We start from the raw sequence: 57671 nt of genomic DNA on the forward strand, positions 1-57671 counted from the left end.
CTGCCTGTCTGTTTTATGGAAATCTTTTCAAAGAACTCTTTCTTTTTTCTCCGCCCCCGGTTTTTATCCGAAAGCGGTTGCAAAGGTAGTGCTTTTATACGTAACCGCCAAATCTTTTTAGAAAAAAATTAAAATAAATAATACGTATTTCTCCTTTATTGACAAAATAAAACCGGGAAAAAGAAGCTTTGAAAACTCTATCTATTCATATAATAGTATGTTAGGGCAAAAAAGGAAATTATTCCATTCCTCAGTCCTCAAAAGGCAAGTTTTTATACCTTTCACGGTATCCTAGCAGACAATCTGCTCAAGCAACACCAAACAGAAAGAGAAAAAACAAATACGCGATGCACAAAAAGTAAGAACAAGAGACGGTTTTCTCTTCAAGATTATTTAAATTTGCAATCATTAATCTATTAAAATAAGAAAAGAAAGAGATGAAAAAGACCTTAACATTACTTTTATGCCTGCTTCTGGCTTTACCCGGAATGGCAAAAAAAACAGTAGAACGTGACGCCACCTTTGTACACCCCTGGAGTGGCAAACGAGTTGCCTATTTCGGAGACTCCATCACAGATCCAAACAACAAAGGGTCAAAGAAGAAATACTGGAATTACCTCCAGGAGCTTTTAGGAATCACCCCCTATGTTTATGGAGTCAGCGGACGGCAATGGAATGACATCCCGCGGCAAGCCCGTCAACTGAAATCAGAACACGGAGACCAGTTTGACGCCATACTCATCTTCATCGGGACGAATGATTTCAATGCAGCAGTCCCCATAGGACACTGGTACAACGAGACCGAAGATTCTGTAGTAGCCGCCGTCCATCAGCCAAAAGCCACCGTACTCCGCAGGAGACGCACCCCCTGCATGGACGAAGGCACCTACCGCGGGCGCATCAACATTGCACTGAGCACCATCAAGAAAATGTTCCCGACCAAACAGGTAGTCCTGCTCACCCCTATCCACCGAGCCTATTTCTATGCCGGCAATTCGAACATCCAGCCCACTGAGCAATATCAAAATGCCTGCGGTGAATATTTTGACGCCTATGTACAATCCGTAAAAGAAGCCGGTAATATCTGGGCCATGCCCGTCATTGACCTGAACTCCGTTTCCGGTCTTTATCCTCTTTTCGATGAGAGCGCCATTTACTATCACACCCTCGATACGGATCGTCTGCATCCAAACGACGCAGGACACTGGAGAATAGCGAAGACTCTCTATTATCAGTTAGCCTCCCTGCCTTGTGATTTTTCCTTTCAAGGTAAGAAATGACTAAATACCATTAAGGGGACATTCTCCAAAGAACCGTCCCTCCTTCTTATAAAAAAAGCAATGCTAAACCTCGCATTGCTTTTTTTATAAGAATATTTCTCAGGGATCATCCAATCACCCCTTTGTAACCAGCACGACATTCCGTCCGGGTCATCCATCACCGTAAACACGCCATTACATAATGCGATATGCACCATCAAGGCAAGAGGGATACACCATCGGGACAAACTGTATGCACCATCGGGATGGGCTCAATGCACCATAGAGGCAAGCTGTATGGTACATTGAGGTAACGGTTGACAGAAAACGTGGCAAATCAAGAGCAGGCCATCTTGAAAATTAAGAATATAATAAGGTGATCATTTAATAAGCCGTATCATTCTTGATATCCGATGCTTTTATCTTCTTCTTGTCAATAGCTCTCCAAGCGAAATAAATATAGACAAAAACTACCGGCAGGAAAAGAGAGACATAGAACATTGCCGTAAGTGTCGTCTTACTACTGCAACTGTTAGCGATCGTCAGCGAGCTCTGCAAGTCAACATTGGAAGGATAAAAAGCCGTATGATTCCATCCTGCAATGAGAAGCAGGACAAGAACGACCATCACCACGCCAAAGCCTGCCGGCCAGATACCTTTTATATAAGTCTTGCTGAAGACCGTACGGATCACTCCGAAAAGCAACAAGACAACGCCAGCCACGAAAACCAGAAGCAATGGCCACATCTCTATCAGATTCTTCAGATACTTCATCGGTTCCATAAAGATGACACCGGTTCCAGGTTGATAGGCAAAGCCGTCTTTCAAGAGCGTACGGATAAGAAAGGTCAGGAAAAATGCCAGGAAAGCGATGGCATTATAAAGCAACTGTCTGCGACCTCTCATCCGGATTTTTTCATCAGCTATATTATTGACAATATAAAGGAGCCCCAGAACACGAGCCAGCAAGAATACAGCAATACCGAAAATCACATTCCAGGGATCCAGCAAAGCGTCCAGACCATTGCTGGCATTCGCCCAATGGCTGATCACAGGCTGCAGACCACTGATCATGTTCATCTTATTAATGACAAAATTAGAACCATCAAAGAAAGTGGCTACAGCCCCCCCGATCAGTAATGGACCTACGACACCATTGATAATCAGGCAAATCTGGAAGGTCCGAGGACCTAAAAAATTTCCTATCTTGTTCTGAAATTCATAACTCACTGCCTGGACAACAAAAGTAAACAAAATGATCATCCACAACCAGTAAGCGCCTCCAAAACTAGTACTGTAGAAAAGAGGAAAAGAGGCAAAGAAAGAGGCCCCGAAGGTGACCAGAGTCGTAAAAGTAAACTCCCACTTCCGTCCTGTAGAATTTACGACCAGGCGGCGCTCCTCAGGAGTCTTGCCCAAATTGAATATCAGACTGTTGGCCCCTTGCACAAAAAGCAGGAACACCAGGAATGCGGCCAGCAAACTGATCACAAACCACCAATATTGTTGAAGAAAAGAATATGTCATAATCAGAAAATTTTAAGCGTCCACCTTTACTATCTCTTTCTCAGTATGCTCAGGCCCCTTCTTGATCTGTTTGAAAAGAATGCATATCTCCACTGTCAGCATCGTTGTGAAAAGTGCCAGGAAGATAAAAAAGGTCAGGGCTACGGATCCGGAATGGAGATCAGAAACGGCTACCCAGGTAGGCAGCATATCCTGAATGGTCCACGGCTGCCGGCCAAACTCAGCCACCAGCCATCCCGACTCACTAGCCAGATAGGTCAATGGAAGGAAGATGATTGAGACCACCTGAAGCCAGCGATAACGGCTGATGTCCTTCTTATAGACCATAAACAGATCCACTATAAAGAACAGCACCAGGAGGAATCCTATGCCGACCATGACCCGGAAAGCCCAGAAGTTGACGGGGATGAACGGTACGACCTGGCGGGGATTCTTCACATACCCATAGCCGAAATATTTGATATTATCCATCACCGTCTTTTTGGTTACCGCATCCTTTTTCCCCTTACGGTATTGCACCAAAGCCGCAATAGCCTTTTTGCCCATAGCCATTTTTTGCTCCACAGAAGGTTCCCTGGTACCATCCGGCAGCGTATATCCGTTCAGAAGCTCATTAATGCCGGGCACATAACCATGAATCTTCCGGGTAGCCAACAGAGAAAGTCCATCAGGAACACCTACCTTCATAGGAGCTTCCCTGACCTTCTCATAGTCCGGTTGTTTAAAAGGATTGACAGCCGCCACGACCGTCAAGGCCTGATCATTTCCACCATGATACAACGCTTCCATCGAAGCCAGTTTCATCGGTTGCACCTTCGAAACCATCACTGCCGAGTTGTCTCCAATCAGGACGGTCAGGACCGAAGAGACCAGTCCTACGATAGCAGCTATCTTAATACTCTCTTTAGCCAATTTTTCCTCCCTGTGTTTCAGTAAATACCAACCACTTACTGCCACGCAGAAGACCGCCCCGATGATCCAGGAAGAGATCACGGTATGGAAGAACTTATCCACGGCGAAAGGAGACAAGGCTATTTTAGCGAAAGAGCTCATCTCGAAACGCATGGTATCCGGGTTAAACACAGATCCTATCGGATCCTGCATCCAGGCATTAGCGACCAGGATCCACCAGGCGGAAAGAGTCGCGCCCAATCCCGTGAGCCAGGTAGAAGCAAGGTGAAATCCGGGAGAGACCTTCTTCCATCCGAAAAACATCACCGCCACGAAAGTAGCCTCCATGAAGAAAGCAAAGATCCCCTCAATGGCCAGAGGAGTACCAAATATGTCCCCTACGAACCAGGAATAGTTACTCCAATTCGTACCAAACTCAAATTCCAGGATGATCCCTGTAGCCACCCCCATAGCGAAATTGATTCCAAAAAGCCGTTGCCAGAAACGGGCAGCATCTTTCCAGAAGATCTTCCGCGTCCGGTAATAGCAGGTCTCCATAATCCCCATGATAATGGCCAGTCCCAGCGTCAGCGGGACGAACAGCCAATGATAGATGGCCGTTAGCGCAAACTGTGCCCTCGACCAGTCAATTGTAGCGGTTGTAATGTCCAAAAGGTTCATTATATATGATTTTAAATTATTTGTTGATTCGTTCTTTCCGATTTTCCGTAGCCGTAAAAGCCCTTATCTGGAACCGGGCAGCCGCGGCTTCACCGGCCGTGGCGTCATCTGCGCCGACGGAGTGGTCCGGTTAAGAACTTGTTCAGACACAAATTGGCTCTCCTGTCCCTTCCTGGCATGATGACTGATGAAATCCGGGAAGAAAAACACTTTTAATATTGCAAAAATGATAAACAGTTTAATCAGAATCACCGCCCATAGCGTCTTTCCCACGGTCATATCACGAAAGCCATCATAGTACAAGCGAAAAGTCCTATATAGGAAATTGTTTCGTTTCATACATATTACAGTTTACGGTTACGATGCAAAGATAAGAAAATAATTTGAACGTTGGTCCTTTTTTCGCTAAAAATATTACATTTAATTCCTTTAACGGTAAACTGTGCTTTTTTTCTTGGCCAATCAACATAAAAGCCTTACATTTGCAAGAAGTTTAGAACAAAAAGATATAGGTACTATTCTATAAGCAGGACCGGAAACTTTTAAGATGAACCCATCCGAGAAGAGAAGGAATCCATTGCCGACCCTATATAAGCGAGTTCTCTAACAAGTTTTAGATCTCCTGTATACAATAATAGGTATTACTTATATTATAGTCGTCGAATCCATTTCATGCAAGAACAAAATTCATGTACATGAAGAAATTAGCAACAATTGTCGCCTTTTTAGGAGCTATGTTACCGGCAACAGCCCAACAGACCCTGAGTCTGCAAGATTGCAGGGAGATGGCTCTGAGCAACAACAAGCAACTCAACATTTCCAAATTAAACGAGAAAGTAGCCTATAATACACAAAAGGCTATGCGTACTAAGTATCTACCCAAAGTAGATGCTATAGGCGGTTATCAGTTTTTCAGTCGCGAAATATCCCTGCTCAACAGCAGACAAAAGGACGCTCTGACCCATTTAGGGAGTAATTCTATCGGGAGTCTCAGCACAGGAGCTTCCGACCTGATCACTTCATTGGTCCAGCAAGGACTTCTCACCCCACAAATGGCCCAGCAGCTTGCAGGCCTGTTACAGCAATACAGCCCTACACTCGGAAGTTTAGGAGACCAGATAGGCACAAAGATCAAGAACGCGTTCCGCACGGACACCCACAACATCTGGTCAGGATCAGTTATGGTCAGAGAACCCGTCTATATGGGTGGAGCCATTAATGCAGCCAATAAAATAGCAGACATTAATGAGCAATTAGCGGCAAACGGTGTTGACTTTACGACACAGACCACCCTCTATCATACGGATCAAGCGTACTGGATGGTTGTCTCACTGAAGCAGAAAGAAGACCTGGTCTACAGTTATCACAAACTAATCAAGAAGCTCAGTGATGATGTCCATAAAATGATTGCCCAAGGTGTAGCCACCAAGTCAGACGGCCTGCAAGTGGACGTAAAGGTCAATGAAGCTGACATGCAAGTCACTCAGGTGGAAGACGGTCTGTCACTGGCAAAGATGTATCTCTGCCAACTCTGCGGGCTGCCTTTGGACGAAGACATACATCTTGCAGACGAGAACAAGAAGAATCTGGATTCCTCCAGTTTCCCCATAGTCCAGCCGACCGATTCAGACCTCATGACCCGTCCCGAGATCAGGATTCTTCAGAACACCATAGATATCAGCAAGCAGAACACTAAGATGATCCGGGCAGAATACCTGCCTCATGTCCTGGCGACAGGAGGCTATCTGGTATCCAGTCCCAACACGTTCAATGGATTCCAGAAACAAATTGCCGGCGTCTGGACCCTGGGGCTTACCGTAGAAGTACCCTTATGGAGCTGGAATGAAGGGTCATACAAAGTAAGAGCCTCTGAGGCAGCATCCAATATTGCCGAGATGCAAATAGCAGATACCCGTGAAAAGATTCAACTGCAAATATCTCAAAGCCGGTTTAAGATCAAAGAAGCCCATAAGAGGCTTGTGATGACAAACCAGAATCTGAAGAGCGCTGATGAAAATCTCCGTTCCGCCGATCTCGGATTCAAGGAAGGGATCATGAAAGTAACAGATGTCATGAGAGCCCAGACCGCCTGGCAACAAGCCCAGAGTGAGAAGATAGATGCAGAAGTGGACTTAAAACTCGCTCAGACAGAGTTGGAAAAGGCTCTTGGTATTTTAAGATAATCATAGAAACAAAAATCACGCTATATAATTATGTCAGCGAAATCACAACATAACAACATCATGCTCGCAGTCCTGGGATTTGCCCTGGTCGTCATCGTGGTGGGCATCATCGGTTTTTTCACTTTTGGAAAGCAGAAAGACATCATTCAAGGTGAAGTAGAAGTTTCAGAATACCGGGTATCCAGCAAACTCCCCGGGCGTATCGAAGAACTCAGGGTCAAGGAGGGAGACTATGTCCATGTAGGAGACACCCTTGCCATCCTTCAAGTACCGGAAATTTCCGCACAGAAACAGGTGCTGGAAGCCACCGGAGAGGCCACCCAAGCCATGCAGAATCTGACCGATGCGGGAGCCAGGAAGCAGCAGATTGAGGCAGCATACCAAATGGTGATGACTGCCGTATCCGCCCGAACGATAGCCAAGAAGACCTATACCCGGATGCAAAACCTCTATAATGAAGGAGTCATCGCCGGCCAGAAACGAGATGAAGCGCTGGCAGCCTATCAAGCCGCATCGTCTCAGGTAAAGGCGGCAGAAGCCCAATATGACCTTGCCAAGAGTGGAGCCCGCTCCCAGGAGAAGCAGATAGCTGCACATAACACCCAGGCCGCCAGAGATGCCGTAAAGGTGATGAGTTCCCTCTTAAAGGAGACCGTTCAGATCTCTCCCGTAGAAGGAGAAGTCTCCGACGTCTATCCTGAAGTCGGGGAACTTGTCAATATGGGATCCCCCATCATGAGCATAGACATCATGAATGACCTCTGGGGAGATTTCAACGTGAGGGAAGACCATCTGAAGCATTTGAATCTCGGACAGACCTTCACCGCATACGTTCCGGCATTTGACAAAAACATCAAGATGCGCGTCTACTACATCAAGGATGAAGGATCATACGCCACGTGGAAAGCCACCAAGACAACAGGCCAGTATGACCTGAAGACATTTGAAGTCAAAGCCCGTCCGATCACCAGTTTAGAAGGTCTGCGTCCGGGAATGAGTCTGATTATCAAGAAAATAAAGAAATAACAAAAAGGGGTAGACATTGAAAGTCCTCAAAGACATTTATCTGATTGCCCTGAGAGAGTGTGGCAATATCCGAAGAAATCCTATTTATGCTTTCTGCATGATTTTCTTCCCCATCATTGTAGTCATTTTTTTCACTTCACTGATGGGGGAAGGAGTTCCTGCCAAAATGCCAGTGGGAATTGTCGACCAGGATAACACACCAACTTCCCGTGCCATTATACGCCGTCTCGATGGCCTGCAAACGACAAGTATCGTAGAAAGTTATGAGAACGTAAACGAGGCCAGAAGAGACATCCAGAAGGATAACATCTTCGGCTTTCTCTATATTCCCAAAGGCATGACCAGAGACATCATGAGAGGAGTACAAGCCAAGATGTCCTATTATTATAATACGGAATACCTGCTGGCAGGTAACCTGCTCTATCGTGACCTGAAGACAGCCAGTGCGCTGGGGACAGCCGGCGTAGGAACGGAAAAACTTGCGGCAATGGGAAAGACAGACCAGGAAATAGCGACTAATATCCAGCCGGTTGCAATAGACCTGCACCTGATCGGTAATCCATGGACCAACTATAATGTCTACTTAAGTACCTTTATCGTACCGGGAGTCCTGTTACTTTTCGTATTTCTGATCACTCCCTATTCCATCGGGACAGAGTTGAAGTTCAAACGTTCCCGGCAGTGGATGGCCATGGCGCACAACAACGTTTACGTAGCCATTGCCGGCAAGATGCTGCCGCAGACACTCATTTTCCTGTCTATCTTCTACTGCTTCGAATTTTACATCTACTACGTCCTGGGGTTCCCCCATCCAGGAGGAGTAGGCAGAATGCTCCTACTCGGTTTCCTCTCCGTCATATCCTGCCAGAGTTTCGGTATTTTCGCCTTCGGGCTGATGCCATCCCTGCGCATGGCCATGAGCATCTGCTCACTATGGTCCGTAGTGAGTTTCTCAGTTGTCGGATCCACCTATCCCCTCGAAAGCATGGCCCCCGAGATCCAGGCCATTGCCCAGATGTTCCCCCTGCGGCACTACTATGTCATTTACCATACGTGCATATTCAATGACTTCCCCCTCACATACGTTTTAAGCGATGTCATCGCACTGTGCTGCTTTACCATATTGCCATTGCTCACAAGCGGAAATCTCAAGAGGGCAATGCTACATGATATTTATATTCCTTAAACAATGGAACAAGAAGGTTTTATAAAAGCTATCGGACATGGTATCCAGGATATGTGTTATATCTGGGCCAAGGAGATGCGCAATGCCTTTTCTGACGAAGGGGTACTTATTTTCTGTATTCTCGTTCCACTTTTCTATCCTCTGGTATATTCCTGGATCTACAACAACGAAGTGATAAGAGATGTACCTGTAGCCATCGTAGACATGTCTCACAGTCATCTGAGCAGAGAGTTTATCCGTGACTATGATGCCAGTCCCGACACGAAAGTAGCCTATTATTGTGATAATCTGGAAGAAGCTAAGCAACTCGCCGGCCGGAACGCCGTGCATGGCGTACTCTATTTTCCGGAAGATTTCGAGAAGAGAGTTTACCGGAATGAGACGAGTCATGTAAGCACATACGCAGACATGAGCCTGATGCTTTACTATCGTGCTGTTTACAGTACTGCGGTAAATGTAGCCAACAAGATCAATTCCAAGATTCAGATCAGCCGGTCAGCCGATTTCACGAATCAGGAAGATAATGTCACTGCCAACCCCATCAAATCGAGTAATGTTGCCATCTTCAATGAGCCAGGGGGCTATGGCAATGCCATCATTCCCGGCGTACTCATGCTGATCCTTCAGCAAACCCTGCTTCTGGGCATCGGCTTATCCGCCGGAACCGCGAGAGAGAACAACCGCTATAAGGAACTTGTACCGATCAGCAGACACTATATGGGGACTTTCCGGATCATATTGGGCAAAGCCATGGCATGCTTTATGATTTACTGTGTACAGGCAGCTTATGTCACCCTCTGCGTCCCCCACTTTTTCCATTTCACAGAATTATCAGACCCTCTGGCACTCTGGGGACTACTTATTCCCTTCATCCTCGCGGTCACCTTCTTCGGCATGACTCTGTCCTGCTTTGTACGCTACAGGGAGAATGTCCTGTTACTAGTCATCTTCACTTCAGTTCCTTTTCTATTCATGACAGGGGTATCCTGGCCTCTCAGTAACATCCCGGGATTCTGGGAGGGTGTTGCAGCCCTGATCCCATCAACCTGGGGAATCCGAGCATTCATCTCCATCAATGACATGGGCGCAACGCTGGACGAAGTCCAGAAGTTTATCATACCCTTATGGATACAAGTCATCGTCTACGGGTGTACCACCTTCCTGGTATACCGCTATCAGTTGAAGCTCACCAGGAAGCGGGCCTACTCAGCCATTGAGAACATCAAGAACAAGGCTTTGGCCGCCAAAACGGAAAAGGGAACTTCCACAGAGACCTCAGATACGGATATTCCGGAGGAAGAAGCCGAAAACCAAATATAGGATCTGAACGCAGAGATAAGGAACGAATAAAGGGGCGTTTTCTCAACGAGAAAACGCCCCCATAAATGACAGAATTTCACATTTTCTTTATTTGACAGGGGCCGGATCTGCATCCCCCACTATCTTTTCTCCCGTATCCGGTTTCTCATTATCAAGCCCCTTCTCCGATTCACCAGACCCACTTTCTGTTTCGTCCGTTAAACCCGTCCGCGTGTTGACGGACTTCACAACCTCTTCCACCAGCGGTTGATTAGCAAAACGGTGAGAATAAGCCGAATAGTCAGGTTTGATCCGCTTATAAGTTGCATCCTGGAACAATGGGCTGGAAATGATATGGTCAGCCGTTGACCGGTTGCAGCAAACCACAATATTCTCCACATTACACAAGCGTGTCAAGGCACGGACATCAGAATCATGAGGCTGCATGGTCATCGGATCCGTAAAAAAGAACAGGTAATCGATTTTCCCCGCCACGATAAGAGACCCCATCTGCTGGTCACCACCCAAAGGACCAGAATTAAGAATAGTAAAATCCCACTTTACCTCCGGATGCTTTTTAGACAAAGCAGCCAGAATCAAGTGCCCTGTGGTACCGGTAGAATAGAATTTATGTCCAATCAATTTATTCGAGTTCCATAAACACCATTCCATGAGATCCTTTTTGTTGGCATCATGAGCCACCAGACCGATATTCCTCTTCACGAAATTTTCCATAGTTTTTTCTTTTAGTTTAATTCTAAATATAACTGGTTAACCAAGGATCCAACAGATAAAGAAGAAAATTGCTTCCCCTTGTTCTTCCGGATCATACATACAAAGATAAAATTGTTTTGCCAAGAGCACAAGCATATCACCATATTTCTTGCCCCCATAAAGTTAATGTGAGTTAAATATACTTGGAAAACATCCACACACGCTGCTATTTCCTTGATTCACAAATCCATATCGGTCAGCAGATATTGCATGACAGATCATTTATTCTTATCTTTGCAACCAAGGTAAAGAAAAGGATCATTTACTTTACCTGTAAATGAGCATGAACATCAAAGACCATCATAAGTCATGATGGCAGCTATGAGCACTCGATCATTTTTCAAAATTTAAAAGAAGAAACATGAAACTTATTTATTATTTATTTCCCGGCAAGAGAAAAGATGCCCAAACATCTTCTCTACTACTGGCAACAAGAGTCATTTTCGGACTCCTTCTTGCGAGTCATGGTCTTCAGAAACTCATCAATTTCAACACAATGGCATCCCAATTCCCCGATCCTCTTGATATAGGAGGAAAGGCTTCACTGTCATTAGCCATCTTTGGGGAACTGGCCTGTTCTATCGCTTTTATTGCAGGCTTTCTCACCCGCCTGGCCGTCATCCCCATGATTTTCACCATGAGTGTAGCCTTTTTTACCGTACATAACGGCTCTATCTCTGCAGGAGAGCTGGCGTTTGCCTATCTGATGGTTTTCCTATTGATGTTCTTTGCCGGTCCCGGCAACTACTCCATCGACAGCCTGATCGGCAGAAAGTTATCCTGTAAAGGAGTGTGACCCTGAAGATTCAATTGGAGCCACCAACGTTGCAAAAAAAGGTCTTATTATGGGGAAAAATTCCACAATGATTCCCCATATTCCCCATACTGTGCCCCCTTCAAGGATATTCACAACATATCTTAAAATGCTTACTATCAATAATTTATATTTATATCTCATATTCTGGCACATCCTTGGCACTATACTTTACAAGGAAAACATTATTAATTCTCTAAAAGTATAAAGATATGAAAAAATTAGTCGTAGTAGCAGTAATGTTAAGTATGAGTTTTGCATCGTACGCACAAGTACAAGGAAATGACACAGTCAAGACAGACACCATCGCCACGTCTGCACCTACCGGACAGCCATCAACAGCAACCGCCGAAAACGAATTGCCACAGGTCGTCAAAGACTCCATCGCCAAATCCTACCCGGACGCAGCCATCAGTGAGTTTACCAAAGAAGATCACGATGGACAAACTATCTATTCAGTAAAAATACGCACAAAAAATAATGCCGTATTTACTGAGAAATACACCGATGAAGGCAAAGTAGTAGAATAAAATTTGAGAGTCAATATCCAGTTTATGGGGAGGGTCGGCATTTTTTGCCACTCTCCCTTTTGTCATTTATCAGTCAAAAAAGCATAAAAGAAGATCCCTCTCCATATTTTTTCAGACCGAAAAGCGTATATTCGCAATATGTTAAAGAAAACCATTTCATGAAATGTTCCATATTTCCACCCAATTAAAAGTTACCATCGGCTTCTTCGCCTTGCTGCTGCTCATCGGATTGTCCGTTGGACTTGTCTACCATGAGATGTCTACATCCATGGAAAACAAACAGCATGAAATGGCACATATTGACTCCATGAGAGCAAAAATCATGAAGAAAGACCTGCAGATAGAAGAAGCCCTGCAGACCGTCAAGACGGTCTATAATCCGTCAGATTACGAGCCCTATTTGGACCATCTCATCAACACGAAGGATACGCTTATCAACAAACCACGAACAGAACATAAAACGGTTACAACTACACAACAGTATACGATGCGGCAAAGGAAGAACTTACTCAAGCGCATCCACGACGTATTCGCACCCGGAAAGGGAGATACCCTGCGAGTGAAAAGTATCAGCACTGCAAAAGAGACTGACAGTGTGGCCAAAGCCTATAATCCGGACGATTCCGTCAAGAAACTGCTGGAAGGTACAAGGCGGCAAGCCGAGGCCCAGCACCGCCAGAAAATACGCCAACTGAACCGACAAGTAAGGAGATTAAGATCAAGTGAAGCAGAAATGGCCCGACAGACTGACCAACTCATGCAGATAATGAAGGGAGAAAATTACCTGCTGCAACAACAACAGATTGAAAACATGAAGTCGGCCCGGCGGCATTCGGTGAAGACTTTAGGATGGGTGGCCATAACCGCCCTGTTGCTGGCAGGGATATTCCTGTTTATCATCTTCAGGGACATCGAAAAGGGCAACTGCTATAAGCATCAGTTAGAACAAGCCAATGAAGAGACCTCCCGGCTGCTGGCTGAGCGTGAACAACTGATGCTCACAGTTACCCACGACATCAAGGCACCGGCAGGTTCTATCCTCGGATATGCCGACTTGCTGAAACGTATCATACAAGACGAACGCCAACGTACCTATCTCAACAACATGAAGGCATCAGCCCAGCATCTGCTGAGAATGGTCACGTCCCTGCTGGATTACCATCAACTGGATGCACACAAGATGAAAATTCAATACCTTAATTTTCAACCGGCAGAATTATTTGATACTATCTATCAAAGTTTTCTGCCTTTAGCCTCACAGAAGAATATCCAGATCAGATACTCCTGCAGCAACATACTTCGCAAGACCTACCGTGGAGATGCGTTCCGCATCCGTCAGATCGTAGAGAATCTGATGTCTAATGCCTTAAAATTCACCGATAAAGGCATCATCAGTCTGACCGTCGGATTAAGCAACAGCGACCTGTCCTTTTCTGTAGCAGACACCGGACCGGGGATGAAGCCAGAAGAACAGCAAAAGATATTCAACGAATTCACAAGACTCCCGAATGCACAAGGGCACGAAGGTTTCGGACTCGGCCTATCCATCACTAAAAAACTAGTCCAGCTCATGCAAGGAGAGATCTGGGTGACCAGCGAACCAGGAAAGGGCTCTACCTTCCATGTTACCCTTCCGATACAACCGGAAGGGCCCCAGATGACCGTCAACAGTCATCCCACCCACCTGACAAGATTACTGCTGATAGATGATGACCCTTTACAACTACAACTCACAAAGGCGATGCTTGCACATCAGGACATTCGGCTCACCACAAGCCTGCATCCACTGGAAGTAATTGACCAATTAAAGGAGAATGATTATGATGCCATTATCACAGATGTCCAGATGCCAGAGATGGATGGATTCCAACTGGTAAAAGAGATTCGTGAGGCCGGTTCCATCCTTCCGGTATATGCACTGACGGCACGAAGTGACATCCAGGAAGAAGAACTACGGAAATTTGGATTTTCCGGCTGCCTGCATAAACCGTTCACTACAGAAGAGCTGATGTCCACCATCACACACCAGCCGGCTAAAAACGAAATAAGAAACAAGAATGAATTTAATTTCGCATCTCTGACAGCATTTGCAGGTGATGATGAACAAGCAGCCCAGGTCATCATCCAGACCTTCCTGTCTGAGACGAGAAAAAACTGCCATTTAATTACCGAGGCATTACAGCACAAAGATGTACCGTCCCTTACCGCAACTGCACACAGGATGCTCCCCGTATTCATGCAGATAGGAGAAGAGCGGTCAATCACTGCACTGTCATGGATAGAAAAGCAACGCGGTCAGACATTCATGACAGCTGAACTTAAGGAAAATGCAGAAGAAGTACTTGCGGCCTCAGAGCGGATCATGGCTGAAGCTCAGAAATAGAAACAATGATACCTTGCCGGAGATTACATGCCATACATTTTCATTTTGTTATAGAGGGTCTTACGGTCAATTCCCAACATCGCAGCAGCCTTCCCTTTATGATTACCGGTAAGCCTCAACGCCTCCTCTATACGGTTCCGCTCACTGTCAGCGCTATACAAGCTCAGGTCTTTTACCTCAGGTGACTGTTCCATATCCAGCACATCATTCTTAATGATCTTCCCTCGTGTCAACAATACCGCCCTCTTAACGACATTTTTCAGTTGGCGCAGATTTCCCGGCCATGAATAGGCGAGCAAGGCCTGTGCAGCTTCCGGCGAAAACCCCATGATGGAACGTCCAAGTTCCTTGTTTGCCTGATCGAGAAAGAAGTTTGCAAAGAGCAGAACATCCTCTCCACGTTCACGAAGAGGAGGCATACGCAACGTAAATTCATTAATTCGATGATAGAGATCTTCCCGGAAACGGCCTTCCATGATAGCTTCCTGAAGATCTTCATTTGTCGCACACACGATACGAACATCGACCTGAATCTCCTTATTCGTACCGATCTTACGAATACAATGCTCCTGTAAAGCACGTAATAGTTGAACTTGAATATGATAACTCAGATTCCCTATTTCATCCAGGAAGAGTGTGCCCCCGTCAGCAGCCTCAAAGGCCCCAGTCTTATCCATTACAGCTCCCGTAAAAGAACCTTTTACATGGCCGAAAAATTCACTGGCCGCCAGTTCATCAGGCATAGCCCCACAGTCAATGGGGACAAACGGTTTGCCGGCCCTCTTGCTCAACTGGTGGATCCGATGAGCGACATACTCTTTCCCCGTTCCGCTGGCACCATTGATCAGCACCGACATCGGAGTAGGAGCCACCAACGCGACATAATCATACAATCGGCGGGCAGGTTCACTTTCTCCCTCGAGGAAATCACTATCCTCCACACTTACTTTTTTATCAGGTCGTTGCTGAAGGTTTTGCGTGACGCTGACAGACGAATGATCCAATGCCTCATGGATCTTCCTGAGCAACTCATCTGGGACAATGGGCTTAGCGATATAATCTACAGCTCCATCCTTCATAGCTTGTACAGCCCCACGAATATCAGCATAGCGAGTCATAATGATAATCGGAATTGCATATCCCTTATGCTGCAGCCAGGATATTAAGGATGTCCCGTCCCGATCAGGGAGCCGGAGATCCGAAAGGACGAGATCAAAGGGAGATTTTTCTATCAGTGCACAAGCCCTTGACACCTGACCGGCCGTTGTCACCTGAAAGCCCTGCTTACCCAGCCACGTCTTGAGCATCGTTGCATAAGTCAGATCATCTTCCACAATGAGAATACGATATTGTTTTTTATCTGTAAACATTCATCTTCTTTAATAGAGATTCCTGATCTCCCTCAAGGATTCTTCCTGAAATCCATTATTCTATGAAAGGTAAGGAAATTGGAATCATGATAACTGGATGCCCCTCCCTCCTCATCATCATAAGCAGTACGAGACACATAGATAATATCCCTGTCATCAAATTGCCAGTCCACATATTGGAAAGCATGGGTCAGCAGATCCGGATGATGCAGCAATATCCTGTTCACTTTCCAGTTCTTCAGATCCTCAGATGACACGAGAGCCAAGGTATTCCTGATCCGGTCAGTGGATACGCCAGGTATCTTTTCCGGTACGTCATTTACGATGGACCAGTATAGATGTGATGCCGGATCATATCTGATAGTAAACTTCTTCGAAGCTCCCGGCATCTTGAAGAAATGATCAGGCAAGAATACCGCGTGCCTGCCGTCTTTACTAATCCTTACCATGGCACAATATTCATCCTGGAGTTGAGGAGCATGCACCCTAAGAATATCAACGATTCCACCGTTTGTATTCCTCACCGCATTTCCTTCAAGCCATCCGCCGAAATAACCCTTCAGATAATCTTTCTGAAAAGGCAGGTGATTCGTTGCGCGCCAATTAGCAGCATGCAACAGATCAGAATGAACCGGCGCAGAGACCATCATGGCGCTGTAGCGAACGCCCCATGCATTACTCTTCCCCGTCGCATATTCCACAGCCCGCCAGAGGCGGCCATGACTGATGACCATGGGAACCGGAGCCGTATGGTATTCGCCCTCCAGCAAGAGGCCATGATCAGCATCATACGGGATCGTCCACGTTCTCCCGCCATCAGTGGAACGGCGGATGATCAGATTACCATGATGCTTGTTCGTTCCCATAATATACAATGCACCATCATGATAAAAGAGATTAGACCAGAACTGGCCTTCAATACGGGAAATCCGGTTCCAGGTCTTCCCCTTGTCAGATGAGCAAAAGACATCTGTTATGGCCTCCTGCCACTCTGAAGAATGTGGACCAAACTCATCATGAGAAACGATATAATCTCCATTTGGCAGCAGACAGATACTCGGAGATCCGATAAAAATCCCCGTTGACTTAGGGATATGGTCAATGACAACTCCCGGAACGACAGGAGACGCTGCAAGAATCTGGCCGGAAAGGACACAAAGCAGCATACCGACCAGGAAAGAACTTATTTTCATCTTCTATATACTCAACATTAACTGACATGACCTTATCTCCCGACATACTCACTCCACACCAGGTTGCGTGACGAGGTACCCACTGAAACCTTAATACGGCCTTCAGGTGTTCTCCATCCATGACGGTCAACGTCCCAGTAAGAGAAAGCACGCTCGTCCAATGGAATCATAATTATTCTGGATTCTCCTGCCTTCAGCTCCACCCTGGAAAAACCTTTCAGTTGCTGGGGAGCATCCTCCACACGGGCAGGGAGTCCGACATACACCTGAACCACCTCTGAGCCTTCCCGGTCTCCAGTATTCTCCACCTTTAAAGAAACCTGCACACCTTTGCCCTTTCTGATCATTTTCATCCCCGAGAGTTTAAAGTGGGTATAAGATAATCCATATCCGAAAGGAAACAGAGGTTTCACCTTATTCTGATCATACCAGCGATAGCCCACGAACAGACCCTCTGAATACTGTGCCACCATTCCCGTTCCAGGGTATTGTGCCACCGACTGCATAGGAGTCTCCTCATCACTTTCAGGAAACGTGACCGGCAACTTCCCGCCAGGGCAAGCCTTCCCGAACAGGATCTCTGCAACAGCCAGGCCATCCTCTTCACCGGGATACCACGCCTCCAACAGAGCATTGCACTTTCCTATCCACGGCATCAGTACCGGACCGCCAGTCTTTAATACGATAATGGCATCAGGATCAGCCTGTAGTACAGCTGAAGCCAGATTATTCTGAGCATCTCCCAAACTGATGGAATGATCGCTTCCTTCCGACTGATGATCTCCAAGTTCCAATATCACGGCATCTGCCTTCCGGGCGACCTCAACCGCACTGTCAGCATCCAGTCCGCTATATCTGTATATTCTGACCCCATTACCAAGAAATTGCTGCATACCATCTTCAGGGTTGACCTGCAGGATCGGTTCCACATGAGAACTCCCCCCGCCACCCGTAGAAGCCTTTGCCGTGTAAGGGCCAATCAAGGCAAGACTATGGATACGGTCTTTACTGAGCGGCAACAGATGTTTGTCATTTTTCAGCAGGACCATCCCCTCTTCACCCAACACTTTAGCAGTTACTGCATTTGCAGCAGGAATAGCCCTTCGCTGAGGGCTCTTGACCCAGACGCCAAACCTCATCATCGTACTGAATCGTCGTATGAGCTTCGCATCCAGTTCTGATTCCGAGACCTCTTTCTCCTCTACAGCTTTCTTCAGAGCCTGCCCAAAATATTTATCATCCGGAAGTTCCAGATCCAGGCCATATTTCACACAAGGAACCGTACTGTGGACCGCTCCAAAATCAGAAGTAACAAAGCCTGTAAAGTGCCATTCATTCCTCAGCACCTGGTTAAGCAGAAAGTTGTTCTCTGTACAATGGTGTCCGTTTACCTGATTATAGGCAGCCATGACAGAGGCCACCTTCCCATCCTTCACAGCCATCTCGAACGCAGGCAGATAGATTTCCCGAAGAGTCCGCTCGCCAATGATTTCATTGATTTTAAAGCGGTTACTCTCCTGGTTGTTAGCAGCATAATGCTTTACATTAGCCATTACCCCTTCTTTTTGTATGCCCCTGATATTTGCAGCGCCTATTGACCCGCTCAGGAAAGGATCCTCTCCAAACCCTTCAAAAGTACGTCCGTTATGGGGGGTTCTTGCAATATTAACATCAGGAGCTTCCAGCAGGACATTTCCATAATCTGCCGATTCACTCCCCTCTATCCTTCCATACAGGTAAGCAGCAGACCGGTCCCACGTGGCAGCCAGAGATATGGGCGCAGGCAGGGCTGTGGCAGGTCCGGCATGCCCCTTTCCGGCAGGGCCGAACCCGGCAGGACCATTGCACAAAGGCATGTCTGGAATCTCAAGTCTTTTTACTCCTAAAACGATACGGAATTCATTCTTGTTACTGGTCCCATGCATCTGTGAGATCTTCTCATCCAGTGTCATCTTTTTGACCACACTTGCAGCACGCTGCCGGTAATCTATATGGTTCTGGGCCATTAGCATCGCCGGGCTGAAAGCCAGCAACGCAACCAAACTGTAAAATTTAAATCCGTTCATTATTCTCTATGTTTTAAGTACATGATAATCATCCCTTCCTTCAGACCTCATGATAAACCAGGATAACGACCTGTCCTTCAAGCAACCGGCAGTCCTTCTGGCATTTCTTTTTCAAACTCAAAATTACGAAAATTACTTTAAAGTGCCAAATGTAATCATATATATGACGAGCAATTAAATAAATACAACAATATTAATAAAAAAGTGTCAAAATGGAGTTACGCTCCACGCCCTATGCCAGTTGATTGATATACTCCATCATTTCCTTTTCATGACGGCACACGCTCTGGTAAAGAGCCCATTGGTTCCTGGCGCGAATTAAGTTATGCTTCGGATATTTAATCTTGTAATAGACATCCCCATTGATATAGTCCGTCACGAACCGGACACATTGCATGAAAGGGAACAAAGCCGCCGCATAAGGCAAGTTGTCCCGCTCTGTTTGCGTCAGGAAATCAGCAGTGCCCTCCAGATACCCTTTGGTAAATGACCGGAAGATTTCCATATTAAATCCTACACGGTCAATCTGCGGATCATCCTCTGCGACAAAATTAGCACCGGTACGAAGGAAATCACCATAATCAGAAAACACGAAACTTGGCATGACGGTATCCAGATCGATCACGCAAAGAACATTACCGTTCTCGTCAAACATCATATTGTTCACCTTCGTGTCACAATGGCAGATACGTTTAGGAAGCAGGCCCTGCCTATATAAACGTTCAGACCTGCACATACGATACTGATCCTTCTCCAGCATTTCTATCATTGGTCTCACCTCGTCCACACGACCCTTCACATCAGCATTCACCGCATCATGCAACTGTCGTATCCGGAGTTCAATGTTATGAAAATCAGGAATAGTTTCCCCGAGATGTTCAGGAATATCAATAAGCATACTCTCGAAATGTCCAAAGGCTTTTCCAGCCTGAAAGGCATATCCGGGTGTTACAGTATCATAGGTTTTTGCATGGGAGATAAAGATCATCATCCTCCAGTATTTCCCATCAGAAGATTTAAAATAGCACTTCCCATCAGTAGCAGGCATGAAAGTAAGCACCTTCCTGTCAACATCGGTTACCCCCTGAGTTTCGAGTTTGTGACGGATATGAGTAGTGACTACTTCAATATTGTGCATCAGCAGATCCACATCACTAAAGACCTGATGATTGATACGCTGCAAGACATAATCCGGAGTCTGACTATCCGAAGTCGACACCTTGTAAGTATCATTGATGAGTCCTTCTCCCAAGGGTCTGACCTCTACAGGAGTACCCTTCAAGGCAAAATGCCCGATAATACTATTAAATGATTGTTCCATAATATGATCTTTAAGGTTTATTATCGCGGTGAACGGATTGACAATTCTGTCCCCTCCCCTTCTCAGGCAAGGCCGTAAACTGATGGAAGCCAGAGCCAACCGTTCCAAAATACAGGAAAGGTCCCTGATCATGACCGGACACGGGATATATCTTCCTTCCATTATCCTTTACGCTGTATCCACGGAAAGAAAAAGGCAGATAAACTTTTGCCTGCATATTTGCAGGAAGGGTAAACTGCAAATGATAACCATTCTTTTTGTTTTCAACACGCATACGGATGCCCCCTCTGATCGTTGGCACCAAAGCCTCAACCCACTTCAGATCACCAATCTGGGGTTTGATGCTCACCTCACTAAAGCCAGGTAATAATGGTTGTACACCCAGCAATTTCATTGGAATCACATTTGCAGGAGCACACCCCCAGGCATGATTCCAGTCCTGATTAGGCTTGTATTTCTGATCCCATGCCTCCATGGTAATCGTAGCCCCGGCCCTCAGCATATTATACCAGCTCCGGTCATCGGTCTTCGTCAGGAGATGCAAGGCATAATCAGCATCACCAGTATGATATAAAGCATCCAGAAGAAACTGTGCGCCATAGACACTGCATGCCATCCCCCGTGACTCAATAAAACGAACAACGGAACATTGCCTGTCCTCTGGAACGATCCCGAAAGCCAGTGGAAAGATATTGGAATGAAGAGAGGCATGAGAAGTCGTCAGCCCATCCTGATAACAATTTTTATCCTTATTCCAGAACGAATGATTAAAAAGTAGTCCAACACTTTCCGCCTGCTGTAAATACTTTTGGGACTCCTTATCCTTGCCAAGGGCACGTGCAAGGTACGACATGACTTTCAGTCCCTCATCATAATACGCATTAACGACAGCATTATAGTCTGTAAAAACAAATCCATCCGTTTCGCCACCGTCTTTTTCATTCAAACCTTTTCCCCTACTCGGCCAGTCCACAATATCCTTGATCTTTCCTTTAGATTTTATGGATGCAAGGAACTCCGGTGTCTGTAATCCCGTTGTGGTACTGATCAGCCCGTTCCGTTCCTGCAAAGTCGTCAAGAGATCAGGTTTCAACTGCTGATAAGTAGACCAAAGCATACGGTTGTCACCCGTATACAGATAATCGTTCCAAGCAATCAAGGCCGTCTGCAAGACCCATTCCGTAGGCCAGGTAGGATGATTCAAAATATATTTATAAGTACGACGGGCCATCGAATATTCACGATCGACACCGTAGTGTCCCAGCTGATTGATATAAGTATCCGCAGCATAAGGTGTACGCTCCCTGTCCCCATCCACATAAATACCGGCGAAAGAAGTAGCTTTTATTGAATATTTGCACAAATCATAAATCTGGTTCAATGTGTCATCATTGCATCTGAAGGAGGAAGCGTCATCATTAAAAGGATAATGGACCACTTCACGCACGACATCCTTTCTCTTCAGATGAAAGCCTTTGCCCTCAATCTCACAGTATCTGAACGGCAATACCTGGCCGATATAATCCGGCATCGGTATGGCACTTCCGGAAGTGTTCCGCCGGTCTTTAACGATTATGACGGAATAGATCTGCCGCCCCTTCTTCAAGGGCAGTTTATACTCTTCATAACGGACCGTACCCTCAGGATGACGGTTCACCCTACCATCAGCCAGGCATTCACCCAGACGGACAAGCACCGTATCGGTTCCCTGGTCTGAATAGATGTTCAAAGAAATTTGTCCGAAAGCATCCCGGCCAAAATCCGCTAAAAAGACATCCGCTCCCAGACGAGTCAACGATTCAGGATATTCCTTTGTCTTCACCAATGGATAACAGGACACGGAAGAATCAGAAAGTGATGCAGCCGTACGGAAGGCTTTCAAATCAGACCAGGCACTCTTACCGTCCGTATCCGTACGATCCCTGACCTTCCAGAAATAAGTTCTATCCGGTTGGAGTCTCTTCCCCTGATAGACAATTGCAACCGACTGACGGCTATGGACCCATCCACTATTCCACATCAGAGTTTTATCAGATATGGCATCTTGGTCATTGTCCAACACTACAATCTGATAGGCTGATTGAGAAGTGTTTGCTTTTTCCCCATTTACAATCCAACTGAACCGCGGTTTTAATGATCTGATCTCAGCATACTGAAATGGACCTTTCAATTTCTGCGTTTCCCCTACTGAATATCTTGTCAAATGACCATTTTGCCATGTCAGTTCAGTATGAGCCAGTAAATCGGTCATTAAGCCATAAGGCCGGGAAACCGTAATACCTTTTGCCCGACCCAAAACCGAGCATAGCGCAAATACCATAAAGGACAAAATTATCTTTCTACAGTTCATAATATCTCTTTAAAACTCACAAAGGATTTCAAAGCAAAGATATGAAAAAAGTCTGAAGATTCGAAATAAAGACAGGACAAATTATTCACGAAACCGGAACATATAAAGTCCTACACAGATTGAATGCTATACGCTAACTACCTAACTGTTCCGAGATGCAAAGTATAAACATTTGCTTCATTTAACTTCGTAAAGTAGTACAAAGCATCATTATGAGCTCCTAATGGCCAGACACCAGATGCTCATCCATCCTTCTTTTCATTCAACGTTTATAGAAAGCACGAAAAGCAAAGCAAAAATGAACCCATAACGTAGTGAATAATCCATAATGACTTCTCATCACCCGGAATCGTTCCTTCAATGATGCTTTATGATTTTTAGTCGTTAACCCTTCGGACAGATAATGAGTTACGACGCCATGGACATTTCTTAATTTCAATTTTCTTTTTTCACATTCTTTCATGACTCGAATGCACCAGTCTACATCAGCCGAATAGTGATAATCGGTATTATAAGGAATATCTCTTGCTATTTTAGTTAAAGCATAGAATGACTGATGACACACTAGCATGCCCCATTTAAAACTTCTCCAGGAGAGATGCTCCGGAGGACATAATCGGCGATGATGCAAGAAATTACCATCACTATCTACGATATCCGTATCCCCATAAAGTACACCAGGAAGATCTTCTCTTTCCCCAACACTTAAAGAAATCCGATCTAAAGTATCATCAGAAGGAAAAGTATCCCCTGCATTCAAAAACACGAGATAATCATTTTGGGCCTGTTGCAGACCTTTATTCATTGCAAAATAAAGCCCCTTATCTTTCTCAGAAGTGATCCTTACTATATGTCCTGTCCGTTCCTTATCATTGGCATACTGATAGTTTCTGGCCATTGCCAAAGTACCATCTATAGAGGCACCGTCAATAATAAGATGCTCAACGCCTCGATAAGTCTGCCTGAGTACACTCCTCAGCGTTTTTTTCACTACGGCCTGAGCATTATAAGTACACGTAATGACCGTAAATGTAATCATAGGCGATAATGCTTAAAAGCTCTGACCTGATCATAAATTTCTATATACTTCATAGCTACAGCATGTTGCGAATAATTTAATTCCACCTTATGCCGGCAATCTTGACGAATTGCACTCTGATCAGGCTCCGAAAGTATCGCATAAATTCCTTCGGCCAGATCATCTATATCTTTATAATTAGCTACGTACCCATTCTTCTGATGATCTATCATTTCCGGAATTCCCCCTACCCGAAAGCCTACACAAGGGATTCCACAGGACATGGCTTCCATGATCGTATTCGGCAAGTTATCCTCAAGAGAAGGTAAGACATAAGTATCCACCGAATTATAAATATCCACTATCTTTTTCTCATCGTTGACATAGCCTTGCGGAAAGACCGGAAGAGGTAACTTTCCAACAATCTCTTCTGAATGGCCTCCTAGGATGACAATACCCATCTTTTGCTTTGCTGCCGGATACTTCTCCACGAGTTTCTGGATTGCGGCAATAAAATAGGACATTCCTTTTCGCTTATCAGTAACCCTTTGAGAAACGAACAGGATCAGTTTTTTATTTGCAGGCAACCCCACTCTTAGACGAGATGTTTTCTTATCCAAAGGAGTAAAGACCCGAGTATCAATAGGATTGGGAATATCGGTCAGACTTTGTCCTGTAAGAAGGGCACTCTGCTCAGCCTGATTTCTAAGCCATTTGCTGCAAGCCACGAAATAAATATTTCCTAATTTTAATATTGCCTGCTTCCTTCTCCAAATCTTATTAGACAGATCACGGTCAGAGCCACCATGCGGCAACAGAGGACAATGATGGCAAGAAGTCTGAAAGTGTGTACAACCATGCGTATAATGGCAAATGCCTGCAGCAGGCCAGAAATCATGCATCGTCCATACAACGGGTTTACCACTTAAAACAATTTTCTTTATATCTTTTAAAGACAACATACCATGGTTCACCCATGAGAGATGGATGACATCAGCCTCCTTAAATTCTCTCAATTTTGTTATGTCTGTCCCCGCATTAGCAATATCAATATCCCAAAGATGATTTTTAGAAAAATGCAAATGCCAATAGACGCACCACCGTTCCCACAGGAAACTCCTGTTCCCATAATGGGGCAGATGAGCCACAGTAATATCATCTGTTTCCTTATCACGTACCAGCATCTTTGCTTTAACGCCATTGTTGTTAAGTGCATCCATCAATCGATTAGCTGCGACAGCAGCTCCCCCGATCCGCTCACTCGTGTTTACAATCAGAACTCGCATAGTAATGAATCCTTTACATTGAGAGGTGACCTGCAACAGCAGACTCCTGAAATGCAAATATAGCAATAAAATAAAGAATGCACGCAAAAAACATAAAAAAAATACGCTACGACCCTCATCGGGCTGCAGCGTACTGCCTATGTTTAACTAAAAAATCTTTCTTAACGAAAGACAGTCTCGCGACTCCCTTTGTTATCTGTTAAACAATCATTTAAATCTACCTTAAACCTAATAACTAAAAACCTAAATTTATTACTACTAACCTAAACAATCTATTAACCTTTTTGTACTTGCAAAGATAGCCTGCTTTTTCTACTTATACAAGAATAAGCTATACTTTTCTCGTGATCTGCACTTCTTCTTGACATAAATCAACTATTTGTGTGCGAACACATTGACAATATCCGTTCCGCCCAAATATTGTCCTGAGTCAGGACGAGACAAATATTTTTAAGCTTTATCCGATTTGTTTTTCGATGAGAACGACCGCATACGCAGAAATACCTTCCTGACGGCCCGTAAAACCAAGATGCTCAGTAGTAGTAGCTTTCAAGGAAATATCATCTTCATCAGCCTTCAGAACTCCAGCCAGACAAGTTTTCATAGCAGGTATATAAGGGTTTAACTTAGGCTGTTCCGCACAAACCGTAGCATCAATATTAGCTAGTGCATATCCTTTTTTCCGTACCAAGTCCATTGTCCTACGAAGAAGGATTTTACTGTCAATATTCAGTGTAGACGCAGCAGTATCCGGAAACTGATAACCAATATCACGCAAATTTGCCGCTCCCAAAAGAGCATCACAAATCGCATGAATGAGGACATCTGCATCACTATGTCCTAACAATCCCTTGGCATAGTCAATACGAATTCCACCCAGCCAAAGTTCACGTTCCACAACCAATTTATGGACATCATATCCAAAGCCAACCCGTATATTCATAATCTTTATCAAATTTTCTCCTTGACAAGGAGCATAACATTTTCTATATTTCAAGATTACGTCCGCTCATGCCCTCTTCTGCGCCCAAGCTCTATTATTCTATTCTATTTCTGATAGAATTCCAACACCTTGCGGTCTTCCAGATAACCGGTAATACGATCATTAATATGAGCAGGCATCAATTCTACAGGGCATCCCGTAAAGAGGAGATCACCCGTTTTCAGTGTAAAATTCGTACTGACCGAAGAAACAAGTTCATCAACTGTATGGATCATATCAGAAGAATAACTTTCCTGAGCCAACCCGTCATTGACCTTCAAACTAAAGCGAAGAGTCTGAACATTGCTAAAATTTTCCTTATCCGTCCAATCACCGAGAACGGCAGAACAGTCAAAGCCTGTTGCTTTTTCCCAAGGTAATCCCTTCCCACTCAATTTTTTTTGCAAATCAGCAGCAATAAAATTCACCCCTACAGTCACTGCATCATAATAGCGGTGTGCAAAGCGCGCAGGAACAGATTTTCCCAAACGGCTTATGCGTACCACCAATTCTGCACAAAACCGGATCTCCCCCAAATTATCCGGAACAAAAAAAGGTTTATGATCCTTGAGCAACGCAGAATCAGGTTTCAGATATATGATGGGATCCTTCGAGCGCAAAGTCCCAGAAGACACCTGATCATGGCCAGAATAATTGTGTAATACTACGAATATCTTCATGTCAAGATAAATAACACACAGATAGAAATGTCCACATTTAAAAAGGATAATAAAAGTTGATAAAAGGAAAGGTGCCTGTTCTTCAAAAAGACAGACACCCCCTATAATAATCCAAGTCAGTGGATATAAAGTTCTCCTAATTATTACAGGAAACACCCATCTGACCCAATATCAAAAACGCAATCACAAATGCTGAACTATTCAGCAAGCAAAGTAAAGCGTTTGAAATTTACGATCTCAAGATCCCTATCCTGTTTTTTAAGCCAGTCTGAGACACTTATTTTATCACCATCACTAAACTGGAATTCCTGATCTACGAGGCAATTTTCCTTATAGAATTTATTCATGCGGCCCTTAGCGATATTCTGGACCATCTGCTCAGGTAAATGAGCAGCCTTTTGATCAGCCACCTCTTTCTTAATTTTCCGGATCTCATCAGCATCCGTTTCAGTGATTTCCTTTTTCAAAAGTCCCTCATTAAGATGTTCCTCACTCTCTGCAATATAGAGATTGTATCCAGCCTTCTTCAAAGCGTTATTAACAGCTTTCTGAATTTGCTCCTCCTTCGTCTTCTGGACAGCTATTTCCAGTTCTTTATCCTTAACCTCCTGAGCCACATGAGCTTCATCAAGAGCAACAGGATTCATTGCAGCAACCTGCATAGCCACCTTATGAGCAGCCTCTTCATTTTCCTTATTCAGTTGAACCATCGTAGCCAGTAAGTGCTTATTCATGTGGTCATAAACAGACACATGATCACCTTCGATAAAATTATAGCCATCCAGGTCCATGTGCTCACCCGTAATACCAGAGCGATGTTTCACAGCCAGATCAGCAGTATCTCCACTAGAAAGTTTCAGTTGTCTTACTTCCTCAAGCGTTTTACAACGATTAGCCACGGCAGCATCAAGTATTTCCTGCACCATAGCGATAAAGTCTTTTCCTGCAGCAACAAAATCCGTTTCACATTTCACGCCGACCATAGCTGCAAAGCCCGGGACTTTCTTAACGAGTATACAACCATTGGAAGTTGCCCGATCAGAACGTTTAGCGGCGATGGCCAACCCCCGTTCACGCACAAGTTCTATGGCTTTATCCATACTGCCTTCAGCCTCAACAAGAGCTTTTTTACAATCTGCGAGGCCAGCACCAGTCATCTTACGAAGTTTCTGAATATCTTGAATCGAAACCTTCATTTTAATTTCTCCTTTATAAATGATTAAAAAATAAAAAAGGTCCTTATAATCATGTACGCGAAAGACCATGCGTCATGAATTACTCGGACCTCCTATCGTTTTATTCAGCCGCAGGGGCTTGCTCTTCAGTTTTAGGAGCCGCAGCTTCAGCCTTAAGAGTTTCTTCCGTCTCAGGAGCTTCTTTTACAGAAGCCTCCTCCTGCGGGGCATTCTCTACCTTAGCATCAGATGAAGCTTCACTCTTACGAGCTTTCCGTGCAGCATGCCTTGGGTTCTCACCTACTTCCTCCTTCTGCTCAGCAGCAGCCTTTTCATCAGCCTTTTCAACCTTACGTTCTTCAAGGCCTTCAGCAATAGCGCCACAAACAGCATTCAAAATAACCTCTATAGAATCTTTAGCGTCATCATTTGCAGGAATAACGTAATCAATATCACGAGGATCAGAGTTAGTATCAACAATACCGAACACGGGAATACCCAGGCGATTAGCCTCCCTGACAGCGATATGCTCCTTGAGCACATCAATCACGAACAATGCGCTAGGCAGACGAGTCAGGTCAGCGATAGAGCCGAGATTTTTCTCCAGTTTAGCACGCTGACGTGTAATCTGCAGAAGTTCACGCTTAGACAAATTAGCAAAAGTGCCATCATTCATCAGTTTATCAATGTTCGCCATTTTTTTCACAGCCTTACGGATAGTCGGGAAGTTAGTGAGCATACCGCCCGGCCAACGTTCAACAACATAAGGCATATTGACAGATGCAGCTTTTTCAGCTACGATATCTTTGGCCTGTTTTTTAGTAGCGACGAACAGGATTTTCTTTCCAGATTTAGCAATACCCTTTAAAGCCTCAGCAGCTTCATCAATTTTAGCCACTGTCTTATTGAGGTCAATAATATGGATACCATTACGTTCCATAAAGATATAAGGAGCCATTGCGGGGTTCCACTTTCTGTGGAGGTGTCCGAAATGACAACCTGCCTGGAGTAACTGGTCAAATGTAGTTCTTGACATTTTCTTAGTAATATTAAATTGTTTACTTTCCTTGTTAATTCTTTTCTTGTTAGAAACAACCGTCTGGTAGTCGGGGAATGAAATTCCGATAAATCAGTTCCTGTCTATTTTCAAATAGTTAAATGGAGCCACTTCCATACGAATCCAGCCGATTTGGATACTAAACTTTAGTTCAAACCTTTCCCCGGCATAAAAGGGGATATTGTGCCGGCATAGAAAGTTTAACGCTTGCTGAACTGGAAGCGGCGGCGAGCCTTTGGACGTCCTGGTTTCTTACGTTCAACCTCACGGCTGTCACGAGTAAGAAAGCCTGCATCCTTCAAGGCCTTTTTATCATCAGCATTTATCTTTACCAGCGCACGGGCGATAGCGAGGCGTAAAGCCTGACTCTGACCTGTAAAACCGCCCCCAAAGATATTAGCCTGAATATCATACTTTCCATCAGCATCCAACTGTTTCAGCGGTTGTAGAACGACATAACGAAGGATATTTGATGGAAAATATTTTTCAATATCTTCTTTATTGATTATAATCTTACCGGTTCCTTCCTTCACGTAGATACGAGCAATAGAACTCTTACGGCGACCGATTGCATTTATTACTTCCATCTTGATTTCCTAATTATTTGTACTGATTAATATCGATTTTCTTCGGTTTCTGAGCCTCTTTATCATGCTCAGGGCCTTCATAAACATAAAGATTATCCATTAAGGCACGGCCCAAACGACCCTTAGGAAGCATACCTTTTACGGCATGACGGAGGAGTTTGTCAGTTCCCCCCGAACGTTTGCGCAACATAGCAGGATTAGAGAACCGCTGACCACCCGGATAACCAGTATAGCGAATATAAACCTTATCCGTCTCTTTCTTACCCGAGAAAACAACTTTATCAGCATTGACTAAAATAACATTATCACCACAATCAACGTGAGGTGTAAAGTTGGGTTTGTACTTTCCACGGAGCAGTTTAGCAACTTTTGTACAGAGCCGACCTACGATCTGACCCGTGCAATCTACCACGACCCACTCTTTCTTCACTGTTTCCTTATTAGCAGAAACAGTTCTGAGACTTAATGTGTCCATTTTAATTTTTAAATTTACTACTAAAAAACTTAAATTATGATCTATTCAGCGTGCCCTGCAAATCCCCAGTCTAAAAGAGATATTGCAAGGTGGTTCGCTGCTGCGCAATCGATTCTCCAACTATGGCAATCGGCCAAAACTGCCATTATTAACACGAAAACGCCCGGGAATCCTAAGTGTACCCCCGAATAATCAGTTTGCAAAGGTACATAATTTATTTTTAATGATCTTTCATGATTAGCTAAAGCTCATAACTAATTAAGTGTTATTAACTTTATTTATGATAATCAGCCATTCGTACGATACTTATCCACTTTCTTCTTATCCAACTCCGCATCAACCAGATGACGGTTTAACTTATCAACATTATAAGACATGATAAATCTCAACTTATTTAACGAAGTAGGATGGCACGAAAGATAAAGTTGCTTTGGCATATAAATTCCATACAAACTTGTCTTATTGTCAAATGTACTGAAGAACCGTCCCCTGCCACTTAGGATCCACATTTCTGCCTTAAAGCGATCCTTTCTCTTTTTTTCATCCAGTACAGCCAACTGAGTCAGATATTCAGAACGAGCCCACCAAAAATTACCGGAATAATGAGAATGACGGGTATAAGGGGGATCCAACTTTAAAGTTCCATAAGTATCATACCCCTCCATTAAGACATTAACGGCTACTTGCCATCTATCAAAAACGAAATATTCCATCATCTTGCGCCATGCCGTTACATTGCGTTTAAATTTCCGATAGTCTCGTGAATGATTTGTTGTTGACATGAGCGAGATTCCCTTGGTATGGAAATAGTAGACCAGGCATTTATGATCTCTGCAGAAACCTTGTATGAAATTCAGCGCTGGAAATTCAAACTTTGTTTTATCTTTTCCTACCGCAATAACCTCCCATTTCTCATCAGGACCCATGATAGAACGAAGCTCCCCCATATCACTGTCTTTTGAGATAATACAACTGACAAATAACTTTTTCGTGGCAGCCCACAGCCCAGAAGACCTCAAACTCTCCATCTGATCTTTGACCAGACTCTGCCATCCCGGAGCACAAAATATATGATAGACACCATATATCTGGGGAATATCCTTCGGCAGACGATCCCAGGGAGTCAGGTCATAACGTTTATAAACATGAAAAACAGAATCGTATAATGATTTCAGAGACATCGTTGCTAATAATTGAATTTGGGCACAAAAATACACATTATTCTTTGAACATCAACGATTTAGTTGTAAATTTGCACGAAATAAATTTCAAGATGAACAAGAATCAAACCATTTCCGTCATCCTATGCACCTATAATGGAGAGAAATACATACAGGAACAAATCAATTCCATATTGAAACAGACCTATCCTTTATATGAATTGATTATCCAGGATGACCGTTCCGATGACTCTACACCGAGCATCTGCGAAGCCTTTGCAAAAGCCCACTCCTTCATCAAGTTTTATCAAAACCCAAGAAGATTAGGATTCAACGAGAATTTCAAGACCGCAACAGCCAGAGCCACAGGGGACTATATTGCTTTATCCGATCAGGATGATGTCTGGTATCCGAAAAAACTAGAACAGCAAATGGCTGCTATCGGCGATCATGATCTCTGTTTCTGCTGCCACTACCGCGGTACGAGCCCAGACCATTGTGTCTATGTGACTCCGCAATACACCCCAGAAGCACTTCTCTTCAATGCCTTTGCCGGTCACACGATGCTCCTCGAGCGTCATTTTGCACAAGATCCGGGAAATTGGTTAAATTATATTCCTTATGATTGGAGTCTGGCGATCCAGGCACAACTCCACCACGGCATTATCAGGGTCGATGAACCTCTCAACTGGCATCGTACGCACAGTAATTCTACCGTTGCGGCCGAACAGAGAAGATTTCATAAGGAATTCAATCACAAGTTAACCTATCAACCCTATCTATACGGATTAAGGAATTATCACACACTCCAGCAAAAAGACACATGGAAATCACTTTACCGTCATATCTATGCCTCAACCTCAGAAGATTTCCTTCCCTTGTCACACGAGATGAGTCATTTAATGTTACAAAAGGATTTTTTTGCACTACTCCGTCTCTGCTGGCTCTGCATGAAGCACCGGCATACCATTTATTATAATGGCAATGCAAAAGGAATCAGTGGAATCATCAGAAGTTTTTTCTATCCCCTTATCTTCTCTTATAACAATGTGCAGTACGATATCTGCAAGCCACATTTCTAAAAGACAACTATAAGCATAAACTCCGTATGCCTCACCAGATAAACGATCATTCCTGCATAGACTGCATCAGTCTTTCAAACATAGTCTTCAGGCTATATTGAGGTTTCCACCCTAAAGTCCGGATCTTGTGAGTTGACAAACGTAATTTCGTAGTTGGAGGATAACCCATATTTTCTTTTAGTTCAATCACAGGTTTGAGTTGAGGTGCAAACTCCCGGCAAAGAAATTCAGCCATATCAATTATTGATATATATGTTTGCTCATTTGCCACATTATAAGCCTCCCCGTCTCCACCACGCAACAAGATATAAAGTATTCCACTCATGGCATCCATCGTATAACAATAGCAGTGTCCAACCTCACCTTTCGTATAGAGCACGATATTCTTCCCTTGCAGGATATTCCGAGAAAACTGGGCAAATACCCGATGATCATCTTTCGACACACCTGCGCCAAAAGTCTGAGCCAATCTGGCAACTTTCACAGGAATATGATATTCCTCAGCAAACGCACGACAAAAGCATTCTGCCGTACGCTTAGCCATAGGATAGCTACTCCTCGTCGACATCGGATCAAGATAGCCTTGTTCATCCTCCGTCAAAGGTTGACGATCATCATATATCGAGCCATAAACCTCCATGGAAGAGATATAGACTAGCGACCTCAAAGGCTTTTCCCGTGCAAAATCCAGCACCTTCTCAATTCCATTCACTCCCGTCTGCAAAGTCTCGACAGGATGTTCCACGAAATATCTTGATGCAGTAGGACTAGCAAAATGGATAAAATAGTCCGTACGAGGAGGAGCAAAAGGAGTAAGGGAGGCGAAATCACAGACATAATAAGAAAGGGTAAGATCCGGCGCTCCAAACAGACGCTGAGCTTTCTCCAAATCTCTGACCACTGCAATAATCCGAAGTTGGAGGTCATACTTCTCGTTAAGGGCCAGCAAGCACCTTACCATACACGATCCCAATAGTCCGGTCGCACCTGTGATCGTCAAAGACTTATCCCTTAATTCCCCATAAAGAGGGAAACGAGAAACGAACACAGAGATGTCTTCTTTTAGAGTTGCATTCATAGCCTTAAGCATTCAACGTCCTTATCTATCCACGTTTTTTCATTTTCATCCACTAAAGAATCCCGAATATCTGCTGATCCTCATGTACCTTAATCATGGCCCGCAAGACGAAATAGTCTGTAGGGGTAGTAATCTTGATATTCTCCATAGGTCCTATGATCGTACCAAGTTTATACCCATAAGAGCTCATCATCGTACAAGAATCTATGAAATCGTGATGTCCTTCACTCCTTGCCCTTTGATGAGCACCCAGAATATCTTTCAGATAAAAACTCTGTGGGGCCCTGGCGATTAAAGAATCAGAACGTTTCGGAATTTCGAGGAGATTATCTTTCTGCCTTACGATAAAAGTCTCCGTGGCAGGAATACAGGTGATGCAAGATCCACACGCTTTCACCTTATTAATATTATCCGTAATCGTTTCCTCAGTAATCAAAGGTCTCACGCCATCATGAATAAGGACAATATCATCCGCTGACTCTGAGATTTCCTGGGCTGCCTTCAGTCCATTATAAATTGAGTCCTGCCCGGTACTCCCACCAGGAACAATTTTAGCGACCTTAGTAATTTCAAATTTCCGTAATTGCTTTTTCAGAAAGGGTATCCATTCCTCAATACAAGCTACCACGATAGCATCAATCAGAGGATGATTATCAAACAGTTCCAGCGTATAGATAATGATCGGTTTCCCGTTCAAGTCCAGGAACTGCTTGGGTCTGGACTTGGTATGCATGCGGACACCCGATCCTCCAGCAAAAATAACGGCTATATTCATAAGAAACACATTTTATTCATCAATAATGATGTCCACCTTATGGCGATCACGCTTATCCACCGGCGGAAGATCCATATAATTGCCATAAGCAATACGGCAGAAACGCTCTGGCTGAGCCGGCCCTTCAAAAAGATGCCCCTCAAATAACAAGTTCCGGTGAGGGACCATACATTCTTTAGGGTGCCGTTCATAAAACCAAGCCCCATAAGAATGCATACAAGATTGAGAATTCCCGAACAAATGCCCCAAAAGCCGAAATACAGGAAACAAAATATAGTGAAGCCCATCATAACAGAATTGGGCAATGTGCGGATGGACACCCGCAAATCTCAAATTTACATTCACAGACAATTTTCCAGCCAGCCTCTGCAGTCCCGGAATCATGTGGTCTTCGTAAGGGAAGATGTCTATATGCAATCCGCTAAAGTGCTGGGCTTCGAAACACCGGCGATCCGCACTCTCATCAGCGTCGTGACTCACCGTATGACTTCTAAGGTCCCTCAGCATAGCCCATTCCTTATAGTATCCCTTATCCGTCTCATTGTCCTGCAACACATACTGAGGATGCGGATGATCTTTCAGATAGCGGCAGAGACGTTTGAAATCCTTATGAGCAACGACAAAGTCCACATCATCATCCCAGGGTATAAATCCACCATGGCGGAGTGCTCCCAGCACATTACCACCATCCAGACGACAGGGAACACCTATCCTGTGCGCAGTCTGCTGCAGATATACAGCCATATCGAGCATCCTCAATTGTGCTCTCCTGAGCACCGAACCCTCGGGGTTATATTTCTCTCGAAGATCCTCTTCAGTTTCTCCTGTATTATAGGTCTTCAGCATCCGTATTTTTTCATTATATGTTGCAAAGATAGTATAAAATTCTGAAAGATCCTATACCTTCTGAAACTTATCATTGTTATGTTTCCCATACTGGTATCCAAATACTTTTCTCAGAAACTTCTGCCAATTAAAAGAAATCATAAAATGGCAACGGTCCATAAGGGGAGAATGTGATTGCCGGTAAACAGATGACGGAAGATAAGTACTATACAATAAGGCCCATGTATCAAAAGCGCTGAAATCCCTAGGATGTTGTTGATATATCCAGCGTTCAGCCAGAAACCGATCACCGCGTTGGTCCTTCCGGATTACCTGCAATTTTCTCACATATTCAGAACGTACCCACCAGAAATTCCCAGCATACATATAGAAATGCCCAGGTTGGTGAGGATACTGTGGAGGATAGCGATAAGAACCGTATGTATCGTAGCCCTCATTCAACACATTTACCGCCACCTCCCATTTATCCATCAGGAAATATTCCATCAAGTTTCTCCAGGCCTCTTCGTTCCGTTTAAATTTTTTAAAGTGGTAATCTGATTTTCTCGATGCATGATAAGATATTCCCTTGGTATGAAAATAATAAAAATAACAGTCCCCGGCATCACACTTTCTTTTAATATAGTCCAGTGCCGGATATTCATAGAGATGAGCATCAGAAGAAACTGATATGATCTGTAAACGATCATCAGGAATAATCATCTTCAGTTTTTCAATATCCTCCGGATGAACTGTGATACAGCTGACAAAAAACCTTTTAGTCCTGAAGAACAATCCGCTCGCTTTCAAATGTGACATCTGCAAACTGACCAATTTCTCCCAACCGGTATCACAATAAATATGGTACATACCATAAATCACGGGATGAGAAGACGGTTGGTGTTCCCATCGAGAAAGGTCTTTACGCTCATAAAAGTGAAAAAACGTATTATAAATATGCTGTAGACACATTCTCTGACTCTGATGACATTTAAGAAACAAATGTAAATTATTTCCTTCATAATCAGTTCAAACACATCTATATTTTTCACAAAATTAAAACATGAAAGATAAATTTCAATTATCGTTCAAATAATATTGTTGTTGTTTTAACGATAAGAATCATAATCACGGATTCTTACGATTTAGAACACAAGGACCAAAATGGTGCATTTCGCCCTACCGAAATGGTGCATTATGGTATACCATTATGGTGCATTTCGGTGTACCAAAATGGTGCATTTTACTCCTCCATGACTATTTTGTGACTATGGCTATACCACTTCATTCCGTTCAATTGATCCGATGTAAGATCTCAGCTACCTCTCTTGCACATACTCGGTCATTATAATACCTTTCAGCCAGAAGGCGCCCCCTCTTTCCCATTTCTGCAGCTTCTTCAGGATGAGAAGACATATACTCAACAGCCCTGATCCAACCCTTCACATCTCCATAGTTCACCATGATGCCACATCCCTCTTTTTCTATATCCATAGGCATCTGAGCATTCCTGCTACAGATCATAGGTATCCCTAACGCCATTGCCTCAACTACAGTAGTCAGTCCGACAGTATAATCAGACTCCTTGCAACAAATGACTGCACAAGCAGAACTGTAGACTTTTCGGGCAAGAGAACTGATGACATTACCAGAAATATAATGTACCCGGACATTAGAATGCAAGGATAAAGACTCAAACAGTTGTTCATAGTTGAATCCCCTGTCAATCCTACAAATATAAATATCCAACGAGGCACAAGTATGGTTAAAGGCATGGACTAAAGTTGTCATATCCCGATGTTCCTTTCCGGTAGAAACAAATCCCTGATGATGTATCCCTGTCATAGAAGCCATCAACCGATCATAAAAATCCAAGTCAGCCCCCCAATGTACGACATGAGCATGATCAGGACGAATCTTTTTCGTTTTCAAGGAATCATCTACCAGTTTTTGGGAAAAGAAAATAGTCTCATCAATTCCTCTGTAAAAGATTCTGGCCAAAGCCTCCCGTATGGGATTATGAGCGGTCACGGCAGGCTGATGGTGCCAACAGATAACAGGATGGGGGAACAATCTGAAAGCCCGAAGGAAGATAATTACTTCAAGACCACGAAAAGTAGTGGCATACACCGCATCATACGTTTTACGTCGACGCCACAAAGTCCAGGCAGTATGTAAGGACAATTTCCACCGGTAAGGTGTCAATACAGGCCGGTGATAGATCACATGAATACCCAGTTCGGGAAGATGAGTAGAACCATACAGCAGATGTCCAGGGAGCAACCCTTTAGTCCATTTCTCATAAAATGCAGAAGCTGGAATATTATGATAATAATATACTGTCATATTCTTAAAAACGAGTAAAAGGCCGAACATCAGACACAGTAAAATGCAGATACACTTTGGCCAGGCGATGCTCTTTTGTGCAAAAATACTGTTTTTTCTTTGAAATTCAATGATTAAACACTACTTTTGCATATCATTTATTGATTAGATCCCATGAGTTCTCTCAAAGAAAAAACAGCATCAGGTCTGTTCTGGGCCGCCATGAACAATGGTTGCATGCAAATTCTGAATGCCATCATCGGCATTTTCCTGGCCCGGTTATTGCTCCCCGCAGACTACGGACTCGTGGGTATGCTGACCATTTTCAGTGCCATTGCCACGACCCTACAGGAAAGTGGTTTCACTTCAGCACTGACCAACAAGAAACGGGCAACAGATAACGACTATAATTCTGTTTTCTGGTTTTGCAACTTCTTAGGTATTCTGCTGTATCTCGTCCTTTTTTTCTGTGCACCGCTGATAGCCGACTTCTTCCACCAGCCAAAATTAGTCCTTCTCTCCAGAGTAGATTTTCTGTGCATTCTTCTCTCAGCAATAGGAATTGTCCCACAGGCTTACCTGTACAAAAACCTGATGATTAAGCAGACCACCCTACTGAGAGTTTCCGTCCTTGCCTTATCAGGCATAGCAGGCATCACCATGGCCCTCAATGGAATGGCTTACTGGAGCATCGTTACGCAGCAACTCATCTATGTCGGTTTGCAAAGTCTTGGTAAATTCTTTCTGATGCCCTGGAGGCCCTCCTTCCACATTGACTTCCAGCCAGTAAGAAAGATGTTCGGATTCAGCAGTAAGATCTTGATAACTAACGTTATCGGGCAGATCAGCAGCAATATCCTGACCGTCATCTTCGGACGCCTTCTGCCGGTTAAGACAGTAGGCAATTTTACTCAGGCCAACAAATGGAATGGAATGGCGTCTTCTACCGTATCGGGCATGATTGCGCAAGTTGCCCAACCTGTATTTTCTTCCATTCAAGATGAGGGGGACCGACAATTGAATGTCCTACGGAAAATGATGCGCTTCACATCTTACCTATCCTTTCCTGCCATGTTCGGGCTGGCAGTCATTGCCCCCGAATTCATTATTCTGTTAATTTCAGACAAATGGGCAGACAGCATACCTATCCTTCAGATCCTCTGTGTCAGCGGAGCCATTGCCCCATTATACCTGCCCCTGCAGAATCTGATGATCAGCCACGGCCGTTCCGATTTATTCATGTGGGTGAGCATTGCTCAAATCATCGTCCAATGCACCATCATCCTGGCATTTGCCCGTTATGGCATTCTTACTATGATAGCCGTATACTCCCTGTTTTATATGCTTTGGACCATTATATGGCAAATGCCACTAAAGAGAATCGTAGGGTATACTTTCCTTAACCTTCTCCAGGACACGATACCGTTCATGCTCTCTGCCCTCTTCGCCGTAGGGATTGCTTACATTTCCACCATGACTTTTCATAGCCTCATCATCAGACTGATCTTAAAGGTCATTATTGCTGCCGGCATTTATTACTTGTTAATGAGACTGGCACATGCAAAGATTCAGAAAGACTGCCTGAACTATTTATTTCACCGAAACAAGAACTTGTAGAAAATGCGCAGGACATAGGCACCCGTTCAATCAACAGAAATGAATTTTAAATCCTCCTTGGGCTACTGCATCCCGCGAAGCAAATAACCCGAAATCTGAATACCATTATAAATCCAAAGGTACACCGTTAAGGCCACCAGAACTCCCCGCAAGATTTTTTTCGGCTTATCCTGCAAGCCTTTTATCAGATGAGCCATGGCCACCGGAATAATAAAAATCCACCCCGAGGCCATAATATAGACTTCACCTATTCCAAATCCCAGGATTAAATGCAATGTCACATCACAGGCGAGCCAGGCTAAAGACATCTGCATGAATCTGGAATGCCTTCCAGAAAGAATACCACAGACAAACAAGCAGACGATCAGTCCTTCTACTATGTAATTCACTATCCAGTCATATTCTACAAAGATCGGGCGATTCCAGGACAGATCCTGCATCAGATGCTGCTGATGCAACTGAATCGATTCACCGAAGAAATTTTCTACCAGAGTCTTCCACCGAGGAGTCGTAAAATTCATCAAGCTCAACAAAGGACCCTTTCCGGAAGATACGACATCATGCGTTTTCAACCATCGGTCACGTTCAGCCTGATGTCTAATCACACTTACAGAATCCTTTTCCATTTTAGCCACCTCAATCTTATGGACGGCGGCCTGCTGCGGAACCTCTACGGCATAATATTGACAACGCTGTATACCTGCCAGAAGTATCAGAGGGAAGAGGATTCCAAGAAACACATACTTCTGTGTAATGCATTTCCTGCCATTAGCAAACAAGTTGGCCAGAATGGTCTTTGCCCCATTCGTAACAGAGATTCCTGTCGTTAAGAACAATAACACAAAAGATTGGCTGACAGACATTAATTTGCCCTTCTTCATTTCCATCCCCGCTGCATAAAGCGTAAAGGTCAACAGCATCATTGAAATGATAAAATGATCCGGCACCATAGCAGGTATCAGCACATGAGCAAAAGAGAACAATAAAAGTACAAGAATCGTCGAATCCAACTGATTTAATTCCAAAACCTGACGGAACACCCTATACATAAAGACGAATGCATAAAGAGCACAAACGATGTTTAAAGCAGCAATGAAAAATACGGCCAGATTGATCCCTGTCACTCCCATCAGCCAATGATTGAGCAAATAAAAAGGATAAAGCAACGAAAGGTAAAGAGGATGGCGGACCGTCTCGAAATGCACACGCATGCCAGACGTGGTAATCCAGGACCAACAGTCATAGCCTGACATCTGAAAATGCTTATAGAAGATGGAATAAAATCCCCCTGGAACGCCTGTGGTATAAAGTCTGAAATGACTGAATATCACCAAGGCATTAAAGAAAGAAAATACCAGAAGCATGATTAATGCAAGCCAGCGTTCCTCTTTCCGTATTCTAAAGATTCCGACAATTCTTTCCATTATCATTATTTACGGCAGAGACCTGGCAAATCAAACACGAGATCCAAACCCCTTGATCTTTATTTTTAATAACCCTGCCTGATATAGTTTCTCTTATCATTACCAAAGATAAGTATATATCAGCATAATGTTATGGATGAATAAGGATGTTACGATAAGAGACGTCAAAGTCCTCATAGCCATCCTTGTCCTGCCCTTTAATACCTTGAACAAACAGCCGATCACGATGGAGATAATGAAGAGCCAGTGTGGACTCATGATATAGATCTCATTCACCCCGAAGCCGAGCCCCAAATGGAGAAACAGGTCAAAAGCGAAAAAGCTCAAAGCCATCCACATTAGCCTGTTTTTCCGTCCACTCCAGATCCCTAATCCAAACAGGAAAACAATCATGCCTTCCACCGCGTAATTCCACCAATGACAATAGTGAACAATAACAGGCCGTGAGTCCAGTACATCCTCCAGCAGATGCCTACTATGCAACTGAATTGATTCACCAAAAAGATTCTCTACAGCAGTTTGAAGTCGGGATGTAGAGATGTCCGTCCAACTCAGAAATCCACTGTGCTCCATCGGTTCTCCCGTATGCCGCGAGCTCACTGAATTTTCAGCTTTGACAATGCGTTGCCTCTTCTGTTTACCTAAAAGAGTCCTGACTCCTTCTTCTATTGCTTCCGGATTTCTCAAGGAAGTCGTATCCCGGAAACGCTGGGCCGTCTTTGCGTCCTGTTTCTTTTGAAAATGCTTTTGCCTGGCCAGATGGACTTGTCCCTCTGGAACGATCACCAACTGGTCTTCCAGTACAGCAACAGCAAAAATAAAAATCGAGGGCAAAATGACTGCCAACAAGAAGTATTTCGGAGTAAAAAAGTTTCTTTTGTTTGTGAACAGTGCTGCTATAAATACTTTAACTCCATTATTTAAGGACACCCCCGCAGTTGCAAAAAACAGCAGAAGGGTCTGCCATATCTTCAGTTGCCTCCCGTACTTCATTTGGATACCCGCTATATAGACCGTAAAGGTCAGCAAAGCCATAGATATGCCGAAATGATCAGGAACCATCAGAGAAATCATCACATAAGCAAAGGAGTAGTTCAGTGCAGACAGGATAAGCGTATCAACTCTTGTCAATCCTATAATTTCCCGGAAGATGCGATACAGGAAAATAAAAGAGTAGATACCAGCAAAGACGAGAATGACGGCAACGACAAACTGTGCACAATTCATCCCTGTAATCAACATGAGAAGTTGATTGGCTGCATAAGGAACATACATCAGAAAAGCAAGAAGAGGATGCCGGTAAACATCATAATAAAGTCCCCATGAAGAAACTGTGATATAAGTCAACGGATCAAAACCCGAAACATGAAAATCCCGGATGAAGATCCAACGATAACTTCTACGCAACAACGTGAAATTATCAAAATAATGATGTATACACAGAAAATTCAAGAAAAGCAAGAGCATCAAAAGGACCAATGTAGGCCAGCGCTCCTCCTTCCGTATTTTAAATATGCCAAAGTGTTTCAATACTGTTTCCATCATTTTACCCATCAAGATCTTAACCATTTTATGGTTACCTAATTAAATACTCTTTTCAAAGAAGCTCCTTATCATTTTCAGTTCCCTTAGCCTAACATATATTGAGTAATAAGCTCACCATTGTACATAAACAAATATATTGTCAGCGCTCCGACAAGGCTGAACATGGACCAGCGTATTTTCTTCCTTTTGCCACTGATTGCCTTCATCAGGTATCCGATAGCAATCGGCATGACATAAATCCAGTGGGCAGTCATCAGATATACTTCGTTGAGTCCAAAGCCCAACCCCAAATGAAGTACCATATCCAGACAGAACCAACTAAGTGCTAACCATAAAAAACGGGAATGACGCCCACACCATATTCCCCATAAAAATAATAACACCAAGAGAAATTCCACCACATAATGATATTTCTCCTGATAATGCACGATCATAGGACGACTGATAAACTCATCCTCCAGAAGATGACTTTTATGTAACTGTATTGATTCGCCAAAAAGATTTTCCACCACACTTTGCCAACGATTGGTAGTCAGATCCGTCCAACGCATGAACTCACCTTGGGAAATAGGAGCACCCTGTATCCGTCTGTGAGATTTCTTCTCAGACGGACCGGAGACTTTTCGGATTGAAGAGCGAGCCAAAACAGAAGCCTTACATCTTGCAGAGTGTTGGAAAAGAGAATCCTGAGCAGACGCCGATGCCAGACGGGCCACCGAATCCTGCTTTATTTTCTCCATCCTGTTTTTTGCCATAGCAGCATGGCGGGCCGTCTCTGCAGGCCAGACGAAATACCGGTACTCGAAACAACAGAATATCCATATCAAAACTGCGGGCACAATAACCGCAAAACAAAAATAGCTCCAGTGAAAAAATTTCTTGCCATTCACAAAAAGCCCGGAAAGGAACACCTTCAGTCCATTATTCAGAGATATACCACTCGTAAGGATAAAGAGAAGGATGGTATGACACATCTTCATAGGTTTCCCAGACTTGATCAATCGCCCTGAAAGATAAAGCGTAAGCAGCAGAGCAAACAATGAAAACACAAAATGGTCAGGGACCATGCTTGAAAGCATGATATAGGCGAAAGAGAAAAGCAAAGCCGTCAGCAAAATAGCCTCAGGTTTAGCCAGTTCAATCACCTCCCGGAAAATCCTGTAAATAAAAATAACAGAATAGAATGCACAGAACACTATCATAACCGCAACGACAAACTGTGCACAGTTAACGCCTGTAATCGCCATCAATCCTCGGTTGATCAAATAGGGAATATACATGACAAACGCCAGCAAAGGATGCCGATAAACGTTATAGCGTGCCTCCCAATGAGAGACGACATCATAAGTGATCGGATCAAAACCGGATACGTGAAACTTACTGATAAACAGATGCCAATAGTCATTTTGCAATGGCGTAAAGACCTCATAATATTTACAGATCGTCAACGTGTTCAGTAGAATAAAAAAGAAAAGAGCAATAATAGCCAGTCCTCTTTCTTCCCTTCTGATTCTGAATAGATTCAGTAATTTCTTCATTTACGACTGCAAAATTAATACTTTTTAATCAAAAAAAAGCGAGGTTGCAGAAATTTACCCCAATAAACAGGATATTTTTTCAACGAAAAAGAGTAACAAAGAAAAGCAGCAAAAAGAAAAGGCAAATAGACCTTGGAAGATTAAGGAAGGAAGTTTTCTCATATACGGGTCAGGAAGAAACGTACCAGCAAGAAATTAGTAGGCACACAGATGCAAAACATTGGTATTGGCGCCCACAGACGTCCCATCCCTATCCACAGGAAGAAGTTAAAGGTAATCATCTGCAAAAAATAATTGACAACATGACTGAAAAGAAAACCAGCGCCTCGTTTAGCATTGGCTCTTACATGAAAAGTAAAGCGAGTACTGGCAAAGAAATTGAAAACGAAACTGGCCAGATAGGCAATTGTCATTGCAATTGTTGACCATACATGAATATGTCCCGAGATACCCATCAAATGGATCAATATCCAGTAAATACCATATTGGATCAGTGTTGCAATAAGACCAACCACGCAAAAGCGCATCATCTGGTCAAGATTCTTATGCTCTTTTCTTTTCAAGAGATCTAACTTATCTTTTACTCCCATGCCTAATCTCTAAAAGGTTTGAAGAAGCCCTGATCAGCAAAGTTCAGCATCTCCCTATCTCCCCTGCTGTCTCCGAAAGCAAAGATTTCATAATCCTCTCTGGGTCCCTTCAAAACAGCTTTAATACGGTTAACTTTTTCAGGGCCATAGCAATTTTTCGTTTTGAACCGTCCCGTTATCCTACCATCAATAACTTCCAATTGTGTACCGATCACAACAGGGCCATTCCCCACAAAAGGCCGGACCCATAGATCCGGACTTGCACTGACCACAAGAACTTGGCAGCCACGATATAAGGCCTCATGAAGTTTAAGAACGGCCCGTTTACGTAACAGATTTGAACGATCATGTGCGAAAGCCTGACAATTCTGGTTAAATTTTTCTGCGGACATTCCCTTATAATAGAAAGTAAAAAACTTCTGTTTGACTTTCCAATTCGGATACAGATGGCACTTCATCAAAACCAGCAATGGACTGTAAATCAAAAGTCCTATCAAAAGTTGGAAATCACCTTTACTATATCGGATAAATTCTATCAGCGTATCTTTCCTCGTTAAGGTCCCATCAAAATCAAAACAATAGACTTTCTTCTTATCCATCTGACATATCATTAAAGATTCCTCTACCCAAACACATAAATAATCAGCAAAAAAGCTGCCAGCCAGGCCAGAATATCCAGTTGGATAAAGTGGTCCTTGAGCAGGACTTGAGTAGGATTGCCACTTTTTTCTTCCACTACGGTAATCTGGATATATCTCAGAAGTCCCAATAACACGAAAACACTTGTCAGATAGAGGTGATCCGTATGAAAATGCATCATTACCTCAGGGCTGACCGTATACATAATATAACAAACGAGAGTGACCGAAGCCGTTATGGTAATCGACTGATTGATAAACGTAAGATTATAGCGACTCGTATTCTTCCTCGGAGCTTTACCAGTTTCTTTCATTTTCAGCACATCATCACGGCGCTTAGCGAAACTCATGAAAAGCGTAATCAGAAAGGTCATCAGTACGATCCACTTGCTCAATTCGATACCTGCCGCATTTCCTCCTGCAAAAAGCCGGAGCACAAAACCGAATGCGACCACACATACATCAATAATAGCAAACTGTTTTAGTTTTGCACAATAGGCTAAATTCAAGAGCCAATAAAAGACAATAACTGCCCCTGTTTGTAATCTATGATCCGGTAACAACCATAGAACCAAAATCGAGAAGAAGAACAGAAGGAACATCATTTCATACGCATGACGGACACTAATCGTCCCGGCAGCTACCGGACGGTGACACTTTTCAGGGTGATGACGATCATCTGGTGCATCTTGAATATCATTGAAACAATAAATAGAAGAAGCCGCAAAACAAAAAGAAACCGCTGCAACAGCAGCAGCCCACAAATCACGGATTTCAAAGAGAGCACCTCCGAAAAATACAGGGATGAAAACAAATAGATTTTTCAACCACTGCTCTGGTCTTATCAATTTTAAAATATCTTTCATATCTGAATACGATTTTCAATTATATGGGTTACCCATCCTACAATAAGATGTAAAATCCAAGAAAGGGGAAGCGTAATGACAATACATAAAAGAAATGTTTCCCAATAATTCAAAGAATCAGGAATATACACGAGGACAAAATGCAGATGGATAAGATAAGCTTCCAAGCTCAATGCACCTACCTGGCGGAAAAACAGATTAAACCATTTCGGCGTCCTGCGAAACAAGCGGTTAAGCAGAAGGATCGTAGTCACTGTCAAGGGAATATAGAGCATACGTTCCACATACAGGGGGAATTGTCCATGCAAGTTCTGTTCAAGAAAGACACTTGACAGTAAAGTCATCAAGAACATTAATAAGATCATCCAGATAGAAGCGCCATCTAATTTTTGTTTTTGCTTTACCATTTCCCCCATATCAATTCCAATGAAGAAGATAGGCACACGGCTCCAGAAAATTTCCAGATGGCCTACAAGATGATGAATAGGCGGTATGTATTGGACGAGAATACACCACAAGATCATAACTACCGGTAACCAGCGATAGATAGGATGCCGTCTGATCAGTTCCATATAAGGTGGTGCAAAAAGATAAAGCATCATAATGGCCGGGATATACCAGAAAGAAAGTTCATCATGTAGCCAGAACCCACTATTGAACCCTATTTCTCCTATCAGCCAGAGCCACTCGTGCAAGCCCCCACCATGAAATCGGGGGATGTAAAACAAGCAAGCAATGATAAACCAGCAAGGATAAACCCGGATGAAGCGCCGAAGGTAAAAATGTCTTGCGGAAGGTACTTTAGCCCAGGAGAACCATAGCCCTATTCCACTCAAGAACAAGAACATATCAACTCCTATATTCCCTATCCTTCTCAAGCCAAAAAACTGGTCATAACGTGGCAACCCGACATGGAAGAGAATTACAAAAAGCATCGCCATTCCCATCAGTTCGCCCCGATAACGGCTGATGTTTTCTAACTCTATGTCTTTTACTTTCCACTTCATCTTATTCATTATGATTTGGTACTTCTCACATACCGGAGCTCCTTGACCGTTAGATTCCAAACATTTTAATCCATAAAGTCATTAAGTAAACACTGATACAATTACCCTTTCCATGAAGGTATATCCCTCAATGAATAGGTTTCGGAATTTTTTTCATCAACTGCTTCCATAACCAGGCCAAGCCGATACTCGCGATAATATATAAGAACAAACCCGTATAAAGATTTCCTTGCCGGCTAATCGGAATAAATATTTTCCTTGTAATAGGATGACAGATAAAAAGTGCAGCACTTATTTCCCCCATCCAAACCAAGCCACGATTAACAATATTGCGGTGATCCAATTTCAACACCTTTACCAGCGCGACACTAAAAGCACAAACCAACGCAGGCACAAAAGTCCATGTGAAGAAATTGAGGCTAAACACATAACTGAAAACAAATGACAAAAACAATACAGACCAATCAAACTGGCTTTTACCTACCCGATTCCGCCAAAACATCAACTGTTCCTGCTTACGGGCGAAAAGAAGTCCACAGCAAAAAGGAAGCAAACTTCCCATAAAATTATACCGATACCAATTAAGAGCATCTCCCTCAGGATCAAACAAGAATTGTCCAAAGACAGAAAGAGCCATCACCATCACTGTCCAGCGATTACTTCGTTGATAGAGAAGCAAACGGTAGATGACATAAAGTTGAAAAAGCATTCCGAAAAACCAATAAGGTCCAGGCCAGATAACCTGATCAGGATGAGGGAAAAAATTATTAAAAAGTCCCAATTGGGCAATAATACCTCCAACTTGATAATGAAATGCTCCCGGGGTTATCTCATCAATCATGATAAAGGCCACGAAACCGGTCACCATCATCCTGAAAAGTTTCAAAAAATGATAGCGGATAAAGGAAACAGGTTTGACTGACGAGGCTAAGGGCCTGACACTCTTGTGCTCATATTTCATTACTAGTCCATACGCACTCAAAAAGAGAAATACTGGCACGCCATAATGTCCAAAGAAAGAAAGCAAGTGAATCGGCAGCTTAATGTCCGGGGTCAACAACGCATGATTGAGCGAATCTACATTATTCTGGAAATACTGATACTCGTTCTCCCGAACAATACCCGGTAACCAATGACAATAGTTATGCAGGAATATGCCGATAATGGCAAGTCCGCGTAAAGCCTGACACTCTACCCGGGAAAGCATTTCTTTCGATCCCCTTTTATCTTGATGATTCGATTCGCTCATTTCTTATTCTATAATCCTAACCCTTTATACTTTCTGCATTTTATAAAAAGGAAATTCATTTCCACATTTGGATAGCCAGATTGAAATGATCTCCAATTCCCCCTCTTTACAGTCATCCTGTCAGTTATGCACAGCAGCTCTCTGTCTCAGTTTATCATAGTCAGTTGTATTCTTTAAGATACGGGGGCGATTTTCATCATATTCCGGACTCAAAAGATTATATTTTGCATGATAATACTTTGTATGGATACCCGCCAGATAAAGCAGCATATCCGGTAAGGCATCTGTCATAAATTTACGATGGCGGGCCTCCATTATTTCCTGGAATATCTCCGGATGATGCCGGATATAATCCTTAGAACAATAGATCCAGAAAGGAATTTCAAATTCATAATGGGCTAAAGGCCAGTCTATGGCAGATGAATGATTGCGGCAAATAAAACCACGATTACCTTCATAGCATTCTTCACCATGATCTGGCATATAGATGACGATGGCATTCTGATGAGCAAAGCGCTTGACAATCTGATTAACAATAGAATCATTATATAAACAGGCATTGTCATAATAGCTCAGCATCTTGCGTTGTTTCGGGGTCAGATTGGGACGCAGATCATTATATTGAGAAGCAAAGAAATGTGTCTGGTCACGAGGGTAACGATCACGATAGCTTACATGTTGGCCAATGAGATGAAAAATGATGAGGTTATGTGACAGCCGCATTGGGGACTTCGGATCAAAATTAAACTTTCGGTCTTTCAGATCCCGATCGTAATCCTCAAGGAGTCCCGCATCATACTGATGCAACTGAGAGTTCCTGGTATCGAATTCCTGACGACTTAAAGCAGGATGATTCAAGAAAAAGCCACCACTGAAATCATAGACTTCTTCATGAGCCTTGGGAAGGAACTGATTAGTCAAGAAAGTAACATGATAACCGGCCTTCCTGAAAATCTGTGGGAAAAGCGGATAATCGCACCATTCCCCCTTCTCTCCCACGACATGCATAGAAAAGACATTCTTGAAGACATAGCTAGTCAAGTTCCAGCAGGAGACGACATCATCATAATTTATCAGTAAGCCCGATCTTCGTAAAGCAACCTGACGAGGAGTCGTGGGCATGAAATAGCCATCCAGTTGAGCATGTACTTTGCCATAACTTTCTCCAATAATCAACACGATATTGGGAGAAGTAAAAGCACAACTATCTACTTTTATGCTTTTTGAAGCCTTCATCAATTGCCCCAGTTGTTTGCTTGCCAGATGATTGGCATAAAGACTGAACACCAGTCGGGAAACAGGTGTATAAAGTTGGGCATGATCCGGTTCGGTCAGTGTATGCTCAACCTCCCCAATCGTATTTCCGGAAAAGAGACGGACCGTGGCTGCCTTATTAGGTATACTGGCAACCATACACCAAATCAAGAACAAAAAGGCAAGAGTTCCTAAAATAGGACGAGAGGCAGGAGCCCACAAAAATATTTTTCTCTGCCAGCACTTCAAACTATTCTTTACTGCAGGAGGGAACAATTTTAAGATCAAATGCCGGCATGCATAAAAGACATGGATCAATAAGAGCAGAAGGATCCATCCGACTCTGCTAAAAAGAAGATCAAAGGAAAACAATGACGATATTGCCTCACTGGCTTCCCTGCCATTTGTCTCACCTACCAGCATCAAGATGGAAGGATTCAAGGTGGAACTAAAATCCACAAAACAATAAGTATCGGCTAGAGCTGTAAAATAAAGGATAAAATACAGGATTCCTCTGATCCATCGGCGTATTTTCAGAGGGATGAGCGTCAAAATGCAGCATGCTACATATAAGTCAAGAAAGAGTTCAGTATACATAGATGTGGCTACATGCGCTCCCGCATGATCCGGCAGCACACAAAAAGCACTTACCACACCAAGAATATACATAAACACAAAAAATCCTGAATTTGCCTTAAGAGGATATAGAAACTTTTCCATCAAAAGAGCAATCCTTTTTAAATATCTCATTGAGAGTCCACTATTTGGCCGCAAAGATAGTTCAATTTAGGCAGAGGACAAAATTATTTCTCGTTTTTCATAGCATCACCTGATTATATCCCATACCGGTAATCGCCCTCTCTGACCATTTCCTCAGCTACGATTTCAGGCACAAGATCATCTATCGGTTCATGATTCTGGATACGACGCCTGATATCCGTACTACTGATATGAATGAGCGGAGCATGCAAGAGACTGACATGAGGCGGTAGAGTACCTTCATTAATGTTAATTCCCTCCCTAGGATAAACGCATACCGGATAGTTTCTTAAAATATCCTCATGATGATACCAGTCGTCAAAATAGGCCCAATTATCCCCTCCTACAAGTAAGGTAAAGGATCGGTCCGGGAAATCCTTACTCAGTTTCTGCAATGTATTCCAAGTATAGGATGGCCGCGGAAGATGGAATTCATAATCCTTAGCCACCAGCCCCTTTTCTCCCTGTAAGGCCAATTGCATCAGGTGGAAGCGTTTACTATCCTCAAGAAGCGCTTCATGCCGTTTCCATGGATTTTGCGGAGAGACCATAAGCCATACCTCATCCAGTTCCGCTCCTTTGAGAAATTGACGGGCCAATTGAATGTGTCCGTTATGAATAGGGTTAAAAGAACCTCCGTAAATTCCGGTCTTTATTTTTTTCATGTCAGTTGTCCTATAAGGATTCCCCCAAGATGCTTTATATCAGGATTCGGGCCGGTAAATAAAAAAAGTGAACCTGAAGATCGTCTAACTTCCTTCATCACCAGATACTCTTTCAATAATTGAATTTCTATCATAAATCATCGAGACAAGACATATACCTCTTATTCGGATATTTTAGTATATCAGATTTTACAGTTTCAGTGATCTGTTCCCTTAAGAAAACGATTAATGATTTCATAAGTTTCACGTTCTGCATCTACAAGAATATCATTGACTATAACATGATCAAATTTTGAAGCGAAGGTCAATTCGTAACCAGCCTTCGATAAACGCTGTTCGATTACTTCAGGAGCATCTGTATGACGGCTCATCAGGCGGCGGCGAAGTTCCTCGATCGAAGGCGGCTGAATAAATAAGCTCAAGGCCCTTTCTCCATAAAATTTCTTGATGTTACATCCTCCCTTGACATCTACATCAAAGACCACATTCTCCCCCTTTGCCATCTGAGACTCCACTTGAGATTTCAACGTACCATAAAAATGCCCAGGGTACACCTCTTCATATTCCAGAAATTCACCTTTACTGATTTTCTTCCTGAACTCCTCTACAGTCAAGAAAAAATACTCCACTCCATTCTTCTCCATTCCACGAGGTGCACGACTGGTACAACTTATAGAGAACGCCAAATGAAACTCCGGGTGCTTCTCCATGAGATATTTCACGATCGTACTCTTTCCACTTCCACTGGGAGCACTGAAGATAATCAATTTTCCTTGTTTCATAATCATCCGTATTATTATGATCAATCAGTGATTAATTCCGCCGAATATAACTTACCGTCAATATTATTAAGGCTCAACAGAAATAAGTCTGTTGAGCCCTTATGATACTATATTTACCGAATATTCAAATATCAAAGACATAAAACGGTTCTACTCTAGACAAGTCCGCAACATTACAATGCGTTCAGCACCTGCTCCTTGATTTGCTCCAGCTCATCCTTCATCTTAACCACAATGTTCTGCATCTCAGCCTGGTTACTCTTAGAACCGGTTGTATTGATTTCTCTTCCCATTTCTTGAGCAATGAAACCAAGCTTCTTCCCTACAGGACGATCCTCATTCATTGTTTCTCTGAAATATTTCAGATGATTAGTCAATCGCTGTTTTTCTTCACTGATATCCAGTTTTTCAATATAATAGACCAGTTCCTCTTCCAGGCGATTATTATTATATTCGGCTTCAGGAATTTCCTTCAAATGCTTGATGATGTCTTCTTTGATTTTAGGCACACGCGCTTTCTCGTATGGTTCAATGCTGGCAAGCAACTTTTCGATATTATCGACTTTCTCTGTAAACTTTTTCTGAAGGGCAGCGCCTTCCTGTTTACGAAAGTCAATAAGATGCTGCAAAGCCTCCTCAATCACCCCTTTAGCTACGCACCATTCATCATCTTCCAGATCATTTGTATCCGGTTTTGTTGTTACATCCGGCATCTTGATCAGCACAGAATACCAATCATGGGGCTCCGGAATTCCGGTAGTCTTAGAAATCTCCTTAATTTGCTGATAATAGTTATCAATAAGGGCAGTATTGAGAGGAGTCGCCTCCACTACGGTATCCTGTTCGATCCAAATAGAGAAATCTATTTTACCACGCTGTAAAGCTTTACCGACAGTCTGCCGGATTTCCATTTCCTTTTCACGATAAATCGGAGCAATACGGGTGGAGAGGTCAAGACTCTTGGAATTCAGAGATTTAATCTCAACATTAATTTTCTTTTCCTTATAGGTTGCGACCGCCTTGCCGTAACCGGTCATTGACTGTATCATACTTAGTTAGCGTTAATTTTCTGCAAAACTACAAAAAAATCGGGAAAATTGATTAACTTTGCGTCCTAATTAAGAAAATATTTTATCTATGTCGTGCATATTAAACATTGAGACAAGTACGAAATCGTGCTCAGTAGCTGTTAGCGATGACGGCAAAGTCATTTTTAATGATGAAGATCATAGCGGTTCGAATCACAATATTAAATTGGGCATATTTGTAGATGAAGCTTTATCTTTCACGGATAATCATGCTATCCCTTTAGATGCAGTAGCCGTCAGTAGTGGTCCTGGATCCTATACGGGACTGCGTATCGGTACAAGTATGGCTAAGGGCGTCTGCTATGGGCGCGGCGTCAAATTGCTCGGTATTCCAACACTTGAAATCTTATGTGTCCCAGTTCTTCTACAAGAAATGATCCCAGAAGAAAATGCGCTATTGGTCCCGATGCTTGATGCCCGTAGAATGGAAGTTTATTCTCAGATTTTCGACCGTTCTCTCAAAGAAGTAAGAAAAATCCAAGCCAACGTAGTTACTTCGGATACTTACAAAGAATATTTAGATAAAAGGCCCGTGTATTTTTTTGGTGACGGAGCTTCCAAATGTATGGACATCATCCATCATCCCAATGCACATCTGATCAAGAATGTAGAGCCTTTAGCTAAAAATATGCTCCCCCTGGCAGAAAAAAGAATTGCCGAGCAAAAATTTGAAGATGTAGCATACTTTGTACCTTTTTACCTGAAAGACTTTATTGCCACTAAACCGCGTAAATTATTGTAAGATAAAGTAATAACGTCTCAACGACAAAGCCATAATGCAATAATAGCCGGGAAAAGGCAAACACCTACATAGGGGCAAGTAGTCCATATACCAAGTAGTCCATATATAGAGATTACAATTATCTTAAGGTAGTAAAAATGAATTTAGAAGGATTAGATTACAACACTCAGCGCAGCAAACTTGTTCTGCCGGAATATGGAAGGATCGTTCAGAATATGGTTGATCATGCCATGACGATCCAAGATCGCCAAGAACGGCAGAAATGTGCAGAAGCCATTATTGTCATTATGGACAGAATGTATCCAGAGAGCCAGGATACAGAGGATCATCAGCATAAATTATGGGATCACCTGGCCTTAATGAGCGGATTCAAACTGGACATTGACTATCCCTATGACATTCGGGAAGCAGAAGACATGGCTTCCTCAAAACCAAAGCCACTGCACTATCCAATGAAGAAAATACCTGTACGGCATTATGGCAGTCTGATGTTCGAGACTTTTCAGAAATTGAAGGAAATGGAACCTGGTCAAGAACGTGATGAACTAACCAGGGTCGTAGCCAATCAGATGAAACGTGACCTTGTCCAGTGGAGTCATGGGCTGAGTGATGATGAGAAAGTAGCTTCGGACCTGGCAACCTATACCGATGGGAAAGTTCAACTCGATCTCAGCAAATTCGAGTTTGACCGGATCCCTTCAAAAGTTCCTGCAGGAACCAATAATAATAAGAGAAAGAGAAAATAAGCCTATGGAATCGTTCATCATCGAAGGTGGTCATACGCTGAAAGGCACGATTACTCCTCAAGGTGCAAAGAACGAGGCGTTAGAAGTGATCTGTGCATCCATTCTCACTTCTGCTCCTGTAAGAATTAAAAATATTCCGGACATCTTAGATGTCAATAATCTCATCAAACTCTTAACTGATATTGGTGTAAAAGTAACGCAGAATAGCAAGCATGACTATACTTTTCAGTCTGATGACCTCAATCTTGACTATTTAGGAAGTCAGGAATTCGTAAGCAAATGCTCTAAACTCCGCGGGAGTGTCTTACTTATCGGTCCTCTGCTTGGCCGTTATGGAAAAGCGACTATTGCAAAACCCGGCGGAGATAAAATCGGACGACGCAGACTAGATACTCATTTCCTGGGGTTCAAAGCCCTCGGAGCTAAGTTTGTTTATGATGAAAACCGTAATACGTTCGAAATTCAAGCCAAGAAGCTTAAGGGCACCTATATGCTTCTCAATGAGGCTTCAGTAACGGGCACTGCGAATATTATTATGGCAGCTGTCCTGGCTGAAGGTACCACCACCATATATAATGCAGCATGCGAGCCGTATATACAACAGCTTTGTCACCTTCTCAATGCCATGGGAGCCAGTATCAGTGGCATTGCGAGCAATCTGCTTACAATTGTAGGTGTAAAGACCCTACATGGAGCCAGCCATCACATTCTTCCGGACATGATTGAAATCGGATCATTTATCGGCATGGCGGCGATGGTAGGAGAAGGGGTACGGATTAAGAATGTGTCCTTGCATAATCTGGGAATTATTCCTGATACTTTTCGTCGTATTGGTATAAAAATGAATATTGAAGACGATGACCTGATCATTCCACAACAGAGGCACTATACGGTTGACACTTTCCTGGATGGAACTATTCTGACATTGAGTGATGCCCCATGGCCAGGACTTACTCCAGATTTGTTATCCGTGCTTCTTGTCGTAGCCACTCAGGCACGTGGGACCGTACTCATTCATCAGAAAATGTTTGAGAGTCGCCTATTTTTTGTTGATAAATTAATAGACATGGGTGCCCAAATTATCCTCTGTGATCCTCATCGCGCTGTCGTTGTAGGGCAGGACCGGAAAAAACAACTGCGGGCCGGTCGCATGGCCAGTCCTGATATTCGTGCAGGAATTGCTTTGCTGATTGCGGCTATGAATGCCAAAGGTACCAGCCGGATTGACAATATAGAACAAATTGACCGCGGCTATCAAAATATAGAACAACGACTTAATCATATAGGTGCTAAAATTACTCGTGTAGTAGAATAGACAAAAACGACAGATCAGACGAGGAGTAAATCCATCATGAAAGAAAATGAAGTATTTTATATCGGACGGCTGGGAAAACCTCATGGAGTGAAAGGAGAAATAACCTTTCTTTTTGAGGATGATATATTTGATCATGTCAATATTGATTACCTCATCCTCAAAATAGAAGGTATTCTTGTTCCTTTTTTCGTGGAAGACTATCGTTTTCAGAATGGAGATGCGGCTTATCTGAAATTTGAAGATATTGATACAATGGATAAGGCCAGCGAATTGACGGGTACAGAAGTTTTCTTTCCCAAAAGTATAGCAGGAGCGGTTGAAAATCCTCTAAAAAGGACAGGTCTATCCCACTATCAACTGATCGACAATCATACTGGTGAAACGATTGGGACGATTGAAGGAATCGATGATTCTACATTAAATCAACTCTTTAAGGTAAAGACTCCAGAAGGAAAACATTTTCTTGTCCCTGCTTCTGAAGAGTTGATCAAGAATATTAATTCCGATGAGCATACTATCCACATCAATCTGCCCGATGGACTTCTGGACCTTTAGGGAAAAGAGTATCTTTTCCAGAACAAGGGGAATCCGGCTGTCCCGCAGAAAGATTCACCCTCAAATAAGATTTGTCCGTTGTAGTTATCACATCCTATTGAAATGAAAAAAAAGCAAATATGTATTCTCGGTTCGACGGGAAGTATTGGTACCCAGGCTCTGGATGTTATCCGGCAACATAGTGACCGATACGAAGTTTATTGCCTTACGGCCAATCATTCTGTAGAGAAACTGGCAGAACAGGCTCGCGAATTTAACCCGGCGGCTGTAGTAATTGCGACAGAAAGCCTTTATGATCAACTCCAGCAAATGCTTGCAGATCGTCCGGACATAAAGGTCTATGCCGGGAAAAGAGCATTGGATGAGATCGTCGAAGCAGGTCCTATTGACATGGTACTGGCAGCGATGACAGGATTCGCGGGTCTGACGCCCACGATACATGCTATTAAAGCCCACAAGAAAATCTGTCTGGCAAATAAAGAAACACTTGTTGTTGCAGGCGAACTGATCTGTAACCTGGCAAAAGAATACCACGCCCCTATCCTCCCGGTTGACAGTGAGCACTCTGCCATTTTTCAAAGTATCGTAGGTGAAGATCACAATCAAATCGACAAGATTCTTCTGACCTGTTCTGGAGGTCCATTCAGGCTCTATACCCCAGAGCAACTCTGTAAGGTGACCGCAGAAGAGGCGCTGAACCATCCAACCTGGAATATGGGAGAAAAGATCACTATTGACTCTGCCTCTCTCATCAACAAGGGTTTTGAAGTAATGGAAGCAAAATGGCTCTTCGGCGTGCCGCCCAGTCGAATACAAGTTCTCATCCATCCACAAAGCATCGTACACAGCGCCGTACAGTTTGTTGATGGTGCTGTCAAAGCTCAATTGGGTGTCCCAGATATGCGACTGCCCATACAATATGCGTTTTCTTTTCCGGAACGCCTACCTTTAAAAGGAAAACGGCTTGACTTGATTCAAGTTGGTAAACTTGAATTTTTTCCACCAGATATTGATAAATTCAAATGTCTTTCTCTGTCCTTTGAAGCTATTCGAAGAGGAGGAAATATGCCCTGTATTCTCAATGCTGCCAACGAAATAGCCAATGCAGGTTTCCGACGTGGAAAATGTTCTTTTCTCGGAATGGCCGATATCATAGAAGAAACGATGAAAAGGGTTCCTTTTGACCGTCAGCCAGACTACGACGTCTATATAAGAACTGATGAAGAAGCACGAAAGATTGCCACAGAAATCATGAAACATTCTTCTTAATCAGACAACTTGATATCAAAAATAACAATAAGTAAAATTCTTTTAGAAAAAAAATGGAAGTATTTTTGATCAGATTGCTCCAGTTTATACTGTCAATCTCTCTCCTGGTACTACTTCATGAACTCGGGCACTTCACCGCAGCCAAGATCTTTGGAGTACGTGTACTGAAATTCTATCTTTTCTTTGATCCTTGGTTTCATCTCTTTGAATTCAAGCCTAAGAACAGTGAAACTACATACGGAATAGGTTGGTTACCGCTAGGCGGATATACAGAAATAGCCGGCATGGTCGACGAAAGTTTCGATACAGAGCAGTTGCATAAACCTGCACAGCCCTGGGAATTTCGCAGTAAGCCAGCATGGCAACGACTCATTATCATGGTAGCCGGTGTATTTGTTAACTTCATCGTAGCTCTATTCATCTATTCAATGATCATGTTTCATTGGGGAGATACCTATATTGCTTCGAAAGACATGACCTACGGATTCCAGTTTAATAAAGAGGCTAAAGCATACGGATTCCAAGACCATGATATTCTTTTAGGGACAGACCGTGGGACCTTTAAAGACTTCAATGCCGATTTATACCGTAATCTGAGTAAAGCCAAGACTTGTTATGTCCTGCGTAAAGGGCACAAAGTTAAGATTTCCCTTCCTGGAGGAAT

Annotated in this window: 50 protein-coding genes and 1 pseudogene (1 of these 51 running past the window's edge); 16 read left to right on the forward strand and 35 right to left on the reverse strand. The window is 43.3% G+C overall.

Features of this window, described 5'->3' with window-relative positions; all coding sequences use genetic code 11:
• Positions 1-437: 437 nt before the first annotated feature.
• Positions 438-1280 carry an SGNH/GDSL hydrolase family protein gene (locus ACYRYG_RS09950; RefSeq protein ID WP_460198070.1) on the forward strand — a complete coding sequence of 281 codons (843 nt, stop codon included), beginning with the start codon at positions 438-440 and terminating at the stop codon, positions 1278-1280.
• Positions 1281-1643: 363 nt separating this feature from the next.
• Here ACYRYG_RS09950 and ACYRYG_RS09955 read toward each other — a convergent pair whose 3' ends face one another.
• The 3 genes from ACYRYG_RS09955 to ACYRYG_RS09965 form a co-directional block, all read right to left on the reverse strand.
• On the reverse strand, positions 1644-2786 hold the full coding sequence (locus tag ACYRYG_RS09955; RefSeq protein ID WP_293419901.1) for a cytochrome d ubiquinol oxidase subunit II: 1143 nt from the start codon (positions 2784-2786) through the stop codon (positions 1644-1646).
• 12 nt (positions 2787-2798) lie between these two features.
• The gene (locus ACYRYG_RS09960; protein ID WP_293419898.1) at positions 2799-4358 is read right to left on the reverse strand and encodes a cytochrome ubiquinol oxidase subunit I; all 1560 of its coding nucleotides are present in this window, start codon (positions 4356-4358) and stop codon (positions 2799-2801) included.
• Between the two features lie 63 nt (positions 4359-4421).
• Complete coding sequence (locus tag ACYRYG_RS09965) at positions 4422-4697, reverse strand: DUF4492 domain-containing protein (RefSeq protein ID WP_293419895.1); 276 nt, start codon at positions 4695-4697, stop codon at positions 4422-4424.
• 356 nt (positions 4698-5053) lie between these two features.
• Here ACYRYG_RS09965 and ACYRYG_RS09970 point away from each other — a divergent pair, with 356 nt between their 5' ends.
• The 4 genes from ACYRYG_RS09970 to ACYRYG_RS09985 are packed head-to-tail and all read left to right on the forward strand — an operon-like array spanning position 5054 to position 10073.
• Positions 5054-6541, forward strand: coding sequence for a TolC family protein (locus ACYRYG_RS09970; RefSeq protein WP_293419892.1), 1488 nt, complete (start codon positions 5054-5056; stop codon positions 6539-6541).
• 30 nt (positions 6542-6571) lie between these two features.
• Entirely contained in the window at positions 6572-7567 is a 996-nt protein-coding gene (locus ACYRYG_RS09975; RefSeq protein ID WP_293423867.1) for an HlyD family secretion protein, read from the forward strand.
• Between the two features lie 16 nt (positions 7568-7583).
• The gene (locus ACYRYG_RS09980; RefSeq protein ID WP_293419886.1) at positions 7584-8753 is read left to right on the forward strand and encodes an ABC transporter permease; all 1170 of its coding nucleotides are present in this window, start codon (positions 7584-7586) and stop codon (positions 8751-8753) included.
• A 3-nt stretch (positions 8754-8756) separates the two neighbouring features.
• Positions 8757-10073, forward strand: coding sequence for an ABC transporter permease (locus ACYRYG_RS09985; RefSeq protein WP_293423871.1), 1317 nt, complete (start codon positions 8757-8759; stop codon positions 10071-10073).
• A 207-nt stretch (positions 10074-10280) separates the two neighbouring features.
• Here the strand turns inward: ACYRYG_RS09985 and ACYRYG_RS09990 are convergent.
• Positions 10281-10787, reverse strand: a pseudogene (locus ACYRYG_RS09990) (methylglyoxal synthase); the annotation flags it as partial.
• Between the two features lie 400 nt (positions 10788-11187).
• Between ACYRYG_RS09990 and ACYRYG_RS09995 the strand changes: the two are divergent.
• The 3 genes from ACYRYG_RS09995 (at position 11188) to ACYRYG_RS10005 (ending at position 14553) form a co-directional block, all read left to right on the forward strand.
• Positions 11188-11622, forward strand: a complete 435-nt coding sequence (locus tag ACYRYG_RS09995; RefSeq protein ID WP_293423873.1) for a DoxX family protein — start codon at positions 11188-11190, stop codon at positions 11620-11622.
• A gap of 230 nt (positions 11623-11852) precedes the next feature.
• Positions 11853-12170, forward strand: coding sequence for a hypothetical protein (locus tag ACYRYG_RS10000; protein ID WP_293418164.1), 318 nt, complete (start codon positions 11853-11855; stop codon positions 12168-12170).
• Positions 12171-12333: 163 nt separating this feature from the next.
• Positions 12334-14553 carry an ATP-binding response regulator gene (locus ACYRYG_RS10005; protein ID WP_460198071.1) on the forward strand — a complete coding sequence of 740 codons (2220 nt, stop codon included), beginning with the start codon at positions 12334-12336 and terminating at the stop codon, positions 14551-14553.
• Between the two features lie 23 nt (positions 14554-14576).
• On the opposite strand, the gene ACYRYG_RS10010 is transcribed toward ACYRYG_RS10005, so the two are convergent.
• The 14 genes from ACYRYG_RS10010 to ACYRYG_RS10075 form a co-directional block, all read right to left on the reverse strand.
• A complete protein-coding gene (locus tag ACYRYG_RS10010) occupies positions 14577-15923 on the reverse strand; it encodes a sigma-54-dependent transcriptional regulator (RefSeq protein ID WP_294075761.1) in 1347 nt (448 codons plus the stop codon).
• Between the two features lie 32 nt (positions 15924-15955).
• Entirely contained in the window at positions 15956-17116 is a 1161-nt protein-coding gene (locus ACYRYG_RS10015) for a sialidase family protein (RefSeq protein ID WP_293418170.1), read from the reverse strand.
• A 32-nt stretch (positions 17117-17148) separates the two neighbouring features.
• Positions 17149-19182, reverse strand: coding sequence for a beta-glucosidase family protein (locus tag ACYRYG_RS10020; protein WP_460198072.1), 2034 nt, complete (start codon positions 19180-19182; stop codon positions 17149-17151).
• 232 nt (positions 19183-19414) lie between these two features.
• Positions 19415-20503, reverse strand: a complete 1089-nt coding sequence (locus tag ACYRYG_RS10025; protein WP_293418174.1) for a phosphotransferase enzyme family protein — start codon at positions 20501-20503, stop codon at positions 19415-19417.
• A gap of 10 nt (positions 20504-20513) precedes the next feature.
• Positions 20514-22823, reverse strand: a complete 2310-nt coding sequence (locus ACYRYG_RS10030) for a family 78 glycoside hydrolase catalytic domain (protein ID WP_460198073.1) — start codon at positions 22821-22823, stop codon at positions 20514-20516.
• 292 nt (positions 22824-23115) lie between these two features.
• Positions 23116-23892, reverse strand: coding sequence for a glycosyltransferase family 2 protein (locus ACYRYG_RS10035; RefSeq protein ID WP_294077167.1), 777 nt, complete (start codon positions 23890-23892; stop codon positions 23116-23118).
• Positions 23889-25157: a glycosyltransferase family 4 protein gene (locus ACYRYG_RS10040; protein ID WP_293418180.1), complete on the reverse strand. Its 1269-nt coding sequence runs from the start codon at positions 25155-25157 to the stop codon at positions 23889-23891. The genes ACYRYG_RS10035 and ACYRYG_RS10040 overlap by 4 nt, the downstream gene beginning before the upstream one ends.
• Before the next feature lie 457 nt (positions 25158-25614).
• Complete coding sequence (gene ispF, locus ACYRYG_RS10045; protein ID WP_293418182.1) at positions 25615-26100, reverse strand: 2-C-methyl-D-erythritol 2,4-cyclodiphosphate synthase; 486 nt, start codon at positions 26098-26100, stop codon at positions 25615-25617.
• Between the two features lie 104 nt (positions 26101-26204).
• The gene (locus ACYRYG_RS10050) at positions 26205-26819 is read right to left on the reverse strand and encodes a fumarylacetoacetate hydrolase family protein (protein WP_293418184.1); all 615 of its coding nucleotides are present in this window, start codon (positions 26817-26819) and stop codon (positions 26205-26207) included.
• A gap of 197 nt (positions 26820-27016) precedes the next feature.
• Positions 27017-28015, reverse strand: coding sequence for a translation elongation factor Ts (gene tsf / locus ACYRYG_RS10055; protein ID WP_293418186.1), 999 nt, complete (start codon positions 28013-28015; stop codon positions 27017-27019).
• Between the two features lie 100 nt (positions 28016-28115).
• The gene (rpsB, locus tag ACYRYG_RS10060) at positions 28116-29030 is read right to left on the reverse strand and encodes a 30S ribosomal protein S2 (RefSeq protein WP_293418188.1); all 915 of its coding nucleotides are present in this window, start codon (positions 29028-29030) and stop codon (positions 28116-28118) included.
• 221 nt (positions 29031-29251) lie between these two features.
• A complete protein-coding gene (rpsI, locus tag ACYRYG_RS10065) occupies positions 29252-29638 on the reverse strand; it encodes a 30S ribosomal protein S9 (RefSeq protein ID WP_293418190.1) in 387 nt (128 codons plus the stop codon).
• Positions 29639-29651: 13 nt separating this feature from the next.
• Positions 29652-30113, reverse strand: coding sequence for a 50S ribosomal protein L13 (gene rplM / locus ACYRYG_RS10070; RefSeq protein ID WP_294077165.1), 462 nt, complete (start codon positions 30111-30113; stop codon positions 29652-29654).
• Positions 30114-30400: 287 nt separating this feature from the next.
• Positions 30401-31294, reverse strand: a complete 894-nt coding sequence (locus ACYRYG_RS10075) for a hypothetical protein (RefSeq protein WP_293418194.1) — start codon at positions 31292-31294, stop codon at positions 30401-30403.
• 92 nt (positions 31295-31386) lie between these two features.
• Between ACYRYG_RS10075 and ACYRYG_RS10080 the strand changes: the two genes are divergently transcribed.
• Positions 31387-32355, forward strand: coding sequence for a glycosyltransferase (locus ACYRYG_RS10080; protein WP_293442072.1), 969 nt, complete (start codon positions 31387-31389; stop codon positions 32353-32355).
• Positions 32356-32401: 46 nt separating this feature from the next.
• Here ACYRYG_RS10080 and ACYRYG_RS10085 read toward each other — a convergent pair whose 3' ends face one another.
• The 5 genes from ACYRYG_RS10085 to ACYRYG_RS10105 all read right to left on the reverse strand — a co-directional run bounded on the left by ACYRYG_RS10085 (position 32402) and on the right by ACYRYG_RS10105 (position 37379).
• Positions 32402-33433: an NAD-dependent epimerase/dehydratase family protein gene (locus ACYRYG_RS10085; RefSeq protein ID WP_294077163.1), complete on the reverse strand. Its 1032-nt coding sequence runs from the start codon at positions 33431-33433 to the stop codon at positions 32402-32404.
• Between the two features lie 52 nt (positions 33434-33485).
• Positions 33486-34208 (reverse strand): IspD/TarI family cytidylyltransferase, encoded by a 723-nt coding sequence (locus ACYRYG_RS10090; protein WP_293418200.1) that lies wholly within the window; start codon positions 34206-34208, stop codon positions 33486-33488.
• A 12-nt stretch (positions 34209-34220) separates the two neighbouring features.
• A complete protein-coding gene (locus ACYRYG_RS10095; RefSeq protein WP_293418202.1) occupies positions 34221-35054 on the reverse strand; it encodes a LicD family protein in 834 nt (277 codons plus the stop codon).
• Positions 35055-35105: 51 nt separating this feature from the next.
• Positions 35106-35903, reverse strand: coding sequence for a hypothetical protein (locus ACYRYG_RS10100; RefSeq protein ID WP_293418204.1), 798 nt, complete (start codon positions 35901-35903; stop codon positions 35106-35108).
• 423 nt (positions 35904-36326) lie between these two features.
• Positions 36327-37379 carry a glycosyltransferase gene (locus ACYRYG_RS10105; RefSeq protein ID WP_293417496.1) on the reverse strand — a complete coding sequence of 351 codons (1053 nt, stop codon included), beginning with the start codon at positions 37377-37379 and terminating at the stop codon, positions 36327-36329.
• Positions 37380-37532: 153 nt separating this feature from the next.
• Here ACYRYG_RS10105 and ACYRYG_RS10110 point away from each other — a divergent pair, with 153 nt between their 5' ends.
• Positions 37533-38975 carry a lipopolysaccharide biosynthesis protein gene (locus tag ACYRYG_RS10110; protein WP_293417499.1) on the forward strand — a complete coding sequence of 481 codons (1443 nt, stop codon included), beginning with the start codon at positions 37533-37535 and terminating at the stop codon, positions 38973-38975.
• 62 nt (positions 38976-39037) lie between these two features.
• Here ACYRYG_RS10110 and ACYRYG_RS10115 read toward each other — a convergent pair whose 3' ends face one another.
• The 12 genes from ACYRYG_RS10115 to ACYRYG_RS10170 all read right to left on the reverse strand — a co-directional run bounded on the left by ACYRYG_RS10115 (position 39038) and on the right by ACYRYG_RS10170 (position 52341).
• Positions 39038-40399, reverse strand: coding sequence for a DUF6080 domain-containing protein (locus ACYRYG_RS10115; protein WP_460198075.1), 1362 nt, complete (start codon positions 40397-40399; stop codon positions 39038-39040).
• A 99-nt stretch (positions 40400-40498) separates the two neighbouring features.
• Positions 40499-41968, reverse strand: coding sequence for a DUF6080 domain-containing protein (locus ACYRYG_RS10120; RefSeq protein ID WP_460198077.1), 1470 nt, complete (start codon positions 41966-41968; stop codon positions 40499-40501).
• Between the two features lie 59 nt (positions 41969-42027).
• Positions 42028-43482 carry a DUF6080 domain-containing protein gene (locus ACYRYG_RS10125; RefSeq protein ID WP_293417508.1) on the reverse strand — a complete coding sequence of 485 codons (1455 nt, stop codon included), beginning with the start codon at positions 43480-43482 and terminating at the stop codon, positions 42028-42030.
• A 158-nt stretch (positions 43483-43640) separates the two neighbouring features.
• On the reverse strand, positions 43641-44072 hold the full coding sequence (locus tag ACYRYG_RS10130) for a GtrA family protein (protein WP_293417511.1): 432 nt from the start codon (positions 44070-44072) through the stop codon (positions 43641-43643).
• 2 nt (positions 44073-44074) lie between these two features.
• Entirely contained in the window at positions 44075-44671 is a 597-nt protein-coding gene (locus tag ACYRYG_RS10135) for an HAD family hydrolase (protein WP_293429369.1), read from the reverse strand.
• A 23-nt stretch (positions 44672-44694) separates the two neighbouring features.
• Positions 44695-45576, reverse strand: coding sequence for a decaprenyl-phosphate phosphoribosyltransferase (locus ACYRYG_RS10140; protein ID WP_460198078.1), 882 nt, complete (start codon positions 45574-45576; stop codon positions 44695-44697).
• Positions 45573-46583: an acyltransferase family protein gene (locus ACYRYG_RS10145; protein WP_293423906.1), complete on the reverse strand. Its 1011-nt coding sequence runs from the start codon at positions 46581-46583 to the stop codon at positions 45573-45575. The genes ACYRYG_RS10140 and ACYRYG_RS10145 overlap by 4 nt, the downstream gene beginning before the upstream one ends.
• 127 nt (positions 46584-46710) lie before the next feature.
• On the reverse strand, positions 46711-47832 hold the full coding sequence (locus tag ACYRYG_RS10150; RefSeq protein WP_294077193.1) for an acyltransferase family protein: 1122 nt from the start codon (positions 47830-47832) through the stop codon (positions 46711-46713).
• Positions 47833-47952: 120 nt separating this feature from the next.
• Entirely contained in the window at positions 47953-49836 is a 1884-nt protein-coding gene (locus ACYRYG_RS10155; protein ID WP_460198080.1) for a sulfatase-like hydrolase/transferase, read from the reverse strand.
• 83 nt (positions 49837-49919) lie between these two features.
• Positions 49920-50510 (reverse strand): nicotinate (nicotinamide) nucleotide adenylyltransferase, encoded by a 591-nt coding sequence (gene nadD, locus ACYRYG_RS10160; protein ID WP_293417529.1) that lies wholly within the window; start codon positions 50508-50510, stop codon positions 49920-49922.
• Between the two features lie 197 nt (positions 50511-50707).
• On the reverse strand, positions 50708-51292 hold the full coding sequence (gmk, locus tag ACYRYG_RS10165) for a guanylate kinase (RefSeq protein WP_293417532.1): 585 nt from the start codon (positions 51290-51292) through the stop codon (positions 50708-50710).
• A gap of 173 nt (positions 51293-51465) precedes the next feature.
• Positions 51466-52341, reverse strand: coding sequence for a YicC/YloC family endoribonuclease (locus tag ACYRYG_RS10170; protein ID WP_293417535.1), 876 nt, complete (start codon positions 52339-52341; stop codon positions 51466-51468).
• An 88-nt stretch (positions 52342-52429) separates the two neighbouring features.
• Between ACYRYG_RS10170 and tsaB the strand changes: the two genes are divergently transcribed.
• The 6 genes from tsaB to rseP all read left to right on the forward strand — a co-directional run.
• Entirely contained in the window at positions 52430-53122 is a 693-nt protein-coding gene (gene tsaB, locus ACYRYG_RS10175) for a tRNA (adenosine(37)-N6)-threonylcarbamoyltransferase complex dimerization subunit type 1 TsaB (RefSeq protein WP_293423910.1), read from the forward strand.
• Positions 53123-53259: 137 nt separating this feature from the next.
• A complete protein-coding gene (locus tag ACYRYG_RS10180; RefSeq protein WP_293417541.1) occupies positions 53260-53868 on the forward strand; it encodes a DUF4290 domain-containing protein in 609 nt (202 codons plus the stop codon).
• Between the two features lie 4 nt (positions 53869-53872).
• Positions 53873-55183 (forward strand): UDP-N-acetylglucosamine 1-carboxyvinyltransferase, encoded by a 1311-nt coding sequence (gene murA, locus ACYRYG_RS10185; RefSeq protein WP_293417544.1) that lies wholly within the window; start codon positions 53873-53875, stop codon positions 55181-55183.
• 36 nt (positions 55184-55219) lie between these two features.
• The gene (gene rimM / locus ACYRYG_RS10190) at positions 55220-55738 is read left to right on the forward strand and encodes a ribosome maturation factor RimM (protein WP_460198081.1); all 519 of its coding nucleotides are present in this window, start codon (positions 55220-55222) and stop codon (positions 55736-55738) included.
• Positions 55739-55840: 102 nt separating this feature from the next.
• Positions 55841-57007 carry a 1-deoxy-D-xylulose-5-phosphate reductoisomerase gene (locus ACYRYG_RS10195; protein ID WP_293417547.1) on the forward strand — a complete coding sequence of 389 codons (1167 nt, stop codon included), beginning with the start codon at positions 55841-55843 and terminating at the stop codon, positions 57005-57007.
• Between the two features lie 53 nt (positions 57008-57060).
• Positions 57061-57671: the beginning of an RIP metalloprotease RseP gene (gene rseP, locus ACYRYG_RS10200; protein ID WP_293417550.1), read on the forward strand. The gene runs 769 nt beyond the window's last position; 611 of the gene's 1380 nt are visible here — the first part of the coding sequence; the start codon lies at positions 57061-57063; its stop codon lies beyond the right edge, outside the window.

The organism is Segatella asaccharophila, assembly GCF_054687055.1.

Bases quoted from the DNA above. Each gene is read 5' to 3' on its own strand.
- ACYRYG_RS09950 (WP_460198070.1), top strand. From the start codon at position 438: ATGAAAAAGACCTTAACATTACTTTTATGCCTGCTTCTGGCTTTACCC.
- ACYRYG_RS09955 (WP_293419901.1), bottom strand. From the start codon at position 2,786: ATGACATATTCTTTTCTTCAACAATATTGGTGGTTTGTGATCAGTTTG.
- ACYRYG_RS09960 (WP_293419898.1), bottom strand. From the start codon at position 4,358: ATGAACCTTTTGGACATTACAACCGCTACAATTGACTGGTCGAGGGCA.
- ACYRYG_RS09965 (WP_293419895.1), bottom strand. From the start codon at position 4,697: ATGAAACGAAACAATTTCCTATATAGGACTTTTCGCTTGTACTATGAT.
- ACYRYG_RS09970 (WP_293419892.1), top strand. From the start codon at position 5,054: ATGAAGAAATTAGCAACAATTGTCGCCTTTTTAGGAGCTATGTTACCG.
- ACYRYG_RS09975 (WP_293423867.1), top strand. From the start codon at position 6,572: ATGTCAGCGAAATCACAACATAACAACATCATGCTCGCAGTCCTGGGA.
- ACYRYG_RS09985 (WP_293423871.1), top strand. From the start codon at position 8,757: ATGGAACAAGAAGGTTTTATAAAAGCTATCGGACATGGTATCCAGGAT.
- ACYRYG_RS09995 (WP_293423873.1), top strand. From the start codon at position 11,188: ATGAAACTTATTTATTATTTATTTCCCGGCAAGAGAAAAGATGCCCAA.
- ACYRYG_RS10000 (WP_293418164.1), top strand. From the start codon at position 11,853: ATGAAAAAATTAGTCGTAGTAGCAGTAATGTTAAGTATGAGTTTTGCA.
- ACYRYG_RS10005 (WP_460198071.1), top strand. From the start codon at position 12,334: ATGTTCCATATTTCCACCCAATTAAAAGTTACCATCGGCTTCTTCGCC.
- ACYRYG_RS10010 (WP_294075761.1), bottom strand. From the start codon at position 15,923: ATGTTTACAGATAAAAAACAATATCGTATTCTCATTGTGGAAGATGAT.
- ACYRYG_RS10015 (WP_293418170.1), bottom strand. From the start codon at position 17,116: ATGAAAATAAGTTCTTTCCTGGTCGGTATGCTGCTTTGTGTCCTTTCC.
- ACYRYG_RS10020 (WP_460198072.1), bottom strand. From the start codon at position 19,182: ATGAACGGATTTAAATTTTACAGTTTGGTTGCGTTGCTGGCTTTCAGC.
- ACYRYG_RS10025 (WP_293418174.1), bottom strand. From the start codon at position 20,503: ATGGAACAATCATTTAATAGTATTATCGGGCATTTTGCCTTGAAGGGT.
- ACYRYG_RS10030 (WP_460198073.1), bottom strand. From the start codon at position 22,823: ATGGTATTTGCGCTATGCTCGGTTTTGGGTCGGGCAAAAGGTATTACG.
- ACYRYG_RS10035 (WP_294077167.1), bottom strand. From the start codon at position 23,892: ATGATTACATTTACGGTCATTACGTGTACTTATAATGCTCAGGCCGTA.
- ACYRYG_RS10040 (WP_293418180.1), bottom strand. From the start codon at position 25,157: ATGCGAGTTCTGATTGTAAACACGAGTGAGCGGATCGGGGGAGCTGCT.
- ispF (WP_293418182.1), bottom strand. From the start codon at position 26,100: ATGAATATACGGGTTGGCTTTGGATATGATGTCCATAAATTGGTTGTG.
- ACYRYG_RS10050 (WP_293418184.1), bottom strand. From the start codon at position 26,819: ATGAAGATATTCGTAGTATTACACAATTATTCTGGCCATGATCAGGTG.
- tsf (WP_293418186.1), bottom strand. From the start codon at position 28,015: ATGAAGGTTTCGATTCAAGATATTCAGAAACTTCGTAAGATGACTGGT.
- rpsB (WP_293418188.1), bottom strand. From the start codon at position 29,030: ATGTCAAGAACTACATTTGACCAGTTACTCCAGGCAGGTTGTCATTTC.
- rpsI (WP_293418190.1), bottom strand. From the start codon at position 29,638: ATGGAAGTAATAAATGCAATCGGTCGCCGTAAGAGTTCTATTGCTCGT.
- rplM (WP_294077165.1), bottom strand. From the start codon at position 30,113: ATGGACACATTAAGTCTCAGAACTGTTTCTGCTAATAAGGAAACAGTG.
- ACYRYG_RS10075 (WP_293418194.1), bottom strand. From the start codon at position 31,294: ATGTCTCTGAAATCATTATACGATTCTGTTTTTCATGTTTATAAACGT.
- ACYRYG_RS10080 (WP_293442072.1), top strand. From the start codon at position 31,387: ATGAACAAGAATCAAACCATTTCCGTCATCCTATGCACCTATAATGGA.
- ACYRYG_RS10085 (WP_294077163.1), bottom strand. From the start codon at position 33,433: ATGAATGCAACTCTAAAAGAAGACATCTCTGTGTTCGTTTCTCGTTTC.
- ACYRYG_RS10090 (WP_293418200.1), bottom strand. From the start codon at position 34,208: ATGAATATAGCCGTTATTTTTGCTGGAGGATCGGGTGTCCGCATGCAT.
- ACYRYG_RS10095 (WP_293418202.1), bottom strand. From the start codon at position 35,054: ATGCTGAAGACCTATAATACAGGAGAAACTGAAGAGGATCTTCGAGAG.
- ACYRYG_RS10100 (WP_293418204.1), bottom strand. From the start codon at position 35,903: ATGTACCATATTTATTGTGATACCGGTTGGGAGAAATTGGTCAGTTTG.
- ACYRYG_RS10105 (WP_293417496.1), bottom strand. From the start codon at position 37,379: ATGACAGTATATTATTATCATAATATTCCAGCTTCTGCATTTTATGAG.
- ACYRYG_RS10110 (WP_293417499.1), top strand. From the start codon at position 37,533: ATGAGTTCTCTCAAAGAAAAAACAGCATCAGGTCTGTTCTGGGCCGCC.
- ACYRYG_RS10115 (WP_460198075.1), bottom strand. From the start codon at position 40,399: ATGGAAAGAATTGTCGGAATCTTTAGAATACGGAAAGAGGAACGCTGG.
- ACYRYG_RS10120 (WP_460198077.1), bottom strand. From the start codon at position 41,968: ATGGTTAAGATCTTGATGGGTAAAATGATGGAAACAGTATTGAAACAC.
- ACYRYG_RS10125 (WP_293417508.1), bottom strand. From the start codon at position 43,482: ATGAAGAAATTACTGAATCTATTCAGAATCAGAAGGGAAGAAAGAGGA.
- ACYRYG_RS10130 (WP_293417511.1), bottom strand. From the start codon at position 44,072: ATGGGAGTAAAAGATAAGTTAGATCTCTTGAAAAGAAAAGAGCATAAG.
- ACYRYG_RS10135 (WP_293429369.1), bottom strand. From the start codon at position 44,671: ATGGATAAGAAGAAAGTCTATTGTTTTGATTTTGATGGGACCTTAACG.
- ACYRYG_RS10140 (WP_460198078.1), bottom strand. From the start codon at position 45,576: ATGAAAGATATTTTAAAATTGATAAGACCAGAGCAGTGGTTGAAAAAT.
- ACYRYG_RS10145 (WP_293423906.1), bottom strand. From the start codon at position 46,583: ATGAAGTGGAAAGTAAAAGACATAGAGTTAGAAAACATCAGCCGTTAT.
- ACYRYG_RS10150 (WP_294077193.1), bottom strand. From the start codon at position 47,832: ATGAGCGAATCGAATCATCAAGATAAAAGGGGATCGAAAGAAATGCTT.
- ACYRYG_RS10155 (WP_460198080.1), bottom strand. From the start codon at position 49,836: ATGAGATATTTAAAAAGGATTGCTCTTTTGATGGAAAAGTTTCTATAT.
- nadD (WP_293417529.1), bottom strand. From the start codon at position 50,510: ATGAAAAAAATAAAGACCGGAATTTACGGAGGTTCTTTTAACCCTATT.
- gmk (WP_293417532.1), bottom strand. From the start codon at position 51,292: ATGAAACAAGGAAAATTGATTATCTTCAGTGCTCCCAGTGGAAGTGGA.
- ACYRYG_RS10170 (WP_293417535.1), bottom strand. From the start codon at position 52,341: ATGATACAGTCAATGACCGGTTACGGCAAGGCGGTCGCAACCTATAAG.
- tsaB (WP_293423910.1), top strand. From the start codon at position 52,430: ATGTCGTGCATATTAAACATTGAGACAAGTACGAAATCGTGCTCAGTA.
- ACYRYG_RS10180 (WP_293417541.1), top strand. From the start codon at position 53,260: ATGAATTTAGAAGGATTAGATTACAACACTCAGCGCAGCAAACTTGTT.
- murA (WP_293417544.1), top strand. From the start codon at position 53,873: ATGGAATCGTTCATCATCGAAGGTGGTCATACGCTGAAAGGCACGATT.
- rimM (WP_460198081.1), top strand. From the start codon at position 55,220: ATGAAAGAAAATGAAGTATTTTATATCGGACGGCTGGGAAAACCTCAT.
- ACYRYG_RS10195 (WP_293417547.1), top strand. From the start codon at position 55,841: ATGAAAAAAAAGCAAATATGTATTCTCGGTTCGACGGGAAGTATTGGT.